Raw genomic sequence first — 42,448 nt, 5'->3', positions numbered from 1 at the left:
CGCGCCGCCCCGGCCCCCCCCCCCCCCCCCCCGCCGGCGCCGCCCGCCCCCCCCCCGCCCGGCGCCCCCCCCCGCCCCCCCCCCCCCCCCCCCCCCCCGCGGCGCCCCCCCCCCCCCCCCGGCGGGCCCCCGGCGGCTGCCCCGGACCCGTAGGAGGCACACCGTGGCCGGTGAGATCCCCCCGGCTCAGCCACCGCCCGCCGTACCCGAGCCCGAACCCGACCCGGGGCGGGACCCGTACCTCCTGCTGTGGCGGTGGCGGCGCAACCCGCTGCGGCGGCGCAGCGACCGGCTCCGCGCCTGGATCGCGCTCGGACTCGCGGTCGCGGTCCTGGTGGTCGCCCCGATCGCGATGTTCGCGATCGGCGACGGCGCCCACCGCCACTACCGCGACACCGCCGAGCACGAGCGGCGGACCCGCGACCACCGCCCCGCCGTCCTCGTCCACGACGCCCCCCGCCACCCCGAGCCGGGGTCCGACGAGTCGAAGAAGGTCCGCTACCCGGTCACGGTCCGCTTCACCGGCCCCGACGGAACCACCCGGACCGGCAGCGCCGAGGTCGAGCCCGGACTGTCCGCGGGCAGCACCGTCCGGGTCTGGGTCGACGCCGACGGCGCGATCACCGGGCCGCCGCTGGCCGCGGAGGAGATCCGCAGCCGCACGATGGGCTGGGCCGTCCTCGCCTTCCTCGGCGTGGTCCTGGCCGGCATCGCGGCCCACGCTGTCACGGGCCTGGTGCTCCACCGCCGCAACCTCGCCCAGTGGGACGAGGCGTGGGCGTCCACGGCCCCCCGCTGGAGCAGATCCCCGTGAGCGCCGCCACCCAGCGACGAGCCGGCCCCGAGAGGCCGGGGGCGGGCGGACTCGGCGGCGGCAGACCGGGCAGCGGGGGACTGGGCGGCGGCGGACCGGGTGACGGCGGACTGGGCGGCGGCAGACCCGGCGGCGACAGACCGGGCAGCGGCAGACCGTGCAGCGACGCGCCGGGTGCCCACGCGCCGGGCGCCCACGCATCGAGCACCCCCGCGCACCAGAAGCCACCTGCCGGGCGGTCCCGGGCCGCTCACGCCGTGGCCGCGCCCGTCGCCGGAGGCGTCAGCTGCCGTGCCAGCCACGTCGGTACTCCGCCCAGCAGCCGGAACAGCCGTCGTGCCTCCTCCCGCAGCCGGGACGCCTCCGGCTCGCTCTCCGCGTCGGCCAGCGAGGCCAGCGCCGGTGCCGTGCCGACGAGGTACCCCAGCTCCTCGCGGATCCGCAGCGACTCGGCGAAGCCGTGCCGTGCCTCGGTCAACTCGCCCTCACGCAGAGCCAGTCCGGCCAGATGCCGCCAGGTGAAGGACAACAGCAGCGGCTCGGTGTGGGCCGTGGCGCCGGCGTGCGCGCGCCGGTACGCCGCGCGGGCGGCCTGCGGCGACCGGGTGAGGTTCTCCGCGAGGAGCCCGCGCCGGAAGTCCAGCAGCGCCCGCCCCTGCGCGCCGGGCGCGATCAGTGCCGCCGCCCGCCCCAGCGCGGCCCGCGCCTCGTCGGCCCGGTCGCGCACCCCGTGCACCGTGGCGGCGTACGCGAGCTGCCCCCGTTCACAGGCGGCGGCCCCGCGCTCCTCGTCGGTGTGGGCCAGCGCCTCCGCGGTGCGCAGTGCCTCCTCGGCCTGGGCCCAGCCCTGTTCGGTGTAGAGGCACCGCTCCACCAGCAGTGCCGTCCGCTGCAACGCGGTGTCCGCGGTGACCGGCTCCAGCAGCGCCGCCGCGTCGGCCCAGCAGGCGCGCGAGCGCAGCCGCCACACCGCGGTCTGGAGCGGATCGTCACCCTCGGTCGTCCCCCAGCCAGAACCAGCCATGGCGGAATGCGCCACGTCGCCCTCCCCTTAGCACACCATTGAGCTCTTGAGTGGTGGGCGCATCTCAGCACGGATCCGGCGGCCCGGCCAAGAGGATGGGTGAAAGATTTCACAAAGTCGTGGACTTCGTGCCGCCGAGGTTTGGGAGCGTTCCGGTTCGTACCGGGTCTCAGCTCATCCGCAGCGCAAGGAAGAAGTCGAGCTTGTCCTCCAGCCGCGACAGGTCACGCCCCGTCAACTGCTCGATCCGCCCGACGCGGTAGCGCAACGTGTTGACGTGCAGGTGCAGCCGGTTCGCGCACCGCGTCCAGGAACCGTCGCTGTCGAGGAACGCCTCCAGCGTCGGGACCAGCTCGGCCCGGTGGCGCCGGTCGTAGTCCCGCAGCGGGTCGAGCAGCCGGGCGGTGAAGGCGCGGCGGACGTCGTCGGGCACGAAGGGCAGCAGGAGCACGTGCGAGGCCAGCTCCTGGTGGCCGGCCGCGCAGACCCGCCCGGGCCGTGCCGCGGCGACCCGGCGCGCGTGCCGGGCCTCCTCCAGCGCCCCGCGCAGCCCCTCGGCCGAGTGCACGGCCGCGCTGACGCCGAGGGTGACGCGCCCGTCGCCGTCGAGACCCGCCGACAGCGGTTCGCGCACGGACTCCAGCAGCGCCTCCGCGAGGACGCCGGCCTCGGAGCCGTCGTGCTCGCTGGAGACCGCGGGCAGCGGTACGAGGGCCACCGCCTCGTCGCCGGTGTGCGCGACGGCGATCCGGTCGGACTGCTCGGGGCCCGCGGCGTGCGGGTCGACGAGGATCTCCTCCAGCAGGGACTGCGCGACGCGGCCGGTCTCCTCGCCGCCGTCCGCCCACTCCACGCGGGCCACCACGACCTGCCAGTGCGGGGCCGCGCCGAGGCCCGGCAGCAGCACCGGTGCCGCCACCCGCAGCCGGGCCGCGATCTCGGCGGGCGCGGCGCCCGTCTGGACCAGTTCCAGCACCTCCTGGGCGAGCCGCCGCCGCACCGTGCGCGCCGCCTCCCGCCGGTCGCGCTCGACCGCGATCAGCTGCGTGACCCCGTACAGCAGGTCGAGGCGTTCCCCGGCCCAGTCCCCGGCGTCCGCCTCCACCACGAGGAGCCAGTCGGACAGCACGGTCTCGCGCACGTCCGGACCCGCCCCCGCACCCTGCGCGGCCCGTGCCCCCGCCGCACCCGCCGGGAGCTGCCCCCGGCCGCGCACCGGGAAGAGGCTGTACGCCGTGGAGTCCACGGTCACCCGGTGCGGGGCCCGCCGGCCCGCGCGGGTCGCCGCGAGGTGCTCCGCCGCCAGCCTCGCGCACACCTCGGCGGTGGGTGCGGGGCCCGAGTCCTTCGGCCCGGCGACCGGCCGCCCGGTGGGGGACAGCACCCAGGCCCGCAGGTCCAGGTCGGAGCCGAGCAGGTCCAGGACCACGTCGGGGCCGCCGCCCGCGGGTCCCGAGGTCATCATCCGGCGGTGCCGGTCCACGACGGCAGCGAGGTCACCGGCGCGTTCGCCGGAGACCTGGCGCACGACGTGCTCGGTGATGGTCGCGAAGGCCACCGACTCGTGCACCGCGAACAGCGGCAGCCGGTGGCGCAGGCACGCCGCCACCAGGTCCTCCGGCACCCTTCCCAGCTCCGCCTCACCCGCGGCCAGCGCCGTCACCCCGGCCTGCACGAGGAGGCGCACGAAAGGATCCGAGTCCGTCGCGTCCCGGCGCCAGGCCAGGCCCGTCAGCACCAGCTCGCCGCCCGAGAGGTAGCGGCTGGGGTCCCGCAGGTCGGTGGTCATCACGCCGCGGACCGTGCGGTCCAGCTCGTCCTCGCCGCCGAGCAGATCGAGGCCCAGCGCATCGGTGTCCAGCAGTGCGCGCAGCCGCATTCTCGTCGCCGCCGTTCTCTGTCTCGCAGTGTTCCAGGTCACGCGGCTGTGGCGCGCGGTTCCGGAGGAAAACGAAGAGGTTGTCGAAAACCTCCGTTCATACGAATCTACAAGATGACCTCGCTGGCCAGCCAACTCCTTCATGGTTTCTGCGACTGACTCCGGTGGAGCACAGGACGGTGTACTGAGCCCACTCCCCGTGAACACCACATGAACGAGCCGGGCCCGCCGCACACGGATTGGCTCAATCTGTACGCCCCCAAGTAGCCGAAGAAGAGAGCCGGTCATGGACTTCCTTCGCCCCGCCAGCTGGGAGGAGGCGCTCGCCGCCAAGGCCGAGCACCCCGCCGCTGTGCCGATCGCGGGCGGCACCGACGTGATGGTCGAGATCAACTTCGACCACCGCAGGCCCGAGTACCTCATGGACCTGGGCCGCATCGCCGACCTCACCGAGTGGGAGGTCGGCGCGGACTCGGTCCGGCTCGGCGCCTCCGTGCCCTACTCCCGGATCATGGAGCATTTGCGCACCGAACTGCCGGGTCTCGCCCTCGCCTCGCACACGGTCGCCTCACCGCAGATCCGCAACCGCGGCGGCGTCGGCGGCAACCTCGGCACCGCGTCCCCGGCAGGCGACGCGCACCCGGCGCTGCTCGCCGCCGGAGCCGAGGTGGAGGCCGAGTCGGTGCGCGGGACGCGCCGCATCCCGATCGACGCGTTCTACACGGGCGTGAAGCGCAACGCCCTGGAGCCCGACGAGCTGATCCGCGCCGTGCACGTCAGGAAGGCGGACGGCCCGCAGCAGTTCTCCAAGGTCGGCACCCGCAACGCCATGGTCATCGCCGTCTGCGCCTTCGGCCTCGCCCTGCATCCGGCGACCCGCACCGTCCGCACCGGCATCGGCTCGGCCGCGCCGACCCCGATCCGGGCGACGGCCGCCGAGGAGTTCCTGAACGCGGCGCTGGAGGAGGGCGGCTTCTGGGACAACGGGAAGACCGTCACCCCGTCGGCCGCCAAGCAGTTCGCCGACCTGTGCGCCGCCGCCTGCAACCCGATCGACGACGTCCGGGGCACCGCGGACTACCGCCGCCACGCGGTCGGCGTCATGGCCCGCCGGACGCTCACCTGGACCTGGGAGTCGTACCGCGGCACCCGCCGCGCCACGGAGGGAGCCGCGTAATGCGCGTCAACTTCACTGTCAACGGACGTCCGCAGGAGGCCGACGACGTGTGGGAGGGCGAGTCCCTGCTGTACGTGCTGCGCGAGCGGATGGGCCTGCCGGGTTCCAAGAACGCCTGCGAGCAGGGCGAGTGCGGATCCTGTACGGTCCGCCTGGACGGCGTGCCGGTCTGCTCCTGCCTGGTCGCCGCCGGACAGGCCGAGGGCCGCGAGGTCGTCACCGTCGAGGGCCTGGCCGAGTTCGCCGAGGACCGCGCCAAGGATCGCGCAAAGAACGGCGCCGAGGAGCGCGCCGAGGACCGTACCGAGGGCTGCTCCGGCACGGTGCGCGGCTCCGGCGGCGCGAGCGCCTCGCTCGACGCGGCCCAGCGGTGGCGGGCGCACGGCACCGACTCGCAGACCGGCGAGGGCCTCGAACTGGCCCCCATCCAGCAGGCGTTCATCGACGCGGGCGCCGTCCAGTGCGGCTTCTGCACGCCGGGCCTGCTCGTCGCCGCCGACGAGATGCTGGAGCGCAACCCCGACCCGACCGACGCGGACATCCGCGAGGCGCTGTCCGGCAACCTGTGCCGCTGCACGGGCTACGAGAAGATCATGGACGCGGTCCGCCTCGCGGCCGCCCGCCAGTCCGAGGGGGTCTGAGCATGGCTGCCAACGGCGCACCCACCACCATCACCCAGGGATCGCAGACCAGGGGCGGCATCGGCGAGTCCACGCTCCGCCCGGACGGCACCCTCAAGGTCACCGGCGAGTTCGCGTACTCCTCCGACATGTGGCACGAGGACATGCTGTGGGGCCAGATCCTGCGCTCCACCGTCGCGCACGCCGAGATCGTCTCCCTCGACACGAGCGAGGCCCTCGCCACGCCCGGCGTGTACGCCGTCATGACGTACGACGACCTGCCCACCGACGTACGCACCTACGGCCTGGAGATCCGGGACACGCCGGTCCTCGCCCACGGCAAGGTCCGCCACCACGGCGAACCGGTCGCCGTCGTCGCCGCCGACCACCCCGAGACCGCGCGCCGCGCCGCCGCCAAGATCAAGGTGGAGTACAAGGAACTGCCCGTCGTCACCGACGAGGCCTCCGCGACCGCACCCGACGCCGTCCTCGTCCACGAGAACCGCGACGACCACCACATCAGCCACGTCCCGCACCCCAACATCGTGCACCGCCAGCCCATCGTGCGCGGCGACGCCGGCGCGGCGGCCGCGCGGGCCGACGTGATCGTCAGGGGCGACTACTACTTCGGCATGCAGGACCAGGCCTTCCTCGGCCCCGAGTCCGGCCTCGCGGTGCCCGCCGAGGACGGCGGCGTGGACCTCTACATCGCCACCCAGTGGCTGCACTCCGACCTGAAGCAGATCGCCCCCGTGCTCGGCCTGCCCGAGGACAAGGTGCGCATGACCCTCTCCGGCGTCGGCGGCGCCTTCGGCGGGCGCGAGGACCTGTCGATGCAGATCCACGCGTGCCTGCTGGCGATGCGCACCGGAAAACCGGTGAAGATCGTCTACAACCGCTTCGAGTCCTTCTTCGGCCACGTCCACCGCCACCCGGCCCGCCTCTCCTACGAGCACGGCGCCACCCGCGACGGCAAGCTGACGCACATGAAGTGCCGCATCGTCCTCGACGGCGGGGCCTACGCCTCCGCCTCCCCGGCGGTCGTCGGCAACGCCTCCTCGCTCGCGGTGGGCCCGTACGCCGTCGACGACGTGGACATCGAGGCGCTCGCCCTCTACTCCAACAACCCGCCCTGCGGCGCCATGCGCGGCTTCGGCGCGGTCCAGGCCTGCTTCGCCTACGAGGCGCAGATGGACAAGGTCGCGAAGGAACTCGGCATGGACCCGGTGGAGTTCCGCCGGATCAACGCCATGGAGCAGGGCACCCTCCTGCCCACCGGCCAGCCCGTCGACTCCCCGGCGCCGGTCGCCGAACTCCTGCGCCGCGTCAAGGCGATGCCGATGCCGCCCGAGCGCCAGTGGGAGTCCAGCGAGGGCGCCGACGTACGGCAGCTGCCCGGCGGCCTGTCCAACACCACGCACGGCGAGGGCGTCGTCCGCGGGGTCGGCTACGCGGTCGGCATCAAGAACGTCGGCTTCTCCGAGGGCTTCGACGACTACTCCACCGCCAAGGTCCGCCTGGAGGCCGTCGGCGGAGTGCCGGTGGTCACCGTGCACACCGCGATGGCGGAGGTCGGCCAGGGCGGCGTCACCGTCCACGCGCAGATCGCCCGCACCGAACTGGGCGTCACCCAGGTCACCATCCAGCCCGCCGACACGCAGGTCGGCTCGGCCGGCTCCACCTCCGCCTCCCGCCAGACGTACGTCACCGGCGGCGCCGTCAAGAACGCCTGCGAGCTGGTGCGCGAGAAGGTCCTGGAGATCGGGCGCCGCAGGTTCGGCTCCCACCACCCGGCCTGGGCCACCGCCGAACTCCTCCTGGAAGGCGGCAAGGTCGTCACCGACGGCGGCGAGGTCCTCACCGACCTGGTGGACGTCCTGGAGGACGAGGCCGTCGAGGTCGAGGAGGAGTGGCGGCACCGGCCGACCGAGCCCTTCGACCTGCGCACCGGCCAGGGCAACGGCCACGTCCAGTACTCCTTCGCCGCGCACCGCGCCGTCGTCGAGGTCGACACCGAGCTGGGCCTGGTCAAGGTCGTCGAACTGGCCTGCGCGCAGGACGTCGGCAAGGCGCTGAACCCGCTGTCCGTCGTCGGCCAGATCCAGGGCGGCACCACCCAGGGCCTGGGCATCGCGATCATGGAGGAGATCGTCGTCGACCCGAAGACCGCGAAGGTCCAGAACCCGTCCTTCACGGACTACCTGCTCCCCACCATCCTCGACACGCCGACCATCCCGGTCGACGTGCTCGAACTCGCCGACGACCACGCGCCGTACGGGCTGCGCGGCATCGGCGAGGCCCCCACCCTGTCCTCGACCCCGGCGGTCCTCGCGGCCATCCGCAACGCGACGGGCCTCACCCTGGACCGCACCCCGGTCCGCCCGGAACACCTCACGGGCACGGCGTAACCCGCCGGGCTGCCGTTGCGGTCCGGGGTGCCGCCGTCGCCGGGCAACGGCCCACCCCACGGCCACCGACCCGGCGCCGGGCACTCTCCGAAACCCCGGTACCGGAGACCCCGGCATCGAACACCCGGCACCGAACACCGGCGCCGGAAACCCCAAGGTGCAGTACCGGGCCGTCCCCCGAGCTGACACCTCCCAAATCCCGGCCCCTTCGCCGAAGGCAGAGGCACGGGTGCCCCTATGAACCTTGGGAGACGGCCCATGACCCAGCAGTCAGTGGAGCCCGGGACCACCGCCGAGGACGCGGGCGCGGGTTCCCGCGTTCCCGCCGGACGGTCCTGGCTCGACCGGTACTTTCACATCACCCACCGAGGCTCCACCGTCGCGCGCGAGGTGCGCGGCGGCATCACCACCTTCATGGCGATGGCCTACATCGTCCTCCTGAACCCCGTGATCCTGTCCGGCAAGGACGCCGCGGGGGACACCCTGGGCCAGAAGGCCCTGATCACCGCGACGGCGCTGGCCGCGGCGGTCACCACGCTCCTGATGGGCTTCGTCGGCAGGGTGCCGCTGGCCCTGGCCGCCGGACTCTCGGTCTCCGGTGTGATCGCCGGCCAGGTCGTCCCCCAGCTGACCTGGCCGCAGGCCATGGGCATGTGTGTGATGTACGGCGTGGTGATCATGCTGCTCGTGGTCACCGGGCTGCGCGAGATGATCATGAACGCGATACCGCTCGCGCTCAAGCACGCCATCACCATGGGAATCGGCCTGTTCATCGCCATCATCGGCCTGGTCAAGGGCGGTTTCGTCCACCCGGGCGAGGCCACCCCGCTCACCCTCGGCCCCGCCGGTGAACTCGCCGGCTGGCCGGTGCTGCTCTTCGCCGGCACCCTGCTGCTGATCTTCATGCTCCAGGCGCGCAACACGCCCGGCGCCATCCTGATCGGCATCGTCACCGGCACGGTCGTCGCGGCGATCCTGAACGCCACCGGGGTCATCGACCCCAAGCAGTGGGCCAACGGCGCCCCCGAACTGCACGGCAGCGCGGTCTCCATGCCCGACTTCTCGCTCTTCGGCAACCTGGAGTTCGGCGGCTGGGGCGAGGTCGGCGCGATGACGGTCGGCATGATCGTCTTCACCCTCGTCCTGGCCGGGTTCTTCGACGCGATGGCCACCATCATCGGCGTCGGCACCGAGGCGAAGCTCGCCGACGACAAGGGCCGGATGCCGGGCCTGTCGAAGGCCCTGTTCATCGACGGCGCCGGCGGCGCGATCGGCGGCGTCGCGGGCGGCTCGGGACAGACCGTGTTCGTCGAGTCCGCGACCGGCGTCGGCGAGGGCGCCCGCACCGGGCTCGCCTCGGTCGTCACCGGCGCGTTCTTCGCGGCCTGCCTCTTCTTCACGCCGATCACCGCGATCGTGCCGCAGGAGGTGGCGTCCGCGGCGCTGGTCGTCATCGGCGCCATGATGATGACGAACGCCCGGCACGTGGACTGGGCCGACCGGGCCACCGCGATCCCGGTCTTCCTGACCGTCGTCCTCATGCCGTTCACGTACTCCATCACGGCGGGCGTCGCCGCCGGTGTCATCTCCTACGTCGCCATCAAGACCGCCCAGGGCAGGCCCCGCGAGGTCGGCGCGTTCATGTGGGCCCTGACGGCGGTCTTCGTCGTCTACTTCGCCCTCAACCCGATCGAGAGCTGGCTGGGCGTGCACTAGCCGCCGCGACGGGAACCCTTCACACACCCCCCTTGTCACAGGAGGACCGACAGATGCTGGACATCGCCGAAGAACTCAGCCGGTGGGTCGAGCAGGGACGCGACTTCGCCGTGGCCACCGTCGTGGCCGTCAGCGGCAGCGCGCCCCGCCCGCCCGGCGCCGCCCTCGCGGTGAACGCCGACGGCACGGCGATCGGCTCGGTCTCCGGCGGCTGTGTGGAGGGGGCCGTGTACGAGCTGTGCCGGCAGGCGCTCCAGGACGGCGAAACCGTCGTCGAGCGCTTCGGCTACAGCGACGAGGACGCCTTCGCCGTCGGCCTGACCTGCGGCGGGATCCTCGACGTCATGGTCACGCCGGTGCGGGCGGCCGACCCCGCCCGCCCGGCGCTGGCCGCCGCGCTCGCCGCCGCCGCGCACGGCCGGGCGGCCGCGGTGGCCCGGATCGTGCGCGGACCGGCGGAACTGACCGGCCGCGCGCTCGTCGTCCACCCGGACGGCACCCGCACGGGCGGCTTCGGCGCCCACCCGGAACTGGACCGCACGGTGGCCGCCGAGGCGGGCGCCTTCCTGGACGCCGGCCGCACCGGCACCCTGGGGATCGGCGAACAGGGCTCGCGCTGCGGAGCGCCCCTCACCCTGCTCGTCGAGTCCTCCGTACCGCCGCCCCGCATGATCGTCTTCGGTGCCGTCGACTTCGCCTCGGCACTGGTACGGGCCGGGAAGTTCCTCGGCCACCACGTCACGGTGTGCGACGCCCGCCCCGTCTTCGCGACCCCGGCCCGCTTCCCGGACGCGGACGAGATCGTCGTCGAGTGGCCCCACGAGTACCTGCGGCGCACCGCGACCGACGCGCGCACCGTGCTGTGCGTCCTGACCCACGACGCCAAGTTCGACATCCCGCTGCTGCAGCTGGCGCTGCGGCTGCCGGTGGCGTACGTCGGGGCGATGGGCTCCCGCCGCACCCACCTGGACCGCAACGCCCGTCTGCGCGAGGCGGGCGTCAGCGACCTGGAGCTGGCCCGCCTCAGGTCGCCCATCGGCCTCGACCTGGGCGCCCGTACTCCGGAGGAGACGGCGCTGTCCATCGCCGCCGAGATCGTCGCCGTCCGGCGCGGCGGCACGGGCGCCTCCCTGACCGGCGCCCACACCCCCATCCACCACGACGGCCCCACGACACCGGCCGGGCGGCTCGGCTCGGTGGCCTGAGCGCCGTACCGCTGACGCCGCCACTGCCACCGCCACCGCCACTGCCACCGCTATCGCTATCGCTATCGCTGCCGCGGGCCGGGTCCGGTCCGCGGCAGCGACAGCTCCGCGAGTACCGGCCGGTGGTCCGAGGCGACGGCCTCCTCCGGCACGGAGACGCCGCGCACCCGCACCCCCTCGCCCACGGCGACGTAGTCGATCCGCTTCACGGGTTCGGCGGCCGGATAGGTGCCCGGGGCGCCCGCACCGGCGTCGCGCAGCTCCTTCCACAGCGGGCCCAGCTCCGGCGCCGGGGGCTCGGCGTTGAAGTCGCCCAGCAGGACCTGGCGCGCCCCCGGCAGCGCCGCCCGCTCCCGCGCCATGATCCGGCGGGTGTCGGCGACCTGCGCGACGCGGACCGCCGGGTCCGCCCGGTAGTCGAGGTGCGTCACGAAGACCTGCACCGGCACGCCCCGCACCGCGAGCGTCACCTCCCCGAACCCGGGCGCCGGTGCCGGCACCGGATCCTCGTCCTGCGTGGACAGGCGCGTGATCTCGTGGTTCGCCGCCGCACGCACCGGGAAGCGGGACAGCACCGCCACGCCGTACTCGCGCCGCGGGCCCTGCGCCGTCACCGGGTCGAGGCTATAGATCGGCGCGAACGACACCCGCATGTGGAGGCGCCGCGCCAGTTCCCCGGCGACGTCGAGGTCGTGGCTGCGCGCGCCCCAGTGCACGTCGACCTCCTGGAGGCCGATCACGTCGGCGTCCAGGGCGCGCAGCGCGGCGGCCTGCCGGCCGAGGTCGAAGACGCCGTCCGAACCCGTGCCGGCGTGGATGTTGTAGGTGGCGACACGGAGCGGGACCGAGGGGCGGTTCTGGCCCGCGGCAGCGGGCGGTGCCGCCACGGCGAGGGTCAACACGGCTCCGGTGACGGACAGTTGCACGAGGACGCGCGCTCTGACAGACATGCCGGCACGGTACGCGGGAAACGGCCGCGCACAGGTGCGCGGCGCGAACCGGCCTCTGGAGATTGCCCCGTTCGCAACCCGTTGTTCAGGGCTGCCGCAGCAGATGGTTGACGGCGCGTCCGAAGACGTACCGCCCGGAGCGCCCGAGGACGCCGTCGAAGGCGGCGGGCAGGAGCGGGACGTCCAGTTCCTCGCGCCACTCGACGCGGGCGCGTCCGCCGGGCCCTGGCCGTACCTCGATCTCGGCCCAGCCCCGCACGACCCGGCCGCGCTTCTCCAGCCGGCACAGACCGGGGGTGTCGTCCAGCGGCGGCTGCCAGACGGTCACCTCCATGCGGTCGTCGAAGGCGAGCGGACCGGCACCGGTGCGGGCGACGACCACCGTGCCCCGGCCCGAGGGCCCCGGCGGGTCGGCGAAGACCCGGGTCAGCGGCACGGTGTCGCCGTGCCGCTCCCAGCGGGTGAGGCGGCGCCAGGCCTCGTCCGGGGAGAGCGGGGCGGTGCGTTCGAGCGAGAAGGTGGCCACCGGACGATCGTAGGCAACCGGCCCGTCGGCCGGCCGGCCGGCAAGGACCGTGTCGCCGGCAGCCGGCAGCCGGCAGCCGGCTGCTGACGGCGGCCGGCCGGCGACGCCCGGCGCATGGCCGGAGGCCGACCTCCCCTCTCATGCATGCAAGCATGCATGCATCGGCTAGGATGCCTCGCATGCCAGTCAGGACCACGCAGACGGCGGCCGAGCGCGCCTACACGCACACCAAGCACCGGATCATCCGAGGCGACCTCGCGGGAGGGGACCGGCTCAGCGAGGGCCAGATCTGCAGCGAACTGCAACTGAGCCGGACCCCCGTGCACGAGGCGTTCCTCCGGTTGGAGGCCGAGCGGCTCATCAAGCTCTCCTCGCGGCAGGGCGCCACGGTGACCCCGATCCCGCTGAGCGAGGCCGCCGACGTCCTGGAGATGCGCGACGTCCTGGAGCGCACCGCCGCCGCGCGGATCGCGGCACGCCGGCGGGACCCGGCCGAGGTGGCGGCGGCGCTGAGTGATTCACTGCGGCGCCAGGAGGCGGCCATGGCCGCGGGAGAGGTCGGCGCCTTCGTCGAGGCCGACGCGGACTTCCACGCCGCGGTGATCGACCTGGCCGGCAACCCGATCGCCGCGCACTTCTTCGAGCTGCTGCGCGACCGGCAGCTCCGGCTCGCCTACGTGGTGCTGACCAGCACCGATCTCGCCCAGGCCGAGGCGCTCGGCGACCACCGCGAACTCGCCGCCCGCCTGGGTGCGCACGACGCCGCCGGGTACGGCGCGGTGCTCGACCGCCACCTCGCCCGCCACCAGGGGCTGCTGTGAACGCGGCGGTGGCCCCGCCCGCGGCGCCGGCCGCCACCCGAGCCCGGCCCTGGGCGTCGGTGTTCGCCGTCATGTTCTTCAGCACCTGGGCCGGCAACCAGTTCAGCCCGCTGCTGCTGCTCTACCAGGAGCGGCAGCACTACTCCACGACCGCGGTCAACGGCTTCCTCGGTGTCTACGTACTCGGCCTGGTGCCCGCGTTCCTGCTCAGCGGCGCGCTGAGCGACCGGTACGGCCGGCGCCCGCTGATGTTCGCCGGCGTCCTCGCCGCCGTGGCCACCAGCGCGGCCCTCGCCTTCGGCGAAGCCGGGCCCCTGGTGATCTGCCTGGGACGCTTCCTGGCCGGAGTCGCGGTCGGCACGGCCACCTGCGTCGGCACCAGCTGGCTGAAGGAGCTCTCCCAGCCGCCCTACGACCTCCGCGCCGACCCGGGCGCGGGGGCGCGCCGTGCCGCCCTGTCCTTCTCCCTCGGCTCGGCCACCGGCGCCGTCGTCGCCGGGCTGATAGCCCAGTGGGGGCCGTGGCCCGAGCAACTGCCGTTCGTGCTCCACATCCTCCTCACGCTGCCGTTCGCGTGGCTGGTGCTGCGGGCGCCCGAGACGGGACTGACCGGGGGAGTGCCGGGTCCGCTGCGCAACCAGCTCCGGGTTCCTGCCGCCGGGCACCGCCGGTTCACCCGTGTCGTGGTCGTCGTCGCGCCCTGGATCTTCGCGTCGGCCGCCCTCGGCTACGGCTACCTGCCGGTCCTGCTGGCGCCCGCCACCGCCGGGCTCGGCATCGCCTACGCGACGCTGCTCACCGCCGTCGCCCTCGGCGCCTCGGCGCTCGTCCAGCCCTGGGCCAAGCGCCTCGACTCGCGCGACAGCGCCCGGGGCCTGCTGACCGGACTCGCGGTCATCACGGCCGGGATCGCGCTGGTGGCAGTCGCCGACCAGGCGCAATCCTGGGTCCTGGGCATTCTGGCCGCCGCGGTCTCCGGCTCGGGCATGGGCGTCGGCATGGTGTCCGGAGTCCTGGAGGTCCAGCGGATCGCCCGCCCGGCCGACCTGGCGGGGCTCACCGGAGTGTTCTACGCGATCGCCTACAGCGGTTTCCTGCTGCCCACGGGTCTCGCCGCGGTCGCCGGTCACGGCGGCCCGTCGGTTCCCCTGCTCCTCGTGGCGGTCACCGCCGTCGCCGCGGCGTGCGGCTGCGTCGTCCTGCGCTCCTACCGACGGCACCTGCCCATGCGCTGATGCCGACGCACCTGCCCGTGCGCTGAGCGCTTCAGCGGCGGCAGCGACCGGCCGTCGTGTCGAATGCGCGTTCGGGGTAGGGGAGGGGTTCGCCGGGTTACTCAGCCGACACGTCACTCGACGGCAAGAGCGAGGAGGACCCCGTGAGCGAGAGCCCTGAGGGCATGCGTCCCGTGACCGCAGGCGCCTGGCGCCGGGCCCTGGTGACCGGCGGAGCCGGGTTCGTGGGGTCCCACCTGTGCGGCCGTCTGCTCGGCTCCGGCACCGACGTCGTCTGCCTCGACAACCTGGCCACCGGCTCCCGCGCCAACGTGGCCGACCTGGAACGGCGGCGCGGCTTCCGGTTCGTCCGCGCCGACGCCACCGACCCCAGGGCGCTGCGCGGCCTGCCCGGCCGGTTCGACCTCGTGCTGCACTTCGCGTGCCCCGCCTCGCCCGTCGACTACCTGCGACTGCCCCTGGAGACCCTCGACGTGGGCAGCACCGGCACCCGCAACGCGCTCGAGCGCGCCCACGCCGACGGCGCCCGCTTCCTGCTCGCCTCCACGTCCGAGGTCTACGGCGACCCGCTGGAGCACCCGCAGCACGAGACCTACTGGGGCAACGTCAACCCGATCGGTCCGCGCAGCGTGTACGACGAGTCCAAGCGCTTCGCCGAGGCCCTGGTCACCGCCCACCGCCAGGTGCACGGCACCGACGCCGCCATCGTCCGCATCTTCAACACCTACGGGCCCCGCATGCGCACCGGTGACGGCCGCGCCGTACCCACCTTCATCGCGCAGGCCCTGGACGGCATGCCCCTCACCGTCGCCGGGGACGGCGGCCAGACCCGCTCCCTGTGCTACGTCGACGACACCGTGCGGGGCGTCCTGGCGCTCGCCGCGTCCGGCGAGAGCGGGCCCGTGAACATCGGCGGCGCCGACGAGATCACCGTGCTGGAACTCGCCCGCCGGATCGTCGAGCTCACCGGCTCCGGCTCCCGCATCCGCTTCGTCGAACGCCCCGTCGACGACCCGGCCCGGCGCAGGCCCGACACCGGCCTGGCCCGGGAGCGGCTGGGCTGGCGGCCCGAGGTGAGCTGGAACGAGGGGCTGGAGCGGACTATCGGCTGGTTCGCGCACGCCGTCGCCGCCTGACCCGGAACCTGACCCGGAACCTGTACCGGAACCTGACCCGGAAGAGGGGCCGAAAAAGTCACTTACGGTGACAAATCCTCCCTTGTCAGGAACTGGCCTGTCTCCAAGTGTTTGAGGCAGCCGGGCCGCGGCACCCGCGACGCCGAGAGAGGAGCACACCCCATGCGCATCCTTGGTATCAACGCACTGTTCCACGACCCGGCCGCCGCGCTCGTCGTCGACGGCCGGACCGTTGCGGCCGCCGAGGAAGAACGCTTCAGCCGGCGCAAGCACGGAAAGCGCCCGGTGCCCTTCTCCGCCTGGGAAATGCCGGAACTGTCGGCACGCTGGTGCCTGGAGCACGCCGGAATCCGGCCCGAGGAACTGGACGCCGTCGCCTACTCCTTCGATCCCAGGCTCGCCCGCCCGGCCCGCGACATGGGCCTGGACGACCCGTGGGACCCGCTGCGGCTCGAGTACGCCCGCCGGGCCCCCGAGTTCCTGGCCGAAGCACTGCCCGGACTCGACCCCGACCAGGTCGTCTCCGTCCCCCACCACGTCGCGCACGCCGCCTCCGCCGGACCGGCCTCGCCCCACCCCGACAACGACGTCCTCGTCCTCGACGGACGCGGCGAGTGCGCCTCCCACCTGGCCGGACGCTACCGCGACGGCAAACTCGACACCCTCGCCACCCAGGCACTGCCGCACTCGCTGGGCCTCGTCTACGAGGAACTGACCGAGCACCTGGGCTTCCTGCGCAGCAGCGACGAGTACAAGGTGATGGCCCTCGCCTCCTACGGCACCCCCCGCCACCTCGACCGGCTGCGCGAGCACATCCACGCCACCGGCGACGGCGGCTTCCGCGCCCACGGCGTCGACTGGGCCGCCCTGGCACCGCCCCGCGCGGGGGGCGAGGACTGGACGCGGGACCACGCCGACCTGGCCGCGAGCACCCAGGCCGTCCTGGAGGAACTGCTCCTCGAACTCGTCCACTGGCTGCACGGCGAGGCCCAGGGAGAGGCCCTCACCATGGCGGGCGGCGTCGCGCTGAACTGCGTCGCCAACTCGAAGATCGCCGCGCGCGGCCCCTACCGGCACGTGTGGGTGCAGCCCGCCGCTGGTGACGCCGGCACCGCCCTCGGCGGCGCCCTGCACCTGGCCGCCGCGCAGGAGGGCACCGCTCCCGAGCCCCTGCCCGGCGCCGACCTCGGCCGCGGCTGGAGCGACGACGAGATCCGCGCCTGGCTGGAGACGGCCGCGATCCCCTACGAGGAACCGGACGACATCGCCGAGACCGTCGCCGGGGAACTCGCCCGGGACGGCATCGTCGCCTGGTTCCAGGGCCGCAGCGAGTTCGGGCCGCGCGCCCTCGGGCACCGCTCCCTGATGGCCCACCCCGGCCGCGCGGAGAACCTGGAACGCCTCAACCACGTCAAGGGCCGCGAGGAGTTCCGCCCCGTCGCGCCGATGGTGCTCGCCGACCGCGCCCCCGACATCTTCACCGGTCCGGTCCCGAGCCCGTACATGCTCTTCGTGCACGACGTCGCCGCCGCCTGGCGCGACCGCATCCCGGCCGTCGTCCACGTCGACGGCACCGCCCGCATCCAGACCGTCGAGGAGCGCCGCGAGCCGCTCGTCGCCCGGATGCTGGCCGCCTTCGAACGCCGCACCGGGCTGCCCGTCGTCGTCAACACCAGCCTCAACACCGCGGGCCGGCCCATGGTCGACGACCCGCGCGACGCCCTGGAGTGCTTCGGTTCCGCGCCCGTCGACCTGCTGGCCATCGGCCCCTTCGCGGTGCGCCGGGGACGGATGTTCGCGTGACCGCCGCGGCCGGGACCGGCGGTACCGGGACGGGGTCGGGATACGCCGTCGTCGTCCCCACCCTCGTGCGCGACACGCTGGCCGACTGCCTGGCCGCGCTCGCCGCCGCGACCGGCCCGGACCCGGACGAGATCGTGCTCGTCGACGACCGGCCCGGGTCCGACGCCGACCCCGGCGCACTCGAGCACCCCCTGAGCGTCCTCGGCGACCTGCGCGAGCGCACGGTGGTGCTGCGCAGCGGGGGCCGCGGCCCCGCCGCCGCCCGCAACACCGGCATCCAGGCCGTCGGCTCGCCCTGGACCGCGTTCCTCGACGACGACGTCCAGGTCGGCCCGCACTGGTGCGACCAGCTGGTGCAGGACCTCGCCGAGGCGGCCCCCGACACCGGGGCCGTGCAGGGCGTGATCGCCGTGCCGCTGCCGGGAGAGCGCCGCCCCACCGACTGGGAGCGCGGCACCGCGGGCCTCGCCCGGGCCCGGTGGATCACCGCCGACATGGCCTACCGCACCGACGTGCTCAAACAGGTCGCCGGCTTCGACGAACGCTTCACCCGCGCCTTCCGCGAGGACGCCGACCTCGCGCTGCGGGTCCTCGACGCGGGCTGGCGCATCCGGCGCGGCCGCCGCACCACCCGCCACCCCGTACGCCCCGCCGCCCGCTGGGTCTCCCTGAAGCAGCAGCGCGGCAACGCCGACGACGCCCTGATGCGGCGGCTGCACGGCCCCGACTGGTGGGCCAAGGCGGTCGCCCCCCGGGGCCGGATCCGGCGCCACGCGGCGATCACCGCGGCCGGCGCCGCCGCCCTCGCCCTCGCCGCGGCCGGACGCCCCCGGGCCGCCGCCCTCGCCGGGGCCGGCTGGGCCGCGGGCACCGCCGAGTTCGCCTGGGCCCGCATCGCCCCCGGGCCGCGCACCCGGCACGAGGTCACGACCATGCTGGTCACCAGCGCGCTCATCCCGCCCGCCGCCACCTGGCACCGGCTCAGCGGCCTGTGGCGCCACCGCGCCGCCCCCGCCTGGCGGGAGGTGGCCGCATGAACACCGCCGGGCAGGTCAGGGCCGTCCTCTTCGACCGCGACGGCACCCTCGTCCACGACGTCCCGTACAACGGCGACCCCGCCCGCGTACGGCCCGTCGACGGCGCCCGCGAGGCGGTGGCCCTGCTGCGCGCCCGGGGCGTCCGCGTCGGCGTCGTCACCAACCAGTCCGGCGTCGCCCGCGGCCTCATCAGCGCCACCGACGTCCAGCGCGTCAACCGGCGGATCGACGACCTCGTCGGCCCCTTCGACGTCTGGGCCATCTGCCCGCACGGTCCCGACGACGGCTGCCACTGCCGCAAGCCGCGGCCCGGCCTGGTCCTGTGGGCCGCGGGCCGCCTGTGCACCGACCCCGCCGACTGCGCGGTCGTCGGCGACATCGGCGCCGACACGGAGGCCGCCGCCCGCGCCGGCGCCCACGGCATCCTCGTCCCCAACGCCCGCACCCGCCCCGAGGAGACGGAGGCGGCCGCCCACACGGCACCCGACCTCCTGACGGCCGTACGGTCGCTGCTCGACGGCCCGCCCGGCGGTGGCTCGTCCGACGGCGGCAGGCCCGACGGGGGCCTGTCCGGTGACGGCTCGTCCGGCGTCGACCGGTCCCGCATCGGCTGCACCCCCCGTACTGGCCCGTCCGGTGACGGCTCGTCTCGTACCGGTCCGTTCGGTGGCGTCTGGTCCCGTGTCGGCCCGGCCGGCGACGGGTCGTCCCCTGCCGGCCCGTCGCGAGACGGTTCGTCGGGTGGCGGCTGGTCCCGTACTCGTCCGTCCGGTGACGGCTGGTCCCGTACCGGTCCGTTCGGTGGCGTCTGGTCCCGTGTCGGCCCGGCCGGCGACCCCTCGTCCACCGCCGGCCCGGCGCGCGACCGCTTGTCCCCCGTCGGCCCGTCCCCGGACGGTTCGTCCCCCGCCGGCCCGCACGAAGGCCGGGTCCGCGTCGGCGGGTGCCCCGCGGCCGCGGCCCCCGTACCGACCGGTGAAGCCCCCGACCCGTGCCGGAGGTCGTCATGAAGGCGCTCGTCACCCGGCTCGACAGCTTCGGCGACGTGCTGCTCGCCGGACCCGCCGTGCGCGCCGTCGCCGCCCGCGCCGACCACGTCACCCTGCTGTGCGGCACCCGCGGCGCGCCCGCCGCCCGGCTGCTGCCCGGCGTCGACGAGGTACTGGTGTGGGACGCGCCGTGGGGCGGCTTCGACCCGCCCGCGGTGAACCGCGCGGACATCGACGCCCTCGCCGACCGCATCGACGCCGACACGGCGCTGATCCTCACCTCCTTCCACCAGTCCCCGCTGCCCACCGCCCTGGTCCTGCGCCTGGCCGGCGTCCGGTACATCGCCGCGGACAGCGTGGACTACCCCGGCTCCCTGCTCGACCTGCGCCACCGGCGCGATCCGCACGCCCACGAGGCCGAGGCCGCCCTCGACCTCGCCGCCGCGGCCGGGTTCCCCGGCACCGACGACGGGCGGCTGCGCGTGCACACGCCGCCGCCCGCCGACGCGCTCACCGGACCCGGCCCCTACGTCGTCCTCCACCCCGGCGCCAGCGTCCCCGCCCGCGCCTGGAGCCCCGACCGCGCCGCCGAGGCCGTGCGCGAACTCGCCGCCGCCGGACACCGGGTCCTGGTCACCGGCGGCCCCGACGAGCGCGCCCTCACCGCACACGCCGCCGGCGCGCACGGCACCGACCTCGGCGGCCGCACCGGCGCCCCCGAACTGGCCGGCGTCCTCGCGGGCGCCCGCGTCGTCGTCACCGGCAACACGGCCCCCGCCCACCTCGCCGCCGCCGTCGGCACCCCCGTCGTCTCCCTGTTCGCCCCCGTCGTCCCCGCCGAGCGCTGGCGCCCCCACGGCGTCCCCTACGTCCTGCTGGGCGACCAGGACGCACCCTGCGCCGGCAGCAGGGCCCGCGACTGCCCCGTCCCCGGCCATCCCTGCCTGAACACGGTCACGGCCACCGACGTGACCACCGCCGTCGAGAAACTGATGGGGGAGACATGAGGATCCTGATCTGGCACGTGCACGGGTCGTGGACCACGTCCTTCGTGCAGGGCCCGCACACCTACCTCGTCCCCGTCACCCCGGACCGCGGCCCCGACGGCCTCGGCCGCGCCCGCACCTGGGACTGGCCCGACTCCGTCGTCGAAGTACCGCCGGAGCGGCTGCGGGACGAGGACGTCGACCTCGTGATCCTCCAGCGCCCGCACGAACTCGACCTCGTCGACCGCTGGCTGGGCCGCCGCCCCCCGCTGGTGTACCTGGAGCACAACGCCCCCGACGGCGACGTGCCGCACACCCGCCACCCCGCCGCGGACCTCCCCGGCGTCACCCTCGTCCACGTCACCCACTTCAACCGCCTGATGTGGGACGCGGGCCGGGCCCCGACCGCCGTCGTCGAACACGGCATCGTCGACCCCGGCCACCGCTGGACCGGCGAACTGGACCGCGCCGCCGTCGTCGTCAACGAGCCCGTCCGGCGCGGCCGCACCACCGGCACGGACCTGCTCCCGGCCTTCGCACGGGCCGCCCCGCTCGACGTGTTCGGCATGCGCACCGGGCAACTGGCCGAGCACATCGGCGTCGACCCCGGCCGCTGCCGCACGCGGGACGTCCCGCAGGGCGACCTGCACACCGAACTCGCCCGCCGCCGCGTCTACGTCCACCCCGTCCGCTGGACCTCCCTCGGCCTGTCCCTGCTCGAGGCCATGCACCTGGGCATGCCCGTGGTCGCCCTCGCCACCACCGAGGTGACCGAGGCCGTGCCCCCGGGTGCCGGTGTGGTCTCCAACCGCATCGACGTACTGACCGACGCCGTACGCGACTTCCTCGCCGACCCGCTGCACGCGCGGACGGTCGGCGACGGGGCCCGTGCGGCGGCCCTGGCCCGCTACGGGCTGCCCCGCTTTCTGGACGACTGGGAGCGGCTGCTCAAGGAGGTGACCCGATGAGGATCGCCATGGTGTCCGAGCACGCGAGCCCGCTCGCCGCCCTCGGCGGCGTCGACGCCGGCGGACAGAACGTCTACGTGGCCCGCCTCACCGAGGAGTTGGCCGCCCGCGGTCACGACGTCACGGTCTACACCCGCCGGGACGCCGCCGACCTGCCCGACCGGGTGGCCCTGCCCGGCGGCGCGGTCGTCGAGCACGTCCCGGCCGGGCCGCCGCGCTCCGTCCCCAAGGACGAACTCTTCCCGCACATGCCCGCGTTCGGCGCCCACCTGGCCCGCGCCTTCGCCCGCGAGCAGCCCCACGTGGTGCACGCCCACTTCTGGATGTCCGGCATGGCCTCCCGGATCGGCGTACGCCCGCACGGCATCCCCCTCGTGCAGACCTTCCACGCCCTCGGCACCGTCAAGCGGCGCCACCAGGGCATGCGGGACACCAGCCCGTACGAGCGCATCGGCATCGAACGCCAACTCGGCCGCGGCTGCGCACGGGTCCTCGCCACCTGCACCGACGAGGTCGTGGAACTCGGCGACATGGGCGTCCCCGCCCGCCAGGTCTCCATCGTGCCCTGCGGCGTGGACGCCGAGCACTTCCACCCCGCCGCCGACACCGGCCGAACCCCCGAACGGCACCGCCGCCACCGGCTGCTGTCCTGCGGCCGGCTCGTCCCCCGCAAGGGATACGACCAGGCCGTCCGCGCCCTCGCGCACATCCCCGACGCCGAACTCCTCGTCGCGGGCGGCCCGCCCGCCGGCGCCGTGGAGGCCGAACCCGAGGCCCGGCGCCTGCTCGCCCTGGCCCGCCGCACCGGCGTCGCCGACCGGGTCCGGCTCCTCGGCGCCGTCCACCCCGACGACATGCCCGCGCTGATGCGCAGCGCCGACCTGGTGCTGTGCACCCCGGTCTACGAGCCCTTCGGCATCGTGCCGCTGGAGGCGATGGCGTGCGGCGTGCCCGTCCTCGCCACCGACGTCGGCGGCCACCGCGACTCGGTGGCCGACGGCGGCACCGGCCGCCTGGTCACCCCGCAGGACCCCGGTGCCGTCGCGGACGCCGCCCGCGAACTCCTCGCCGACGAACGGCTGCGCCGCCAGTACGGCAGGAACGGCCGCGCACGCGTCCTGCGGCACTACACCTGGGCGCGGGTCGCCGACGGCGCGGAACAGGTGTACCGCCTCACCCTCGCCGACCACCAGGTAGCGACGGAGGTCGCCTCATGACCGTGCATCCGCCCGTCGTCGGGCACTGCGACGAACTCCTGGACGCGCTGGGGGCGTTCCGCGCCTCGGCGCACACCACCCAGCGCTGGGGCGAGCGGCTCGCGGCCGTGCTGGGCGGCGGCGGCCGGCTGCTCGCCGCGGGCAACGGCGGCAGCGCCGCCCAGGCACAGCACCTGACCGCCGAACTCGTCGGCCGCTACCAGGACGACCGCCCGCCGTTCTCCGCGATCGCGCTGCACGCCGACACCTCCAGCACCACCGCCATCGCCAACGACTACGGCGTCGACGAGGTGTTCGCCCGGCAGGTCCGCGCCCACGGCCGCGCCGGCGACGTCCTGATGCTGCTGTCCACCAGCGGCGCCAGCGCCAACCTGCTGTCCGCCGCGGACGCCGCCCGCGCCGCCGGGGTCCGGGTGTGGGCGCTCACCGGCTGCGCCCCCAACCCGCTGATGGCGGGCAGCGACGAGTCCCTGTGCGTGGACGCCCCCTCGACCGCCACCGTCCAGGAGATCCACCTGGTCGCCGTCCACATGATCTGCGCGGCCTTCGACACGGCCCTGGCCCGGTCCGCTGCCGCGGGTGCGGACCGGGGGAGCGGTGCGCGCCAGAACGGCGCCCGCCAGAACGGCGTACGAGGGGGCGGTGCGCGTCAGAACGGTGCGCATCCGGACGGCGTACGTCGAGAGGGAGTACGTCGGGACGGCGTACGGCCGGACGGTGCGCCCGGTAACGGGGCCCGGGGCAGCGGCGCAACGGGCAACGGAGCGCCCGGTAACGGCACACGCGGCACCGGCACCCGTGACGACGCCCGAGGCAATGGAGCCCGGGGTGACGGCGCCCGAGGCGACGGGGTCCGAGGCGACGGCGCCCGAGGGAAGGGGACGCGGCGGTGACCCGGCGGACGGGAGGGCGGGCGCCGCTCGTCGTGGTCGGCGACGCGCTCCTCGACCGCGACCTGACCGGCTCCGCCGACCGGCTCGCCCCGGACGCGCCGGTCCCGGTCGTGTCCGAGTGCGCGGAACGCCTCCGCCCCGGAGGCGCCGCCCTCACCGCGTACCTCGCCGCCCGCGACGGCCGCGACGTCACACTGATCACCGGCGTGGGCGACGGACCGGCCGGTGCCGCCCTGCGCGAACTGCTCGCACCCTGGGTGAGGTTGATCGCACTGCCGCTCACCGGCGAGCTGCCCGAGAAGACCCGCGTCCTGGCCCAGGACCGGCCCGTCGTCCGCCTGGACCGCGGTGTCGGCCGGGCCGGTGAGGCCACGGACGAGGCCCGCGCCGCGCTGCGCTCCGCCCGGGCCGTCCTGGTATCCGACTACGGCCGGGGAGCGGCCGACGCCCTGCGCGACGTGCTCGCCGAACGCCCCCCGCTGGTCTGGGACCCGCACCCGCGCGGAGGCCCGCCGGTCCCCGGCACCCGGCTGGTGACGCCCGCCGAGAAGGAGGCCCACGCCTTCGCAGAGCACACCGCGAGGCCCTCCGGCGGCCTGCGCGCCGCCGCGCTGGACGCCGCCGCCCTGGTCCGCGACTGGCGGGTGTCCGCGGTGGCCGTGACCCTCGGACCGCGCGGCGCCCTCCTCTCCTACGGCGAGCATCCGCTGCTCGTCCCCGCACCCGCCGCCCACCACGGCGACTCCTGCGGTGCGGGCGACCGCTTCGCCGCCACCGCCGCCGGGCTGCTCGCCGACGGGGCACTGGTGGGGGAGGCCGTCGAAGGCGCGGTGCGCGCGGCGACCACGTTCGTCGCCGCGGGCGGGGCGGGAGCCCTGCCACCCGCCGAGTCCGGCCCTCCGGCCGACCCGCCGCCCGACACCGACGACCCCCGCGCCCTGGCCACCCGGGTCCGCGCCGAGCACGGCACGGTCGTCGCCGCAGGCGGCTGCTTCGACCTGCTCCACGCCGGACACGTCGGCCTCCTCCAGGCCGCCCGGCGGCTCGGCGACTGCCTGGTCGTCTGCGTCAACTCCGACGCGTCCGTCCGGCGCCGCAAGGGCGACGGACGCCCCGTCAACTCCCTGGCCGACCGGGTCCGCGTGCTGCGCGCCCTCGCCTGCGTCGATGCGGTCGCCGTCTTCGACGAGGACACCCCCGAACGCCTCCTCGGCGACCTGCGCCCCGACGTCTGGGTGAAGGGCGGCGACTACGCGGGCGCCGACCTTCCCGAGGCGGCCCTCCTCCAGGAGTGGGGCGGCCAGGCGGTCCTCCTGCCCTACCTCGACGGCCACTCCTCCACGGCCCTGCTGGCCCGCGCGGCGGAGGGCGCCCGATGACCGCCCCCCGCCCGTGCGCGGGCGGCCCGGCGACGGGCGACCCGGTGCATCCGCCGCGGAGCGTGGCGCCGGCCGGTGCCGGACGGCCGGCGGGCCGGGTGCTCGTGCTGCGGGCGCTCGGGCTCGGGGACCTGCTGGCCGGGGTGCCCGCGCTACGGGCACTGCGGCGGGCCCACCCCCGGCACGAACTGGTGCTGGCCGGGCCGGCCGGGCTGGCCCCCGTCGCCGCCGCGACCGGCGCCGTGGACCGGGTCCTGCCCGCCGAGGAACCCGGCCGCGCCGTCCCGCGTGCCCTGGACTGGACCGGACCGCCCCCGGACGTCGCCGTCGACCTGCACGGCAACGGCCCGCCCAGCCACCGCCTCCTGGCCCGCCTGCGCCCACGCAGGCTGCTGGCCTTCGCACACCCCGCCACCCCGGAGGTCGAAGGGCCGCCCTGGTACCCGGAGGAACACGAACGCGACCGCTGGTGCCGGCTGCTGCGCGCGTACGGCATCGAAGCCGACCCCGCCGACCTGCGACTGCCGCACCCGGACGCACCCTCGCCCGCCCCCGGCGCCGTCGTCCTGCACCCCGGTGCAGGCGCCCCCTCCCGGTGCTGGCCCGTGGCCCGGTACGCGGCCGTCGCCGAGGCACTGCGCGTCCGCGGACACCGGGTCGTCGTCACCGGGGGAGCGGACGAGGGGGACCTGGTGGCCCGGCTGGCCAAGCTCGCCGACCTGCCCGACACGGACGTCTTCGGCGGCGGCCCGCCCTACGAACGGCTCTCCGCCCTGGTCGCCGAAGCCCACGCCGTCGTCAGCGGCGACACCGGCATCGCCCACCTCGCCGTCGCCCACGGCACCCCCTCCGTGACCCTCTTCGGCCCCGTCCCGCCCAGCCGCTGGGGCCCGCCGCCCGATCCCCGGCACCGCGCCCTGTGGCACCCGGGCCCCGACGGCGACCCGCACGGCCACGAGACCGACCCCGCACTGCTGCGGATCACCCCCGACGAGGTCCTGGACGCACTCGACGCACTCGACGCGCTCGGCCCCCTCGACGCACCCGATGCCCCGAACCCGACCGACGCCCCGGAAGAGGCACCATGAACCACGGTGTGCACGGCACGGCGGCCCTCCGCGACCGGACCCGTCCCGACCCGGTCGGACCCGCCACCGTCGGTGTCGTCATCGCCACCCGCGACCGGTCCGCGAGCCTCGCCGTGACCGTACGGAACCTGCTCGCCCTGCCCGAGCGGCCCGAGGTCCTCGTCGTCGACAACGCCTCCACCGACGACACCCGCGCCATGCTGGCCCGCGACTTCCCGCAGGTCCGTGTCCTCGCGCTGCCGGCCAACCGGGGCGCCCTCGCCCGTACCCACGGAGTCCGCGCGCTCAGAACCCCGTACGTCGCGTTCAGCGACGACGACTCCTGGTGGGCGCCCGGCGCACTCTCCACCGCCGCCCGGCACTTCGAGCGGCATCGCCGCCTCGGCCTGCTCGCCGCCCGCACCCTCGTGGGACCCGCCGACACCGCGGACCCCCTCAACGACCTGCTCGCCCGTTCCCCGCTCGGCACGGCCACCGACCTCCCCGGCACCCAGGTGCTCGGCTTCCTCGGCTGCGCCGCCGTCGCCCGCCGCGAGGCCTACCTCGACGCCGGGGGCTACCACCCGCTGCTCTTCTTCGGCGCCGAGGAGACCCTGCTCGCCTACGACCTCGCCGCCCGCGGCTGGGGCGTCACGCACTGCCCCGACGTGACCGCCCACCACCACCCCGACCCGGGCCCCCGCACCGGCAGGTCCGCCGTCGTACGCCGCAACGAACTCCTCACCGCCTGGCTGCGCCGCCCCCTGCCGCACACGCTCGCCCGCACCCGCGCCCTCGCCGCCGAGGCCCGCCGCGACCCGTCCGCCCGGCAGGCCCTGCGCGAGACACTGCTCCGGCTGCCCGCCGCCCTGCGCGCCCGCAGACCCCTGCCCCCGCACGTGGAACGCGCCGCCCGCCTCCTGGACGAGGCCGCCGAGGCCGCCGGAGCCGACGGGGCAGCCGGAGCAACCGGAACGGCCGGGGCCGCCGAAGCCGCCGAAGGCGCCCAAGCCGACCGGCCCGCGGCGGCGACCGACGGAGCCACGCCATGACCGACACCCGGACCACCGTCGTCGTCATCACCCACAACCGGTGCCCCGAACTCCTGCACACCCTGGACCGCCTGGCCGAACTCCCGGAACGCCCCCCGGCGATCGTCACCGACAACGCCTCCACCGACGGCACGGCCGACGCCGTCGCCCGTCTCCACCCGCGGGTACGGCTCCTGCGACCGGGCCGCAACCTCGGCGCCGTGGGCCGCAACCTCGCGGTCCGCCACGTCCGCACGCCCTACGTGGCGTTCTGCGACGACGACTCCTGGTGGGGCCCGGGCTCCCTGTCCGCGGCCGCCGACCTGCTCGACCGGCACCCGGCCGTCGGCACGGTCACCGCCCGCATCATGGTCGAACCGGACGGCACCGAGGACCCGATCGTCCGGGAACTGCGCGACTCGCCCGTACCCCGCCCCGACTGGCTCCCCGGACCGGCGCTCGGTTCCTTCCTCGCCGCCGCGACCGTGCTGCGCACCGACGCCTTCCGCGCCGCGGGCGGCTTCCACCCCCGGCTGTGGCTGGGCGGTGAGGAGGAGCTGCTCGCGGCCGACCTGGCGGCGAACGGCTGGTGGCTGACGTACGCCGACCACCTGACCATCCACCACCGGCCGTCCCGGGTGCGGGACGCGACCCTGCGGCGGGCGCACGGGATCCGCAACACCCTGTGGTTCACCTGGCTGCGCCGTCCCGCCGGTCCCGCCCTGCGCCGTACCCTCCACCTGGCCCGCACCGTCCCCCGCGACGCCGCGTCGCTGCGCGCCTTCGCCGAGGCGACGGCCGCCCTGCCGTGGGTGCTGCGCGAACGCCGGGTGCTGCCGCCGGAGGTCGAGGCCCGCCTGCGCTCACTGGAGCCGGCCCAGCGCGACTCGACGGCCCGCAGCTACACCGGCTGAGCGGGCATCTGCACCGGCTGACCGGGCCTGGGACCTGAGCCCCGGGACCAGGGCTCCCTAACCCTCCGTCCACCGGCACAGTAGCCGGAACACCGCGTACAGCGTCACCGGCCACACGGCGGCGAAGGACCAGAGCACGCCGGGCTCGGACGTGACGACGCCGACGGCCATCAGGGTGACGGAGAGGGCGAGCAGCAGGAGCACGGTCGGGGTGCGCGGGCGGTAGGCCGCGACGCGGGTGAGGTCGGGACGGCGGCCGAGCCGCAGCGTGCGCAGGCGCCGGTCGAGCCGGCGATCGCGGCGCAGCGCCCGCTCGACCTCGTCGAGTATGCGTTGCTCGTGATCGGGGAGTCGGCCGATGGACACGTTGTCTCCTCCCGGGAGCGAACCACCGGTCGCCCGAGTGCCCGCCCCTCCCCGGCTCAACCGGTCCGGTCCCCTCGGCAGCCCACACCCGCGGCCGCCGTCGCGCGCCCTTCACGCCTCCGGCCGCCGATCGGTCCCGCCCGCCGCCGCCCCCGCCCCCGCCCCCGCGCCCAGCACCGCCACCAGCCCGTCCGCGGCGTCCGCCACCGCGTCGGCCGCCCGGAACCCGGCGCCGATCCGCGCCGCCTCGTCACGGCCGTCGGCCAGACACCACCGCCACCAGCGCTCCAGCTCCCCGTACTCCGGCTCTCGGTACTCCGGCTCCCCGTACTCCAGCTCCCCGTATCCCGGCTCCCCGTATCCCGGCTCCCCGTACTCCGCCTCCCCGGTCACCCGCCGACCGACCAGCCGCTCGGCGGCCACCACGGCAGGCCAGCCGCAGGCGTGCGCCTGGGCCGTCACCTTCGCGCCGCCCGTGACCGGGTCCACCACCAGCGCCGGAACACCGGCTCGCAACGCGAGGACCAGGCCGTGCAGCCGGTCGGTGACGACCAGGTCGAGGCGGGCCAGCACCGACTCCAGCTGGGCCGGGGTGCCGCACAGCCGCCAGTCGTGGGCGTCGAGCCGCGTCTCCAGCTCCAGCCGGGCACAGTCCTTGCCGGCCAGCCAGCGGGTCAGCCCCGCGGCCACCTCGGCGTGCCGACGCCGACCTCCGTACTCGTGCTGTCCGTGGGTGAGCACCACCCCGACCACCGGCACGCGCGGCAGCCCGGGTGCGCGGGCCGACAGGTCCAGGCCCGGCCCGCTGCCGCTGCCGTCGCGGGCGAGTACGCGGTCGAAGCCGGTGACGGCCGGGGAGGCGGGGTCGACGACCGAGACGCCGACGGCGATCCGCACACAGTGCGCGAACCGCCGGTGCAACTCCTCCACCTGGGGCCCGTGCACCGGCCCGCACACGAAGAGCAACCGGGAGTACGCCGCCGGATCCACCTCCGAGAAGTGCGTGCCGTCCGCACGGAACCCGGGGCTCCACACGACGTCGTGGGCGAGCCCCGCGCCCCGCAGCACCTCTTCCACCCGGTGCAGCGCCAGCACGTCGCCGGCCGTCGCCTCCCCGTGCAGGAAGCTGAACCAGCCGGTCACCAGGATCCTGTCCCGTCCGTGGGCCATGCTCCTGGGTGCCCCGCCGGCGGCCCGGCAACCGCCCGGCCCGGTGACGCGCCGCCGTCAGCGCCCGATCACCGGCCCGAAGGCGTCACGCACGTCCGCGTCCGAGGGTGTGGCGGCCATCTGCGACGGCAGTTCGCCGAAGTACCGGAGGACACCGGGGCAGCTCTCGCCGTTCATCTGCACCGTCCGGTCGGTCACCAGCTTCCCGGTCCGCAGCGCGTACGCCTTGACCCGTACCGCCAGCTTGTTGAACCGGACACTGCCGATCCGTCCGTCGTGGCCCCGGTACTGGCACGTCTCGATGGCGTCCCCCGACTTCGCCTCGCCCGTGCACACCACCAGGGCGGCAGCGGCGGTGCCCGCCAGCCACTTCTCGGGCAGCTTGTCGGTGTACTCGGTGTCGCCGGCGAACACGACGCCGCTCTTGCCCTTGCGATAGGCCGGGGCCGCCGAGTACTTCGCCGGTTTCCCGCAGTATCCGGAGCCCATGCTGTCCGCCGCCGTGACCAGGTTCTCGACCCGGTTCAGTTCGATCGCGAGGCCCGCCTTCCGTACGCCCTCGCGTGCGTCGTCCGCGCGTGCGTCGCCCGGGTGGTCGTCGAGCAGCCGCTGGTAGCGGTCCTGCGCGTCCGCCCACCGGTTGTCCGCCAGGAGGGCGTCGCCGCACTTCACCAGTGCCCCGGGGGTTATCCGGGCCGCGGTGGCCGCGGCGGGGCCGGTCAGGTCCCGCGGTCCGTCCTCGCGCTTCCGCAGCCAGTCCGCGATGCTCATGGTCACGCAGCCGTCGTCGGTGGGCAGCTGCCCGAGGAAGTCCTTCAGGGCGGCCTCGACGGTCCGCTCGTTGCCGGGTTCGCCGAGGACCCCGCCGAGCCGGGCGAAGCCGGTCTCCAGCGAGTCCAGGTCACCGGTCAGCGCGGTGCTCAGGTAGCCCTCGGCCGTGTCCAGCCGCTCGCACGTGACGACCACCGCGTCACCCCGGGCGGCCGCCGGCGCGGCGAGGAGCCGGTGCCGGAACCGCACCCCGTCCTGGGCGTCCACCGCGGCCCCGCAGTCGCCGTCCGCGCGGGCGCCGGCGACGGCGTCCTCGATCCCGTACGCGTCGGCCCGCACCCACCCGGCGGCCGCCAGCACCGGGACGGTCAGCGCGAGTGCCAGCACCCGCTGCCCGCGGCGCGGGCCCGCCGACGGGTGCCGCCGCGCCAGCCACAGGCCGTGCGCGACGACCGCCGCCCACCACAGGACCAGGAGCACTTCGGACCACGTCGCGGCGGTCGCGTACGTCAGCCACCACACCGCCACCGTGACCGGCGCGGCGGACCAGAACAGCCCGCGACGGTTCATGAGCAGGTAGCCGATCCCGAGCAGCGAGGCGTTGCCGACGGCGACGGCGAGCGGATCGGGCACGCGCGGCTCGGGCGGCGCGGGCCGCCCGTAACCGGGTGCGGGATTCCAGACGCCGGGACCGCCGGTATCACCGAGACCGCCGTGACCGTCGGTATCACCGGGACCGCCGTGACCCTCGCGACCACCAGGACCACCAGGACCACCAGGACTGCGGAGTCCCAGACGCTCGGCCTCCGGATCGTCCGGTCCCTGCCACTCGTCCCCCTCGTACTCGTACGGCGGACGCGTCATCCCTCGACACCCTCGGCGTTCTCGGCGTGCTCCCCGCTGCGGGCCCGGAGGTACGCGTCGGCGTCCGGCAGGTACAGCAGGACCACGCCCGGCACCGCGAGGACGGCGGCCAGCAGCAGCGTGGCGCCTCCGTACAGCGGATCGTCGAGCGCGAACGGCGCGCAGAGGACGAGGATCCCCGCGGTCAGGCAGGTCACCGCGGTCCGGGCGCCGCGCCGGCCGCGGCCCGCCCGCACCGCGAACCAGAAGCAGACCGCCACCAGCAGGAGCACCAGGGTTGCCGCCTGCTGCGGGCCGGCCGCCGTGGTCGCCGCGACCAGGGTTCCCAGCATCACCAGCACCACCGCCGGAGTCACGCTCCGCGGGCGGCGGCTCCCCTCGACGATCATCGGATCACTCCCTCATGTCTGGGTGCGGGGTGGCGCCCGGCCCGGACGGACCGGGAAACACGCCGCCCCGCACTCCCCCGAAGCACCGATTCCACCGCGGGGCCCCGTTGTTCAGCAGCCCGGAACCCGGCGCTGAACAATGCGGAACGGCGCGGACGGCGCGAAACACCCCGGCCGGCCGCCGCAAGTGCGTAACCGGAGTGAAGGGAGCGTGAACTCCGCGTGCGCCGCGCGCCGCCGCGCCCCCGTCGGCTTGCCGCCCCACCCGCGCCTCCCTACCGTGGGCGCCCGGACGGGGACCGGGAGCGACGGCGGGGGCGGGGACACGTGGGCGGAAGCGGAGTGGGACGCCGGGAGCGGGGGCTCGACCCCTCGGCCGGACCGGTGCAGCGCTTCGCCGCGGAACTCCGCGCGCTGCGCGAGTCGGTGGGACGCCCGACGTACCGGACGATGGCGGACAAGGTCCCCTTCTCGGTGACCGCCCTGTCGCAGGCGGCCGCCGGACGGCAACTGCCCACCCTCGCGGTCACCCTGGCGTACGTCGACGTCTGCGGCGGCGACCCGGAGGAGTGGGAGCGGCGCTGGCGGGAGGCGAGTGCCGAGGCCGCCGCCCTCGCCACCGCAGGCCAGGAGGGACGACCGCCGTACCGGGGCCTGACCCGCTACGAACCGGACGACGCCGCCCTCTTCTTCGGCCGCGACGCCCTGGTGGACCGGCTGGCCGGACTCACCCGAGCACACCGCTTCACGGCCGTCTTCGGCCCCTCCGGAAGCGGCAAGTCCAGCCTCCTGCGGGCCGGTCTGATCCCGCGCCTGCGCACCCCGCAGACCGGCCCCGACGCACCCGCCGCCCCCGCGGCCGTACGCGTCCTCACCCCCGGCGCCACCCCGCTGCGCACCCACGCCGACCGGCTGGACCCCGTACCGGACGCGCAGCCCGGCGCGGACACCTGGCTGATCGTCGACCAGTTCGAGGAGCTGTACACCCTCTGCACCGACCCGGCCGAGCGGGACGCCTTCGTCGACCGCCTCCTCACCGCCGCCCGGCCCGGCGGCGCCCTGCGCGTCGTCGTCGCCGTACGCGCCGACTTCCTCGGCCGCTGCGCCGAACACCCGGCGCTCACCGCCGCGTTGCAGGACGCGACGCTGCTCGCCGGTCCGATGAGTCGCGAGGAGCTGCGCCAGGCCGTCGTCCGCCCGGCCGCCGCCGAGGGACTGGTCGTCGAACGCGCCCTGACCGCGCGGCTCCTGGACGAGGTCGAGGACGCGCCCGGCGGACTGCCGCTGATGTCGCACGCGCTCCTCGAGACCTGGCGCCACCGCACCGGCCGCACCCTGACCGAGTCCGCCTACGAGACGGCCGGCGGACTGCGCGGCGCCGTCGTCCGCACCGCCGAGGAGGTGTACGGCGAACTCACCGCGCCCCAGGCCGAACTGGCCCGCCTGATCCTGCTGCGGCTGGTCGCCCCCGGTGACGGCACCCCCGACACCCGGCGCCCCGCCGAGCACGCGGAACTCGACCTCGGCGACCCGGACGGCACCCGCGCCGTCCTGGACCGGCTGGTCGCCGCCCGGCTGCTCACCCTCGACGACGGCACCGTCGAACTCGCCCACGAGGCCCTCATCACCGCCTGGCCGCGCCTGCGCGGCTGGATCGACGCCGAACGCGACCGGCTCCGCGTCCACCGGGCACTCTCCGAGGCCGCCCGCACCTGGCTGGACCTGGGCCGGGAGAACGCCGCGCTCTACGCGGGCTCACGCCTGGCCGCAGCCCGCGACGCCTTCCCGGACGACCGGCGCGACGAGGAACTCACCCCGGCGGAACGCGAGTTCCTGGCCGCCTCCGTCGGCCGCCGCAGACGCGCGCTGTGGCGGCGGCGCGCACTGTCGGCGACCCTCGCCCTGCTGGTACTGGTCGCCTCGGCCACCGCGGTCGTCGCCCTGCGCCTGCGGGACACCGCACAGACCGAACGGGACGAGGCCGTCTTCGGCCGGATCACCGCCGAGGCCGACCGGCTGCGCGGCACCAACGCCGCCCTGTCCGCCCGTCTCGACGTGGCCGCGTCCGGCATGCGCGGCACACCCGAAGTGCGCACCGCGCTCACCACCGACGTGGGCCGGGTCCTGTCCACCCGGCTGCCCGGACACGGCGACATCGGCAGCGCCGTCGCGTTCGCCCCCGACGGCCGCACCCTCGCCAGCGGCGGCCACGACGGCACCGTACGGCTGTGGGACACCGCCGGGAACGGCCCGGACGAGCAACTCGGCGCCTCGCTGCGGATCGCGGGCGGGCCGGTGGGAGCCGTGGCGTTCTCCCCGGACGGCACCGTGCTGGCGGCGGCCGGACACGACGGCGGCATCCGGCTGTGGGACGCCCGGGACCGCACCCGGCCGAAGCCGCTGGGCCCGCCCCTGGTGAGCCACGACGGCGAGTCCGTCACCTCCGTGGCCTTCGCCCCCGACGGCCGCACCCTCGCCACCTCGGGGGACGACGGCACCCTCCGCCTGTGGGACCTGGGCCACCCGGCCGCGCCCGCACCCCTCGGCAAGCCCGCCCGCGCCGACGCGCGCAGCGTCCGCGACGTCGCCTTCGCGCCGGACGGCCGCACCCTGGCCACCGCCGGACACACCGGCACCGTACGGCTGTGGCGGGCCGACCGCTCCGCCGGACCGACCGCTCTCGGCGAGCCACGGCACGCCCACGACGAGGCGGTCTGGTCGGTGGCGTTCTCCCCGGACGGCGACACCCTCGCCAGCGCCGGCTACGACGACACGGTGCGCCTGTGGGAGGTGCGGGGCGACTCCGGCGGGACGGACGGCGGCGACTCCGGCGGGTCGGGCGGTGGTGACTCTGCCGGGTCGGACGGTGGTGACCTCGGCGGGTCGGACGGCGGCGGCCTGCGCCCGCTGGGGGAACCGCTGACCGCGCACACCGGTGCCGTGTGGTCCGTGGCGTTCTCCCCGGACGGACACACCCTGGCCAGCGCGGCACAGGACGACACCGTGATCCTCTGGAACGTCGCCAACCCCGCCTACCCGCACCAGATCGGCGAACCGCTGACCGGGCACACGGAGGGACTGTGGGACCTCGCCTACGGCCCGGACGGCCGCACCCTCGCCACCACCGGCGCCGACCGCAGCGTCCGCCTGTGGCACCTGCCGGACACCGTCCTCACCGACTTCACCAACCCGGTCACCTCCGTGGCCCACGACCCCACGGGCAGGCTGCTGGCCGCCGCCAGCACGGACGACGGACTGGTCAGGCTCTGGGACGTCCGCCGGCCCGGCCGGCCGCGCCCCCTGCCCCGGCCCCTCGCCGGTCACGGTGCGCCCGTCCTCGCCGTGGCCTTCGCCCCCGACGGCCGCACCGTCGCGTCGGGCGCCGAGGACGGCACCCTGCGGCTGTGGGACGTCTCCGACCCGGCCCGCCCCGTGGCCGCCGCCACCCTGCCGGACGCCCACCACGGCGGCGTCCTCGCCGCAGCCTTCGCACCGGACGGCAGGACCCTCGCCACCGGCGGCGTGGACGAGCGGGTACGCCTGTGGGACGTACGCGATCCCCACGACGTGCGTTCCGTGGGCGACCCCCTGACCGGGCACACCGACTGGGTCGGCTCCGTGGCCTTCGACCCCGGCGGGCACACCCTCGCCACCGGCAGCCAGGACAAGACGGCCCGGCTGTGGGACGTGCGCGACCGGGAGCGCGCCCGCCCCCTCGGCGAACCCCTGACCGCCCACGGGGACTGGGTCAACTCGGTCGCCTTCGCGCCGAAGGGACACGTCCTCGCCACCGGCGGCCGGGACCGCACGGTACGGCTCTGGGACGTCACCGACCCCGGCCGGGCCCGGCCCCTGGGCGGGGAGCTGACCGGGCACCGCGGCGGCGTCACCTCCGTGTCCTTCGCGCCGGACGGCCGCACCCTCGCCAGCGGCGGCGAGGACCACGCGGTGCGCCTGTGGGACGTGGCCGACCCCGCCCGCGCCGCGGCCCACGGCAACGCCCTCACCGGCCATCAGGACACGGTCACCTCGGTCGCGTTCGCGCCGGACGGCGAGACCCTGGCCTCGGCGGGCAACGACCTCACGGCCAGGATCTGGACACTGGACCCCGACCGGGCACTCCGTCAGGTCTGCGCCCGCACCGGCGGCGACCTCACACCCGCCCGCTGGCGGGAACTCCTGCCCCGGCTGCCCTACCGGAAGACCTGCTGACCGTCCCGCACACCGGTACCGCGACGGCCCCACACCGCGCGTGCCCTCACACCGCGTTGGCCACGGTCACCGTCACCTGCGCGCCGGGCGCCGTGGCGGCCAGTGCCTCGGTCACGGCGTCGCGCACGGCGCGGGCGACGGTCAGGGCCCGGTGGTCGCGGCGGACGACGATCTGGACGTCCACCTCCCACGGCCCCGACCCCGAGGCCCGGCTCACCCGCACCCCCGCGGCCTGCCGCCGCCCGCCCGCACCCGGCGGCCCGCTGCGGGCGGAGGAGCGGAACAGGCCGGCGAGGCCGGGCCGGAGGAAGGCGACGCCCGGGACGTCGGCGGCGACCCGCGCGACGGTGCCGGCGAGCGCGTCACGGCCGGTGGCGGCAGCGGTCACGACTGGTTCCCCTCTTCGGCGTCTTGCGCGTCCTGCACACCTCGCGCAACTCGCACACCTCGCGCTTCCCGCGTCGTGTGCGTTCTCTCGGTCTCGTCCGACCCGGCCGGGTCCGTCACGTCGGTGATGTGCACGTCCACGTCGGCCACCGGCAGCCCCAGGGCCTCGTCCGCCGCCCCGGCGACCCGGCGCCGGACCTCCTCGGCGACGTCCCGCAGCGGCGGCGTGAGCGGTACGACGACCTCCAGCCGCACCCGCACCGGACCCCGCGCGGGGGAGCCGCCGGACTCGGCGGGCCGGATCCGGCAGGAACCGGCCCGCACCCCCGGCACGGTCTCGGCGGCGGCCCGCAACGCCTTGGCCGCCATCGCCTCCCGCACCCACAGGTCCTCCTCCCGCTCCCCGAGGGGCAGCGGCCTGCCGGGCCGCAGTTCGAGCCGGACGACGTCCATGACCCGTTCGGTCAGCGCCCCCGCGTCCCACTCCTGCTCCCGCCCGCCGCCCGCCTCGCGCACCGCGGCGCCGAGCAGGTCCAGTTGCCGTACGGCCGCCGAGCAGTACGGGCACGCACGCACGTGCGGATCGTCCGCACCGTCCTCCCGGGACTCCCACACCTCGGACAGCAGCCGCCCGCAGGCCAGCCGTTCGTCGTCGACGGGCTCCTCGGCGCCGCCGGCCCCGGTCCCGGGCCCGGGCAGCTCCGCGCCGGTGTTCATCGCCATGCGGTCATCGCCTCCGTCAGGGAGCGTCGTGCGCGGAACACCCGGCCACGGGCAGCCTCCGGGCTGATCCCCACCGTCTCCGCGATCGTTTCGTACGACTGGCCCTCCAGCTCTCTGAGCACCCAGCACACCCGCTGCTCGGGGGACAGCTCGGACAGCGACCGGCCCAGCGCCACCGCGGCCGCGTGCGACTCGGCGGCCCGCGCGGGGGAGACCGCGTGGTCCGGCGCCTCCGGCTCGGGCACGCTGTCGAGGTCCGTCACGGGGCGCCGGGAACGCAGCATGTTCAGGCACCGGTTCGCGACGATGCGGTGCATCCAGGTCGTGAAGGCCGACTGCCCGCGGAACTCCGGGAGCCTGCGCCAGGCGCTGACGAACGCGTCCTGCACCGCGTCCTCCGCCTCCGAGGGGCTGCCCAGCATGCTCGCCGCCAGCCGCAGCAGCCCCGGCGCGTGCCGGCGCACGAGCACCTCGAAGGCGTCCTCGTCGCCCTCGGCGGCCCGCACCGCGAGCAGTCCGTCGTCCCCCGGCACGTGCGCTCCCTTCCGTCGTTCCCGCAGCTCTTACGAGTGGGTCTCCCAGGTTGGACACCCCGACCGTCCCCGGCGTTACGCGGGGGCCGGAAAACGGCTCGGGAAAAAGAAATTCCCCGGAACCGCGTAACGCCGTACCGCCACCCGTGTCCAACGTCCGAAGCACCAAACGACCACGGTTGACGGAGGACACCATGACGACCGCACCGCAGACGGCCACGATCGGCACGAAGACCGAGAAGAAGAACGGCGGCACGGGCACGACCGGCGGCACCGGCCGCACCCCGCAGGGCGGTGCGACGACCGTGAGCGGTGGCGCGACCGGCGCCACCGAACCGGCCGCGACGCGGGGCCGTACGTCCATCGCCGACGTCGTCGTCGTCAAGATCGCGGGCATGGCCGCGCGCGAGATCCCCGGCGTCCACGACATGGGCGGCGGCCTGTCCCGCACCATCGGCGCCGTCCGCGACCGGGTGCCGGGCGGCCGGCCCAACGTGGGCCGCGGCGTGAAGGTCGAGGTCGGCGAGCGCCAGACCGCCATCGACCTGGACCTCGTCGTCGAGTACGGGGTGCCCATCGCCGACCTCGCCCGTGACGTGCGCGAGAACGTGATCGACGCGGTCGAGCGGATCTCCGGCCTGGAGGTCGTCGAGGTCAACATCACGATCAACGACGTGCACCTGCCGGACGAGGAGGACCCGGAGCGCCCGGTTGAGGCGCGCGTGGAGTGACGTACCGGGGTGACGCAGGGATCCCCGCACCGGCGTGACGCAGGGGATCCGGAGCAGGTGACGAGGCGGAGGTGAGTGATGAGCAGAGCGACGATCGGCATGCTGGTGGGCATGGCGCTGGCCTTCGCGGGATGGTTCGGCGGCTTCGGGGCCTTCCTGCTGGTCGCGGCGCTGGGAGCGGTCGGCGGTGTGCTGGGGCGCCTGGTGGACAACGGCACGGACTGGCGTGAGTTCCTGGCACTCGGCGACCGGAGGACGCGGTGACGGGAACGCCGGCCACCGGCCGGCCCGCCCGCACGGCACCGGCCGAGCGCGGACGGACGGTCGTCGCCGACCGCGCCGTGCGCCGGATCGCGGAACGCGCCGCGACCGAGGCCGACCTGGCTGGGCGGCGGGCCCGGGTGACCCACGGCACGGCGGCCGTGCACGGGCGCCGTGCCGACGTCTCGGTCGACGTGCGGCTGCCGTACCCGGCGGCCCTCGGAGAGGCGGGAGAGCAGGTCCGCGGCCGGATGGCGGAGCGGGTGGCCGAACTGAGCGGCCTCACCGTGCGGGCGGCGACCGTCCGCGTCCAGGCGCTGACCCCGGACCGTTCACTCACCCCCGTGGGCCCGCCCGAGGACGACAGTCCCTCCGGCGGCCGGTCCCGGCGCCCCTGGTCGGCGCGCCGGACCCCGGCCGCGCTGGTGGCCCTGGCGGGGGCGGCGGGGTGCGCCGTACTCCTGTACGACGTCCTGTCGGTGCACCTCGCCGACCGGCGTCCGGCGTCCTGGCGCACCGCGGCGGTCGACTGGCTCGCCACGCACGGTCCCGGGGACGCCCCGGTCGTCGCGGGCGGTGCCGCTGCCGCGGTCCTGGGCACCTGGCTGCTGTGCCTCGCCCTCACGCCGGGCCTGCGCGGCGTCCTGCCGATGGCCCCGGTGCCGGGACACCGCCGGCAGCGGGCCGTACTGGACCGCACGGCCGCGGCCGAACTCGTACGGGACGCCGCGTCGGCCGTCCCCGGTGTGACGCGCGTCCGTGTCCGCTGCGGCCGGCGTCGCCTGCGCCTGCGCGCCCACCTCGCCTTCGGCGACCGCGCCACGACACGGACGGCCCTGCGCACCACGGCCGACGCGACGCTCGCGGACCTGGGCCTGGCCCGCCGCCCCGCACTCCGCGTCACCCTGCGCACGGAACCCCACTGGCGCCCACCGGGGCGTGCCGACGGTTCGGGTCCGGGTCCCGGCGAGGGGCGGGCCGAGATGCGGGGTCCGGGCTCCGCACCCGGGCGAGCCGATGCGCCGGGCCCGGCCCCGGGCGCGGAAGCGACGGACGCACAGGCCGACGCCGGTCCGGCGGCCCCGGCGCGTGGGGCTGCGAGGACGGACGGCCCCGAGGCTCCCGCCGGACCCGCCGGACCCGCCGGACCCGCCGGACCCGCCGGAAAGCCGGAGCGACGCGACGGCGCGGGCTCTGCGGGCTCTGCGGGCTCTGCGGGCTCTGCGGGCTCTGCGGGCTCTGCGGGCTCTGCGGGCTCTGCGGGCGAGGAGCCGGAGCCGCCCCGCCCCGCGACCTCCGCCGCGCCCACGTCCCCGCCGGCGAGCGCCCCCGCGTCGCCCGACACGGCGGGGACCTCCCCGGCCGGTCCGGGCTCGGACCAGGGTGCCGATCCGGGCCTGAATGCGGGCGCCGGGCCTGGTTCCGGTGCGCGTCCCGCCCCCAAGGCGCCGTACGAACCGACGTCCGCCGAGGAGACCGACTCGTGAACCCGATGCGCAACGCCGTCAACCGGACGCTGCTCGCACTGACCGGCGCGGCCCTGCTGGCCGGTGGCGGGTGGCTCGCCCTCACCGGGGGAGCGGTCGCCGAGCGGCTGCCCGGCTGGTGGCCCGCCCCCGGTACGGGGACGGTGCTGCTGGACCGCGCCGCCCTCGCCGACCTGCGCGGCACCGGCTGGTGGACGCCCGTCCTCGTCGCGGGCACGGCCAGTGCACTGCTGCTGTGCCTCGCCTGGTTCCTGGCCCAGCCGCGCCGGGGCGGCGCCCGTCGGCTGCCGCTCGCCGGCCCGCCCCTCACCCTGCGTTCGCGCGCGCTGGCCGCTGCCGTCGCCCGGCGCGCGGAGGCGACCGACGGCGTCGAACGCGCCCACGTACACCTGCCCGCGGGGAACAAGCGGTCACGGGCCCGCGTACGGCTGCTGCTCGAACCCGGCGCCGGCCCCGGCCCGGTGCTGGACCGGGTCACCCGCGGCCCCCTCGACGAGGTCCGCGACTCCCTGGCGCCGCACCCGCTCCGGATCCACGTCCACCTGGGCGTACGGTCCGCCCGCGAGCGGTGTGCGCGGTGACGGCGTACCCGGAGGGACACCTGACCCGGCTCCGGGAACGCTCGGTGCCGTGGACCGGAGCGCTGCGCCGGGTGCCGCGCGCCATGTGGGACGACAACGTCTCCGACTGGGCCGCCGCCCTCACCTACTACGCCGTCCTGGCACTCGTGCCCGCCCTCGTCGTCACGGCGTCCGTCATCGGCCTCGTCGCACCGGACCTGACGGACCGTCTCATCGCGGACGTCACCTCCTGGGCGCCCGCCCAGTCCGGCGCCGAACTGCACCGCACCCTGCACGAGATGGCCGGGGAACGCTCCGCCGCCCTGACCGTGGCCGTCGCGGGCGGCGTCGGGTCGCTGTGGTCCGCCTCCAGCTACCTGGCGGTCTTCCGGCGCGCCCTGCACGAGATGCACGGCGTGCCCGACCGCCGTCCCCTGTGGCACCGGCTGCACCGCATCGTCCTGACCGCACTGAGCCTGCTCGGCCTGCTCGTCGCCAGCGCGCTGGTGCTGCTCCTGACGGGGCCGCTGGCCAAGGCCCTCGGCGGCAGGCTGGGCATCGGCTCCACGGCCACCACCGCCTGGTCCCTGCTGCGCTGGCCGGTGCTGCTGTGCCTGGTCGCGCTGCTGGTCCTCGTCCTCTTCCGCACCGGTCCCGCCGCGGCCCGCCGCACCCGGCAGGCGGTCCCCGGCGGCGCGCTCGCGGCCCTGCTGTGGCTGACCTCCTCGGCCGCCTTCTCCCTCTACGCCTCCGGCATCGGCACCTACGGCCGGCTGTACGGCTCCCTGGCGGGCGTCGTCGTCTTCCTGGTGTGGCTGTGGGTCTCGCACCTGTCCCTGCTGGCCGGCGCCCGCTTCGCCGTGGAACTGGGCCGCGCGGAGGACTGAGGGCGACCGGACCGGTCGCGGTGCCGACACGGCGAGCGACAGGGACGGTGAGCGACAGGCTGAGCGACACGGCGAGCGACAGACTGAGCGACGCAGCCGGCGACACGGAGCATGGAGGACACGGAGCATGGAGAGGGGGCGCTGCGGGCCGCTCGTGGAGGCCCGCAACGCCCCCTGGTCTGAGGGGTGCCGGTACTACGAGGTGACCTGCTCGGTCACCAGGTCCGAGAACGCGGTCAGCCGGGAGTACACCCCGGGGTAGCCGGCCCGGGCGCAGCCTTCGCCCCAGGAGGTGATCCCCGCGAGGACGCCCTCGACGAGCAGGGGCCCGCCGCTGTCGCCCTGGCAGGCGTCCACGCCGCCCTCGGGAAGCCCCGCGCACACCATGTCGCCCGCGACGTAGTCGGAGCCGTAGGAGGCGCCGCAGTCCGTGTCCGAGACCACCGGCACCGTCGCGGTCCGCAGCTGGTCGGAGGAGCTGCCGTTCTCCCGGGTCGTGCCCCAGCCGAGCACACGGGTCTCGGTGCCGGGCGCGTACACCGAGGTGTCCGCGGCGGAGACGTACTCGGCCGGGGTGTACGGCATCTCCGAGGACAGGGTCAGCACGGCCACGTCGCTGCCGTCGGTGACGTCGGTGTAGTCGGGGTGCGTCCAGATCCGGCTGACCTCGGCCACCGTCCCGTCGGAGCCGCTGAGGAGAGTGCGTCCGCCGACCACCCGGACGCCGCGCGGACTCTCGCCGACCATGCAGTGGGCGGCGGTGACGACCTTGGTCGGCGCGACGAGGGTGCCGCCGCAGAACTGGTTCTGCGAGGCGTCGGTGATCTGCATGACGAACGGGTACGCGTCCGTCGTGGTGGTGGAGCCGCCGACGATCGGCTGCGGCGCGGCGACGGCGGAGGGAGCGGCCAGCAGCGCGGCGGCGCCGGCGGCGGCCAGCGCGGCGGCCGTCGATCTGGCACGGTTGAGCCCGAACATTGAGTCTCCTCACGGGTGTTGCCGGTGGGGGGTCGCCCGGGCGTGGGGGGTACACGGGAGTCTCGGGACAGACGCCGTGTGCCCGGGCGAGCGGCACGTCTTCACGCTAGAACCGGCGCTCGCGGCGTCCCAATGAGGGAACCCCCTAAGGGCACCGGGCAGGGTTAACCCTCGGTGCGCGGCCGGTAAACCCTCGCGGTTACCAGTCGGTACGCGCGCTGGTCCCGGCGCCGCCGCCGGGCCCTGCCCACGGCCTGCCACACCCGTCCCAGGGGCAACCCGTGGATCCTCTCAGCCCGTTCGCCAGCCCAGGGGCAATCCGCGGGCCTTCTCG

The 42,448-nt window shown here is 75.7% G+C and carries 37 protein-coding genes and 1 pseudogene; 26 read left to right on the top strand and 12 right to left on the bottom strand.

The window, feature by feature from the left end:
• Positions 1 to 163 precede the first annotated feature (163 nt).
• On the top strand, positions 164 to 814 hold the full coding sequence (locus HZS56_RS25055; protein ID WP_216723049.1) for an Rv1733c family protein: 651 nt from the start codon (positions 164 to 166) through the stop codon (positions 812 to 814).
• A gap of 250 nt (positions 815 to 1,064) precedes the next feature.
• On the opposite strand, the gene HZS56_RS25050 is transcribed toward HZS56_RS25055, so the two are convergent.
• Together HZS56_RS25050 and HZS56_RS25045 are read right to left on the bottom strand one after the other, a co-directional pair.
• Positions 1,065 to 1,853, bottom strand: coding sequence for a hypothetical protein (locus HZS56_RS25050; RefSeq protein WP_216723048.1), 789 nt, complete (start codon positions 1,851 to 1,853; stop codon positions 1,065 to 1,067).
• A 154-nt stretch (positions 1,854 to 2,007) separates the two neighbouring features.
• Positions 2,008 to 3,717, bottom strand: a complete 1,710-nt coding sequence (locus tag HZS56_RS25045; RefSeq protein ID WP_216723047.1) for a PucR family transcriptional regulator — start codon at positions 3,715 to 3,717, stop codon at positions 2,008 to 2,010.
• 286 nt (positions 3,718 to 4,003) lie between these two features.
• Between HZS56_RS25045 and HZS56_RS25040 the strand changes: the two genes are divergently transcribed.
• The 5 genes from HZS56_RS25040 (at position 4,004) to HZS56_RS25020 (ending at position 10,843) form a co-directional block, all read left to right on the top strand.
• Entirely contained in the window at positions 4,004 to 4,894 is an 891-nt protein-coding gene (locus tag HZS56_RS25040) for an FAD binding domain-containing protein (protein ID WP_216723046.1), read from the top strand.
• Positions 4,894 to 5,535 (top strand): (2Fe-2S)-binding protein, encoded by a 642-nt coding sequence (locus HZS56_RS25035; protein ID WP_216723045.1) that lies wholly within the window; start codon positions 4,894 to 4,896, stop codon positions 5,533 to 5,535. The genes HZS56_RS25040 and HZS56_RS25035 overlap by 1 nt, the downstream gene beginning before the upstream one ends.
• A 2-nt stretch (positions 5,536 to 5,537) precedes the next feature.
• Positions 5,538 to 7,922: a xanthine dehydrogenase family protein molybdopterin-binding subunit gene (locus HZS56_RS25030; protein ID WP_216723044.1), complete on the top strand. Its 2,385-nt coding sequence runs from the start codon at positions 5,538 to 5,540 to the stop codon at positions 7,920 to 7,922.
• Between the two features lie 258 nt (positions 7,923 to 8,180).
• Positions 8,181 to 9,638 carry an NCS2 family permease gene (locus HZS56_RS25025; protein WP_216723043.1) on the top strand — a complete coding sequence of 486 codons (1,458 nt, stop codon included), beginning with the start codon at positions 8,181 to 8,183 and terminating at the stop codon, positions 9,636 to 9,638.
• Between the two features lie 53 nt (positions 9,639 to 9,691).
• Positions 9,692 to 10,843: an XdhC family protein gene (locus HZS56_RS25020; RefSeq protein ID WP_216723042.1), complete on the top strand. Its 1,152-nt coding sequence runs from the start codon at positions 9,692 to 9,694 to the stop codon at positions 10,841 to 10,843.
• 62 nt (positions 10,844 to 10,905) lie between these two features.
• Here HZS56_RS25020 and HZS56_RS25015 read toward each other — a convergent pair whose 3' ends face one another.
• Positions 10,906 to 11,793 (bottom strand): endonuclease/exonuclease/phosphatase family protein, encoded by an 888-nt coding sequence (locus HZS56_RS25015; protein WP_216723041.1) that lies wholly within the window; start codon positions 11,791 to 11,793, stop codon positions 10,906 to 10,908.
• Between the two features lie 85 nt (positions 11,794 to 11,878).
• Entirely contained in the window at positions 11,879 to 12,319 is a 441-nt protein-coding gene (locus HZS56_RS25010) for an SRPBCC family protein (protein ID WP_216723040.1), read from the bottom strand.
• A gap of 179 nt (positions 12,320 to 12,498) precedes the next feature.
• On the opposite strand from HZS56_RS25010, the gene HZS56_RS25005 reads away from it, so the two are divergent.
• The 14 genes and pseudogenes from HZS56_RS25005 (at position 12,499) to HZS56_RS24940 (ending at position 27,795) form a co-directional block, all read left to right on the top strand.
• A complete protein-coding gene (locus tag HZS56_RS25005) occupies positions 12,499 to 13,140 on the top strand; it encodes a GntR family transcriptional regulator (RefSeq protein ID WP_216723039.1) in 642 nt (213 codons plus the stop codon).
• Positions 13,137 to 14,375, top strand: coding sequence for an MFS transporter (locus HZS56_RS25000; RefSeq protein WP_216723038.1), 1,239 nt, complete (start codon positions 13,137 to 13,139; stop codon positions 14,373 to 14,375). The genes HZS56_RS25005 and HZS56_RS25000 overlap by 4 nt, the downstream gene beginning before the upstream one ends.
• 143 nt (positions 14,376 to 14,518) lie before the next feature.
• Entirely contained in the window at positions 14,519 to 15,511 is a 993-nt protein-coding gene (locus HZS56_RS24995; protein ID WP_374201206.1) for an NAD-dependent epimerase/dehydratase family protein, read from the top strand.
• 162 nt (positions 15,512 to 15,673) lie between these two features.
• On the top strand, positions 15,674 to 17,314 hold the full coding sequence (locus tag HZS56_RS24990) for a carbamoyltransferase family protein (protein WP_216723037.1): 1,641 nt from the start codon (positions 15,674 to 15,676) through the stop codon (positions 17,312 to 17,314).
• Complete coding sequence (locus tag HZS56_RS24985) at positions 17,311 to 18,351, top strand: glycosyltransferase (protein ID WP_216723036.1); 1,041 nt, start codon at positions 17,311 to 17,313, stop codon at positions 18,349 to 18,351. Before HZS56_RS24990 ends, HZS56_RS24985 begins: the two co-directional genes overlap by 4 nt.
• On the top strand, positions 18,348 to 19,361 hold the full coding sequence (locus HZS56_RS39120; protein WP_374201205.1) for a D-glycero-alpha-D-manno-heptose-1,7-bisphosphate 7-phosphatase: 1,014 nt from the start codon (positions 18,348 to 18,350) through the stop codon (positions 19,359 to 19,361). Before HZS56_RS24985 ends, HZS56_RS39120 begins: the two co-directional genes overlap by 4 nt.
• Positions 19,358 to 20,347, top strand: a complete 990-nt coding sequence (locus tag HZS56_RS24975) for a glycosyltransferase family 9 protein (RefSeq protein ID WP_216723035.1) — start codon at positions 19,358 to 19,360, stop codon at positions 20,345 to 20,347. The genes HZS56_RS39120 and HZS56_RS24975 overlap by 4 nt, the downstream gene beginning before the upstream one ends.
• The gene (locus HZS56_RS24970; RefSeq protein WP_216723034.1) at positions 20,344 to 21,294 is read left to right on the top strand and encodes a glycosyltransferase; all 951 of its coding nucleotides are present in this window, start codon (positions 20,344 to 20,346) and stop codon (positions 21,292 to 21,294) included. The genes HZS56_RS24975 and HZS56_RS24970 overlap by 4 nt, the downstream gene beginning before the upstream one ends.
• Positions 21,291 to 22,511, top strand: a complete 1,221-nt coding sequence (locus HZS56_RS24965; protein WP_216723033.1) for a glycosyltransferase — start codon at positions 21,291 to 21,293, stop codon at positions 22,509 to 22,511. The genes HZS56_RS24970 and HZS56_RS24965 overlap by 4 nt, the downstream gene beginning before the upstream one ends.
• A pseudogene (locus HZS56_RS24960) lies at positions 22,508 to 23,116 on the top strand (D-sedoheptulose-7-phosphate isomerase); the annotation flags it as partial. The gene HZS56_RS24965 and the pseudogene HZS56_RS24960, both read left to right, overlap by 4 nt.
• Before the next feature lie 284 nt (positions 23,117 to 23,400).
• Positions 23,401 to 24,783: a D-glycero-beta-D-manno-heptose 1-phosphate adenylyltransferase gene (gene rfaE2, locus HZS56_RS24955; protein WP_216723032.1), complete on the top strand. Its 1,383-nt coding sequence runs from the start codon at positions 23,401 to 23,403 to the stop codon at positions 24,781 to 24,783.
• Positions 24,780 to 25,871: a glycosyltransferase family 9 protein gene (locus HZS56_RS24950; RefSeq protein WP_216723031.1), complete on the top strand. Its 1,092-nt coding sequence runs from the start codon at positions 24,780 to 24,782 to the stop codon at positions 25,869 to 25,871. Before rfaE2 ends, HZS56_RS24950 begins: the two co-directional genes overlap by 4 nt.
• The gene (locus HZS56_RS24945) at positions 25,868 to 26,902 is read left to right on the top strand and encodes a glycosyltransferase family 2 protein (protein WP_216723030.1); all 1,035 of its coding nucleotides are present in this window, start codon (positions 25,868 to 25,870) and stop codon (positions 26,900 to 26,902) included. The genes HZS56_RS24950 and HZS56_RS24945 overlap by 4 nt, the downstream gene beginning before the upstream one ends.
• Complete coding sequence (locus HZS56_RS24940; protein ID WP_216723029.1) at positions 26,899 to 27,795, top strand: glycosyltransferase family 2 protein; 897 nt, start codon at positions 26,899 to 26,901, stop codon at positions 27,793 to 27,795. Before HZS56_RS24945 ends, HZS56_RS24940 begins: the two co-directional genes overlap by 4 nt.
• Before the next feature lie 57 nt (positions 27,796 to 27,852).
• Here HZS56_RS24940 and HZS56_RS24935 read toward each other — a convergent pair whose 3' ends face one another.
• The 4 genes from HZS56_RS24935 to HZS56_RS24920 form a co-directional block, all read right to left on the bottom strand.
• On the bottom strand, positions 27,853 to 28,161 hold the full coding sequence (locus HZS56_RS24935; protein WP_216723028.1) for a DUF3040 domain-containing protein: 309 nt from the start codon (positions 28,159 to 28,161) through the stop codon (positions 27,853 to 27,855).
• Between the two features lie 111 nt (positions 28,162 to 28,272).
• Positions 28,273 to 29,331 carry a polysaccharide pyruvyl transferase family protein gene (locus tag HZS56_RS24930; RefSeq protein ID WP_216723027.1) on the bottom strand — a complete coding sequence of 353 codons (1,059 nt, stop codon included), beginning with the start codon at positions 29,329 to 29,331 and terminating at the stop codon, positions 28,273 to 28,275.
• 57 nt (positions 29,332 to 29,388) lie between these two features.
• Positions 29,389 to 30,966 (bottom strand): tetratricopeptide repeat protein, encoded by a 1,578-nt coding sequence (locus HZS56_RS24925; RefSeq protein ID WP_216723026.1) that lies wholly within the window; start codon positions 30,964 to 30,966, stop codon positions 29,389 to 29,391.
• Positions 30,963 to 31,355 carry a hypothetical protein gene (locus HZS56_RS24920; protein WP_216723025.1) on the bottom strand — a complete coding sequence of 131 codons (393 nt, stop codon included), beginning with the start codon at positions 31,353 to 31,355 and terminating at the stop codon, positions 30,963 to 30,965. Before HZS56_RS24920 ends, HZS56_RS24925 begins: the two co-directional genes overlap by 4 nt.
• A gap of 342 nt (positions 31,356 to 31,697) precedes the next feature.
• Between HZS56_RS24920 and HZS56_RS38945 the strand changes: the two genes are divergently transcribed.
• On the top strand, positions 31,698 to 35,567 hold the full coding sequence (locus tag HZS56_RS38945; RefSeq protein ID WP_308408152.1) for an nSTAND1 domain-containing NTPase: 3,870 nt from the start codon (positions 31,698 to 31,700) through the stop codon (positions 35,565 to 35,567).
• A gap of 46 nt (positions 35,568 to 35,613) precedes the next feature.
• Here HZS56_RS38945 and HZS56_RS24910 read toward each other — a convergent pair whose 3' ends face one another.
• Genes HZS56_RS24910 through HZS56_RS24900 form a run of 3 tightly spaced genes read right to left on the bottom strand, consistent with a single transcriptional unit; the run spans position 35,614 to position 37,210 of the window.
• The gene (locus HZS56_RS24910) at positions 35,614 to 35,955 is read right to left on the bottom strand and encodes an Asp23/Gls24 family envelope stress response protein (protein WP_216723023.1); all 342 of its coding nucleotides are present in this window, start codon (positions 35,953 to 35,955) and stop codon (positions 35,614 to 35,616) included.
• On the bottom strand, positions 35,952 to 36,677 hold the full coding sequence (locus HZS56_RS24905; RefSeq protein WP_253914813.1) for an Asp23/Gls24 family envelope stress response protein: 726 nt from the start codon (positions 36,675 to 36,677) through the stop codon (positions 35,952 to 35,954). Before HZS56_RS24905 ends, HZS56_RS24910 begins: the two co-directional genes overlap by 4 nt.
• Positions 36,668 to 37,210: an RNA polymerase sigma factor gene (locus HZS56_RS24900; RefSeq protein ID WP_216723022.1), complete on the bottom strand. Its 543-nt coding sequence runs from the start codon at positions 37,208 to 37,210 to the stop codon at positions 36,668 to 36,670. Before HZS56_RS24900 ends, HZS56_RS24905 begins: the two co-directional genes overlap by 10 nt.
• 194 nt (positions 37,211 to 37,404) lie before the next feature.
• On the opposite strand from HZS56_RS24900, the gene HZS56_RS24895 reads away from it, so the two are divergent.
• From HZS56_RS24895 to HZS56_RS24875, 5 genes are all read left to right on the top strand, one after another.
• Positions 37,405 to 37,941 (top strand): Asp23/Gls24 family envelope stress response protein, encoded by a 537-nt coding sequence (locus tag HZS56_RS24895; protein WP_216723021.1) that lies wholly within the window; start codon positions 37,405 to 37,407, stop codon positions 37,939 to 37,941.
• A gap of 78 nt (positions 37,942 to 38,019) precedes the next feature.
• Positions 38,020 to 38,205: a hypothetical protein gene (locus HZS56_RS24890; protein ID WP_216723020.1), complete on the top strand. Its 186-nt coding sequence runs from the start codon at positions 38,020 to 38,022 to the stop codon at positions 38,203 to 38,205.
• Positions 38,202 to 39,689 (top strand): DUF6286 domain-containing Asp23/Gls24 family envelope stress response protein, encoded by a 1,488-nt coding sequence (locus HZS56_RS38450; RefSeq protein ID WP_216723019.1) that lies wholly within the window; start codon positions 38,202 to 38,204, stop codon positions 39,687 to 39,689. Before HZS56_RS24890 ends, HZS56_RS38450 begins: the two co-directional genes overlap by 4 nt.
• Entirely contained in the window at positions 39,686 to 40,270 is a 585-nt protein-coding gene (locus tag HZS56_RS24880; RefSeq protein ID WP_216723018.1) for a hypothetical protein, read from the top strand. The genes HZS56_RS38450 and HZS56_RS24880 overlap by 4 nt, the downstream gene beginning before the upstream one ends.
• Complete coding sequence (locus HZS56_RS24875) at positions 40,267 to 41,136, top strand: YihY/virulence factor BrkB family protein (protein WP_374201204.1); 870 nt, start codon at positions 40,267 to 40,269, stop codon at positions 41,134 to 41,136. The genes HZS56_RS24880 and HZS56_RS24875 overlap by 4 nt, the downstream gene beginning before the upstream one ends.
• Positions 41,137 to 41,331: 195 nt before the next feature.
• Here HZS56_RS24875 and HZS56_RS24870 read toward each other — a convergent pair whose 3' ends face one another.
• Positions 41,332 to 42,114, bottom strand: a complete 783-nt coding sequence (locus HZS56_RS24870) for a S1 family peptidase (RefSeq protein ID WP_216723017.1) — start codon at positions 42,112 to 42,114, stop codon at positions 41,332 to 41,334.
• Positions 42,115 to 42,448: the final 334 nt, after the last annotated feature.

This window comes from Streptomyces mayonensis (assembly GCF_018982965.1).
GTDB classification, from domain to species: domain Bacteria; phylum Actinomycetota; class Actinomycetes; order Streptomycetales; family Streptomycetaceae; genus Streptomyces; species Streptomyces mayonensis.
This window is presented reverse-complemented; position numbering and strand designations above follow the sequence as displayed.

Coding starts and splice junctions, on each gene's coding strand:
- HZS56_RS25045 (WP_216723047.1), bottom strand. CDS start 3,717: ATGCGGCTGCGCGCACTGCTGGACACCGATGCGCTGGGCCTCGATCTG.
- HZS56_RS25040 (WP_216723046.1), top strand. CDS start 4,004: ATGGACTTCCTTCGCCCCGCCAGCTGGGAGGAGGCGCTCGCCGCCAAG.
- HZS56_RS25035 (WP_216723045.1), top strand. CDS start 4,894: ATGCGCGTCAACTTCACTGTCAACGGACGTCCGCAGGAGGCCGACGAC.
- HZS56_RS25030 (WP_216723044.1), top strand. CDS start 5,538: ATGGCTGCCAACGGCGCACCCACCACCATCACCCAGGGATCGCAGACC.
- HZS56_RS25025 (WP_216723043.1), top strand. CDS start 8,181: ATGACCCAGCAGTCAGTGGAGCCCGGGACCACCGCCGAGGACGCGGGC.
- HZS56_RS25020 (WP_216723042.1), top strand. CDS start 9,692: ATGCTGGACATCGCCGAAGAACTCAGCCGGTGGGTCGAGCAGGGACGC.
- HZS56_RS25015 (WP_216723041.1), bottom strand. CDS start 11,793: ATGTCTGTCAGAGCGCGCGTCCTCGTGCAACTGTCCGTCACCGGAGCC.
- HZS56_RS25005 (WP_216723039.1), top strand. CDS start 12,499: ATGCCAGTCAGGACCACGCAGACGGCGGCCGAGCGCGCCTACACGCAC.
- HZS56_RS24990 (WP_216723037.1), top strand. CDS start 15,674: ATGCGCATCCTTGGTATCAACGCACTGTTCCACGACCCGGCCGCCGCG.
- HZS56_RS39120 (WP_374201205.1), top strand. CDS start 18,348: ATGAACACCGCCGGGCAGGTCAGGGCCGTCCTCTTCGACCGCGACGGC.
- HZS56_RS24975 (WP_216723035.1), top strand. CDS start 19,358: ATGAAGGCGCTCGTCACCCGGCTCGACAGCTTCGGCGACGTGCTGCTC.
- HZS56_RS24970 (WP_216723034.1), top strand. CDS start 20,344: ATGAGGATCCTGATCTGGCACGTGCACGGGTCGTGGACCACGTCCTTC.
- HZS56_RS24965 (WP_216723033.1), top strand. CDS start 21,291: ATGAGGATCGCCATGGTGTCCGAGCACGCGAGCCCGCTCGCCGCCCTC.
- HZS56_RS24950 (WP_216723031.1), top strand. CDS start 24,780: ATGACCGCCCCCCGCCCGTGCGCGGGCGGCCCGGCGACGGGCGACCCG.
- HZS56_RS24945 (WP_216723030.1), top strand. CDS start 25,868: ATGAACCACGGTGTGCACGGCACGGCGGCCCTCCGCGACCGGACCCGT.
- HZS56_RS24940 (WP_216723029.1), top strand. CDS start 26,899: ATGACCGACACCCGGACCACCGTCGTCGTCATCACCCACAACCGGTGC.
- HZS56_RS24930 (WP_216723027.1), bottom strand. CDS start 29,331: ATGGCCCACGGACGGGACAGGATCCTGGTGACCGGCTGGTTCAGCTTC.
- HZS56_RS24925 (WP_216723026.1), bottom strand. CDS start 30,966: ATGACGCGTCCGCCGTACGAGTACGAGGGGGACGAGTGGCAGGGACCG.
- HZS56_RS24920 (WP_216723025.1), bottom strand. CDS start 31,355: ATGATCGTCGAGGGGAGCCGCCGCCCGCGGAGCGTGACTCCGGCGGTG.
- HZS56_RS24905 (WP_253914813.1), bottom strand. CDS start 36,677: ATGGCGATGAACACCGGCGCGGAGCTGCCCGGGCCCGGGACCGGGGCC.
- HZS56_RS24895 (WP_216723021.1), top strand. CDS start 37,405: ATGACGACCGCACCGCAGACGGCCACGATCGGCACGAAGACCGAGAAG.
- HZS56_RS24890 (WP_216723020.1), top strand. CDS start 38,020: ATGAGCAGAGCGACGATCGGCATGCTGGTGGGCATGGCGCTGGCCTTC.
- HZS56_RS24870 (WP_216723017.1), bottom strand. CDS start 42,114: ATGTTCGGGCTCAACCGTGCCAGATCGACGGCCGCCGCGCTGGCCGCC.